Source organism: Candidatus Saccharimonadales bacterium (assembly GCA_035945435.1).
Classification (GTDB): Bacteria; Patescibacteriota; Saccharimonadia; order Saccharimonadales; family DASZAF01; genus DASZAF01.
In genome coordinates this window covers 1-56851 of sequence record DASZAF010000022.1, presented here as the reverse complement: position 1 = coordinate 56851, position 56851 = coordinate 1, and the positions used below count along the sequence as shown (strand labels likewise).

The 56851-nt window shown below is 50.3% G+C and carries 58 protein-coding genes and 7 tRNA genes; 24 read left to right on the top strand and 41 right to left on the bottom strand.

Going from position 1 to position 56851, the window contains the following annotated elements; translation table 11 throughout:
* Both VGS28_03125 and VGS28_03120 read right to left on the bottom strand, forming a co-directional pair.
* Nucleotides 1-296, bottom strand: a 296-nt coding sequence (locus VGS28_03125; GenBank protein ID HEV2412771.1) for a hypothetical protein, incomplete at its 3' end; no start/stop codon positions are given.
* Nucleotides 297-311: 15 nt separating this feature from the next.
* Nucleotides 312-1979, bottom strand: a complete 1668-nt coding sequence (locus tag VGS28_03120; protein HEV2412770.1) for a putative Ig domain-containing protein — start codon at nt 1977-1979, stop codon at nt 312-314.
* Nucleotides 1980-2147: 168 nt separating this feature from the next.
* On the opposite strand from VGS28_03120, the gene VGS28_03115 reads away from it, so the two are divergent.
* The gene (locus VGS28_03115; protein ID HEV2412769.1) at nt 2148-3926 is read left to right on the top strand and encodes an ABC transporter ATP-binding protein; all 1779 of its coding nucleotides are present in this window, start codon (nt 2148-2150) and stop codon (nt 3924-3926) included.
* Between the two features lie 2 nt (nt 3927-3928).
* Here VGS28_03115 and VGS28_03110 read toward each other — a convergent pair whose 3' ends face one another.
* The 7 genes from VGS28_03110 to VGS28_03080 form a co-directional block, all read right to left on the bottom strand.
* Entirely contained in the window at nt 3929-4426 is a 498-nt protein-coding gene (locus VGS28_03110; GenBank protein ID HEV2412768.1) for a DUF4234 domain-containing protein, read from the bottom strand.
* A 74-nt stretch (nt 4427-4500) separates the two neighbouring features.
* Nucleotides 4501-5226: a hypothetical protein gene (locus tag VGS28_03105; GenBank protein ID HEV2412767.1), complete on the bottom strand. Its 726-nt coding sequence runs from the start codon at nt 5224-5226 to the stop codon at nt 4501-4503.
* A 37-nt stretch (nt 5227-5263) separates the two neighbouring features.
* On the bottom strand, nt 5264-6004 hold the full coding sequence (locus VGS28_03100) for a hypothetical protein (GenBank protein ID HEV2412766.1): 741 nt from the start codon (nt 6002-6004) through the stop codon (nt 5264-5266).
* 49 nt (nt 6005-6053) lie between these two features.
* Nucleotides 6054-6491, bottom strand: a complete 438-nt coding sequence (locus VGS28_03095; GenBank protein ID HEV2412765.1) for a hypothetical protein — start codon at nt 6489-6491, stop codon at nt 6054-6056.
* A gap of 108 nt (nt 6492-6599) precedes the next feature.
* Nucleotides 6600-7433 (bottom strand): methylenetetrahydrofolate reductase, encoded by an 834-nt coding sequence (locus VGS28_03090; protein ID HEV2412764.1) that lies wholly within the window; start codon nt 7431-7433, stop codon nt 6600-6602.
* 64 nt (nt 7434-7497) lie between these two features.
* On the bottom strand, nt 7498-7944 hold the full coding sequence (locus tag VGS28_03085; GenBank protein HEV2412763.1) for a GNAT family N-acetyltransferase: 447 nt from the start codon (nt 7942-7944) through the stop codon (nt 7498-7500).
* A gap of 7 nt (nt 7945-7951) precedes the next feature.
* Nucleotides 7952-8491, bottom strand: a complete 540-nt coding sequence (locus tag VGS28_03080) for a DUF1697 domain-containing protein (protein HEV2412762.1) — start codon at nt 8489-8491, stop codon at nt 7952-7954.
* Nucleotides 8492-8573: 82 nt separating this feature from the next.
* Here VGS28_03080 and VGS28_03075 point away from each other — a divergent pair, with 82 nt between their 5' ends.
* The gene (locus VGS28_03075) at nt 8574-9977 is read left to right on the top strand and encodes a hypothetical protein (protein ID HEV2412761.1); all 1404 of its coding nucleotides are present in this window, start codon (nt 8574-8576) and stop codon (nt 9975-9977) included.
* On the opposite strand, the gene VGS28_03070 is transcribed toward VGS28_03075, so the two are convergent.
* Genes VGS28_03070 through VGS28_03060 form a run of 3 tightly spaced genes read right to left on the bottom strand, consistent with a single transcriptional unit; the run spans nt 9960 to nt 11693 of the window.
* A complete protein-coding gene (locus VGS28_03070; protein ID HEV2412760.1) occupies nt 9960-10565 on the bottom strand; it encodes an AAA family ATPase in 606 nt (201 codons plus the stop codon). The genes VGS28_03075 and VGS28_03070 overlap by 18 nt on opposite strands.
* A gap of 1 nt (nt 10566) precedes the next feature.
* On the bottom strand, nt 10567-11076 hold the full coding sequence (locus VGS28_03065; protein ID HEV2412759.1) for an NUDIX hydrolase: 510 nt from the start codon (nt 11074-11076) through the stop codon (nt 10567-10569).
* Nucleotides 11077-11105: 29 nt separating this feature from the next.
* A complete protein-coding gene (locus VGS28_03060; GenBank protein ID HEV2412758.1) occupies nt 11106-11693 on the bottom strand; it encodes a hypothetical protein in 588 nt (195 codons plus the stop codon).
* A 101-nt stretch (nt 11694-11794) separates the two neighbouring features.
* Between VGS28_03060 and VGS28_03055 the strand changes: the two genes are divergently transcribed.
* Nucleotides 11795-12067 carry a hypothetical protein gene (locus VGS28_03055; protein HEV2412757.1) on the top strand — a complete coding sequence of 91 codons (273 nt, stop codon included), beginning with the start codon at nt 11795-11797 and terminating at the stop codon, nt 12065-12067.
* Nucleotides 12068-12105: 38 nt separating this feature from the next.
* On the opposite strand, the gene VGS28_03050 is transcribed toward VGS28_03055, so the two are convergent.
* The 6 genes from VGS28_03050 to VGS28_03025 form a co-directional block, all read right to left on the bottom strand.
* On the bottom strand, nt 12106-12861 hold the full coding sequence (locus tag VGS28_03050) for a class I SAM-dependent methyltransferase (GenBank protein HEV2412756.1): 756 nt from the start codon (nt 12859-12861) through the stop codon (nt 12106-12108).
* 77 nt (nt 12862-12938) lie between these two features.
* On the bottom strand, nt 12939-13838 hold the full coding sequence (locus tag VGS28_03045; protein ID HEV2412755.1) for an aminoglycoside phosphotransferase family protein: 900 nt from the start codon (nt 13836-13838) through the stop codon (nt 12939-12941).
* Nucleotides 13839-13936: 98 nt separating this feature from the next.
* Entirely contained in the window at nt 13937-14341 is a 405-nt protein-coding gene (locus VGS28_03040; protein ID HEV2412754.1) for a hypothetical protein, read from the bottom strand.
* Nucleotides 14342-14401: 60 nt separating this feature from the next.
* A tRNA-Lys gene (locus VGS28_03035) sits at nt 14402-14478 on the bottom strand.
* A 58-nt stretch (nt 14479-14536) separates the two neighbouring features.
* Entirely contained in the window at nt 14537-15298 is a 762-nt protein-coding gene (locus VGS28_03030; GenBank protein ID HEV2412753.1) for a sulfite exporter TauE/SafE family protein, read from the bottom strand.
* Nucleotides 15299-15301: 3 nt separating this feature from the next.
* Nucleotides 15302-15871 (bottom strand): NUDIX domain-containing protein, encoded by a 570-nt coding sequence (locus tag VGS28_03025; GenBank protein HEV2412752.1) that lies wholly within the window; start codon nt 15869-15871, stop codon nt 15302-15304.
* A 92-nt stretch (nt 15872-15963) separates the two neighbouring features.
* Between VGS28_03025 and VGS28_03020 the strand changes: the two genes are divergently transcribed.
* Entirely contained in the window at nt 15964-17697 is a 1734-nt protein-coding gene (locus VGS28_03020) for an ATP-binding protein (protein HEV2412751.1), read from the top strand.
* Here VGS28_03020 and VGS28_03015 read toward each other — a convergent pair.
* A complete protein-coding gene (locus VGS28_03015) occupies nt 17694-18173 on the bottom strand; it encodes a hypothetical protein (protein ID HEV2412750.1) in 480 nt (159 codons plus the stop codon). The two genes, VGS28_03020 and VGS28_03015, sit on opposite strands and share 4 nt — an antisense overlap.
* 178 nt (nt 18174-18351) lie before the next feature.
* On the opposite strand from VGS28_03015, the gene VGS28_03010 reads away from it, so the two are divergent.
* The 8 genes from VGS28_03010 to VGS28_02975 are packed head-to-tail and all read left to right on the top strand — an operon-like array spanning nt 18352 to nt 24268.
* Nucleotides 18352-18933, top strand: coding sequence for a hypothetical protein (locus VGS28_03010; GenBank protein HEV2412749.1), 582 nt, complete (start codon nt 18352-18354; stop codon nt 18931-18933).
* Entirely contained in the window at nt 18930-20078 is a 1149-nt protein-coding gene (locus VGS28_03005; GenBank protein ID HEV2412748.1) for a flavoprotein, read from the top strand. The genes VGS28_03010 and VGS28_03005 overlap by 4 nt, the downstream gene beginning before the upstream one ends.
* Nucleotides 20068-20844, top strand: a complete 777-nt coding sequence (locus VGS28_03000) for a class I SAM-dependent methyltransferase (protein ID HEV2412747.1) — start codon at nt 20068-20070, stop codon at nt 20842-20844. The genes VGS28_03005 and VGS28_03000 overlap by 11 nt, the downstream gene beginning before the upstream one ends.
* Nucleotides 20841-21386, top strand: coding sequence for a hypothetical protein (locus VGS28_02995; GenBank protein HEV2412746.1), 546 nt, complete (start codon nt 20841-20843; stop codon nt 21384-21386). The genes VGS28_03000 and VGS28_02995 overlap by 4 nt, the downstream gene beginning before the upstream one ends.
* The gene (locus VGS28_02990; protein ID HEV2412745.1) at nt 21373-22104 is read left to right on the top strand and encodes a methyltransferase domain-containing protein; all 732 of its coding nucleotides are present in this window, start codon (nt 21373-21375) and stop codon (nt 22102-22104) included. The genes VGS28_02995 and VGS28_02990 overlap by 14 nt, the downstream gene beginning before the upstream one ends.
* Nucleotides 22101-23027, top strand: a complete 927-nt coding sequence (locus VGS28_02985; GenBank protein ID HEV2412744.1) for an NAD(P)/FAD-dependent oxidoreductase — start codon at nt 22101-22103, stop codon at nt 23025-23027. The genes VGS28_02990 and VGS28_02985 overlap by 4 nt, the downstream gene beginning before the upstream one ends.
* A gap of 46 nt (nt 23028-23073) precedes the next feature.
* A complete protein-coding gene (locus tag VGS28_02980) occupies nt 23074-23583 on the top strand; it encodes a hypothetical protein (protein ID HEV2412743.1) in 510 nt (169 codons plus the stop codon).
* Between the two features lie 49 nt (nt 23584-23632).
* Complete coding sequence (locus VGS28_02975) at nt 23633-24268, top strand: hypothetical protein (protein HEV2412742.1); 636 nt, start codon at nt 23633-23635, stop codon at nt 24266-24268.
* Nucleotides 24269-24326: 58 nt separating this feature from the next.
* Here the strand turns inward: VGS28_02975 and VGS28_02970 are convergent, their stop codons facing one another.
* The 3 genes from VGS28_02970 to VGS28_02960 form a co-directional block, all read right to left on the bottom strand.
* On the bottom strand, nt 24327-25706 hold the full coding sequence (locus VGS28_02970; protein HEV2412741.1) for a hypothetical protein: 1380 nt from the start codon (nt 25704-25706) through the stop codon (nt 24327-24329).
* 5 nt (nt 25707-25711) lie between these two features.
* Nucleotides 25712-25788: transfer RNA gene (locus VGS28_02965), tRNA-Arg, on the bottom strand.
* A 44-nt stretch (nt 25789-25832) separates the two neighbouring features.
* Nucleotides 25833-26279, bottom strand: a complete 447-nt coding sequence (locus VGS28_02960; protein ID HEV2412740.1) for a DUF805 domain-containing protein — start codon at nt 26277-26279, stop codon at nt 25833-25835.
* Nucleotides 26280-26389: 110 nt separating this feature from the next.
* Here VGS28_02960 and VGS28_02955 point away from each other — a divergent pair, with 110 nt between their 5' ends.
* Nucleotides 26390-27004 carry a hypothetical protein gene (locus VGS28_02955; protein ID HEV2412739.1) on the top strand — a complete coding sequence of 205 codons (615 nt, stop codon included), beginning with the start codon at nt 26390-26392 and terminating at the stop codon, nt 27002-27004.
* Nucleotides 27005-27023: 19 nt separating this feature from the next.
* On the top strand, nt 27024-30539 hold the full coding sequence (locus VGS28_02950; protein ID HEV2412738.1) for a N,N-dimethylformamidase beta subunit family domain-containing protein: 3516 nt from the start codon (nt 27024-27026) through the stop codon (nt 30537-30539).
* Between the two features lies 1 nt (nt 30540).
* Here the strand turns inward: VGS28_02950 and VGS28_02945 are convergent, their stop codons facing one another.
* Nucleotides 30541-30786: a hypothetical protein gene (locus VGS28_02945; GenBank protein ID HEV2412737.1), complete on the bottom strand. Its 246-nt coding sequence runs from the start codon at nt 30784-30786 to the stop codon at nt 30541-30543.
* A gap of 33 nt (nt 30787-30819) precedes the next feature.
* Here VGS28_02945 and VGS28_02940 point away from each other — a divergent pair, with 33 nt between their 5' ends.
* The gene (locus VGS28_02940; protein ID HEV2412736.1) at nt 30820-31152 is read left to right on the top strand and encodes a hypothetical protein; all 333 of its coding nucleotides are present in this window, start codon (nt 30820-30822) and stop codon (nt 31150-31152) included.
* Here the strand turns inward: VGS28_02940 and VGS28_02935 are convergent.
* Nucleotides 31142-31507 carry a hypothetical protein gene (locus VGS28_02935; GenBank protein ID HEV2412735.1) on the bottom strand — a complete coding sequence of 122 codons (366 nt, stop codon included), beginning with the start codon at nt 31505-31507 and terminating at the stop codon, nt 31142-31144. The genes VGS28_02940 and VGS28_02935 overlap by 11 nt on opposite strands.
* Before the next feature lie 27 nt (nt 31508-31534).
* A complete protein-coding gene (locus VGS28_02930) occupies nt 31535-31666 on the bottom strand; it encodes a hypothetical protein (GenBank protein ID HEV2412734.1) in 132 nt (43 codons plus the stop codon).
* Between the two features lie 107 nt (nt 31667-31773).
* On the opposite strand from VGS28_02930, the gene VGS28_02925 reads away from it, so the two are divergent.
* The gene (locus VGS28_02925; GenBank protein HEV2412733.1) at nt 31774-32163 is read left to right on the top strand and encodes a VOC family protein; all 390 of its coding nucleotides are present in this window, start codon (nt 31774-31776) and stop codon (nt 32161-32163) included.
* Nucleotides 32164-32172: 9 nt separating this feature from the next.
* On the opposite strand, the gene VGS28_02920 is transcribed toward VGS28_02925, so the two are convergent.
* From VGS28_02920 to VGS28_02895, 6 genes are all read right to left on the bottom strand, one after another.
* Nucleotides 32173-32628 (bottom strand): NUDIX hydrolase, encoded by a 456-nt coding sequence (locus VGS28_02920; GenBank protein ID HEV2412732.1) that lies wholly within the window; start codon nt 32626-32628, stop codon nt 32173-32175.
* Between the two features lie 16 nt (nt 32629-32644).
* Entirely contained in the window at nt 32645-33571 is a 927-nt protein-coding gene (locus tag VGS28_02915) for a hypothetical protein (GenBank protein HEV2412731.1), read from the bottom strand.
* Between the two features lie 136 nt (nt 33572-33707).
* On the bottom strand, nt 33708-34124 hold the full coding sequence (locus VGS28_02910; GenBank protein HEV2412730.1) for an NUDIX domain-containing protein: 417 nt from the start codon (nt 34122-34124) through the stop codon (nt 33708-33710).
* 50 nt (nt 34125-34174) lie between these two features.
* Nucleotides 34175-34714 (bottom strand): NUDIX hydrolase, encoded by a 540-nt coding sequence (locus VGS28_02905; protein HEV2412729.1) that lies wholly within the window; start codon nt 34712-34714, stop codon nt 34175-34177.
* Between the two features lie 67 nt (nt 34715-34781).
* Complete coding sequence (locus VGS28_02900) at nt 34782-36866, bottom strand: hypothetical protein (GenBank protein ID HEV2412728.1); 2085 nt, start codon at nt 36864-36866, stop codon at nt 34782-34784.
* 497 nt (nt 36867-37363) lie between these two features.
* Nucleotides 37364-37439, bottom strand: a tRNA-Arg gene (locus VGS28_02895).
* 29 nt (nt 37440-37468) lie between these two features.
* Between VGS28_02895 and murB the strand changes: the two genes are divergently transcribed.
* A complete protein-coding gene (gene murB / locus VGS28_02890) occupies nt 37469-38488 on the top strand; it encodes a UDP-N-acetylmuramate dehydrogenase (GenBank protein ID HEV2412727.1) in 1020 nt (339 codons plus the stop codon).
* Here the strand turns inward: murB and glyA are convergent.
* Complete coding sequence (glyA, locus tag VGS28_02885) at nt 38485-39771, bottom strand: serine hydroxymethyltransferase (protein HEV2412726.1); 1287 nt, start codon at nt 39769-39771, stop codon at nt 38485-38487. The genes murB and glyA overlap by 4 nt on opposite strands.
* A 139-nt stretch (nt 39772-39910) precedes the next feature.
* Here glyA and VGS28_02880 point away from each other — a divergent pair, with 139 nt between their 5' ends.
* Both VGS28_02880 and VGS28_02875 read left to right on the top strand, forming a co-directional pair.
* Nucleotides 39911-41437 carry a UDP-N-acetylglucosamine 1-carboxyvinyltransferase gene (locus VGS28_02880; protein HEV2412725.1) on the top strand — a complete coding sequence of 509 codons (1527 nt, stop codon included), beginning with the start codon at nt 39911-39913 and terminating at the stop codon, nt 41435-41437.
* A 46-nt stretch (nt 41438-41483) separates the two neighbouring features.
* Nucleotides 41484-41615, top strand: coding sequence for a hypothetical protein (locus VGS28_02875; GenBank protein HEV2412724.1), 132 nt, complete (start codon nt 41484-41486; stop codon nt 41613-41615).
* Nucleotides 41616-41648: 33 nt separating this feature from the next.
* Here the strand turns inward: VGS28_02875 and VGS28_02870 are convergent.
* The 4 genes from VGS28_02870 to VGS28_02855 all read right to left on the bottom strand — a co-directional run bounded on the left by VGS28_02870 (nt 41649) and on the right by VGS28_02855 (nt 43178).
* A tRNA-His gene (locus VGS28_02870) sits at nt 41649-41724 on the bottom strand.
* Between the two features lie 61 nt (nt 41725-41785).
* The gene (locus tag VGS28_02865) at nt 41786-43009 is read right to left on the bottom strand and encodes a cellulase family glycosylhydrolase (protein HEV2412723.1); all 1224 of its coding nucleotides are present in this window, start codon (nt 43007-43009) and stop codon (nt 41786-41788) included.
* Nucleotides 43010-43017: 8 nt separating this feature from the next.
* Nucleotides 43018-43094, bottom strand: a tRNA-Arg gene (locus tag VGS28_02860).
* A gap of 9 nt (nt 43095-43103) precedes the next feature.
* Nucleotides 43104-43178 (bottom strand) — tRNA-Gly (locus VGS28_02855).
* Between the two features lie 87 nt (nt 43179-43265).
* On the opposite strand from VGS28_02855, the gene VGS28_02850 reads away from it, so the two are divergent.
* On the top strand, nt 43266-43511 hold the full coding sequence (locus VGS28_02850) for a hypothetical protein (protein HEV2412722.1): 246 nt from the start codon (nt 43266-43268) through the stop codon (nt 43509-43511).
* A 6-nt stretch (nt 43512-43517) separates the two neighbouring features.
* Here the strand turns inward: VGS28_02850 and VGS28_02845 are convergent, their stop codons facing one another.
* Genes VGS28_02845 through VGS28_02835 form a run of 3 tightly spaced genes read right to left on the bottom strand, consistent with a single transcriptional unit; the run spans nt 43518 to nt 46830 of the window.
* Nucleotides 43518-45905: an AAA family ATPase gene (locus VGS28_02845; protein ID HEV2412721.1), complete on the bottom strand. Its 2388-nt coding sequence runs from the start codon at nt 45903-45905 to the stop codon at nt 43518-43520.
* Nucleotides 45902-46279 carry a hypothetical protein gene (locus tag VGS28_02840; GenBank protein ID HEV2412720.1) on the bottom strand — a complete coding sequence of 126 codons (378 nt, stop codon included), beginning with the start codon at nt 46277-46279 and terminating at the stop codon, nt 45902-45904. The genes VGS28_02845 and VGS28_02840 overlap by 4 nt, the downstream gene beginning before the upstream one ends.
* A gap of 53 nt (nt 46280-46332) precedes the next feature.
* Nucleotides 46333-46830 (bottom strand): hypothetical protein, encoded by a 498-nt coding sequence (locus tag VGS28_02835; GenBank protein HEV2412719.1) that lies wholly within the window; start codon nt 46828-46830, stop codon nt 46333-46335.
* Nucleotides 46831-46944: 114 nt separating this feature from the next.
* Here VGS28_02835 and VGS28_02830 point away from each other — a divergent pair, with 114 nt between their 5' ends.
* The gene (locus VGS28_02830) at nt 46945-47259 is read left to right on the top strand and encodes a 4'-phosphopantetheinyl transferase superfamily protein (protein ID HEV2412718.1); all 315 of its coding nucleotides are present in this window, start codon (nt 46945-46947) and stop codon (nt 47257-47259) included.
* The gene (locus VGS28_02825) at nt 47256-49724 is read left to right on the top strand and encodes an AMP-binding protein (protein HEV2412717.1); all 2469 of its coding nucleotides are present in this window, start codon (nt 47256-47258) and stop codon (nt 49722-49724) included. Before VGS28_02830 ends, VGS28_02825 begins: the two co-directional genes overlap by 4 nt.
* Nucleotides 49725-49727: 3 nt before the next feature.
* Here VGS28_02825 and VGS28_02820 read toward each other — a convergent pair whose 3' ends face one another.
* Nucleotides 49728-54374, bottom strand: a complete 4647-nt coding sequence (locus VGS28_02820) for an ATP-binding protein (protein HEV2412716.1) — start codon at nt 54372-54374, stop codon at nt 49728-49730.
* A gap of 305 nt (nt 54375-54679) precedes the next feature.
* Between VGS28_02820 and VGS28_02815 the strand changes: the two genes are divergently transcribed.
* Nucleotides 54680-55276: a hypothetical protein gene (locus tag VGS28_02815; GenBank protein HEV2412715.1), complete on the top strand. Its 597-nt coding sequence runs from the start codon at nt 54680-54682 to the stop codon at nt 55274-55276.
* A 672-nt stretch (nt 55277-55948) separates the two neighbouring features.
* On the opposite strand, the gene VGS28_02810 is transcribed toward VGS28_02815, so the two are convergent.
* Nucleotides 55949-56025 (bottom strand) — tRNA-Pro (locus tag VGS28_02810).
* Nucleotides 56026-56152: 127 nt separating this feature from the next.
* Between VGS28_02810 and VGS28_02805 the strand changes: the two genes are divergently transcribed.
* On the top strand, nt 56153-56851 hold a 699-nt coding region (locus VGS28_02805; protein ID HEV2412714.1), incomplete at its 3' end, for an NAD-dependent epimerase/dehydratase family protein.

Below are 56851 nucleotides of genomic sequence, written 5' to 3'. Positions count from 1 at the left end.
GGCCCGACAGTATAGGCGTTAAACTGAGCGTCGGAAATCGGCGTCGTGGCAGGAACCCCATTCTTCTGGCCATGGTTCGCAGCGGCCACCAGCTTTTCAGCCCTGGCGTTGGCGGCATCGTTGGCTTCCTGCTGGCTTACGACAACATCGATTCCGACGGCCAGTACAATAACGGCAACGACGGCCAGTGCCTTAGAGAGTCGGCTGTACGATCGCCGCTTTGCTTGGACGGCGTAGAGAGGCGAACCTTTTCTGGGCCTACCAAGGTACTTCGAATGAGTCTTCTTCCTGGACACGCTACCCAGTATAGACTAGCGCTTTGCGAATCTTCTGCTCAGTACGGCTAGGGAGGTTAGAGCGCCGACGACTGCCGCGAAGGCAAGCAGAGTCTGCCCGATATTGTTGGTGAAGATGCCAAAGCCGGTGTTAGGCGAGCTTGGTGAACTTACAGTGATTGTGTACGAAGGATCTTGCGTGAACGTACCCGTCGTGCCGGTATTATCACTGGCAGCAATCTCAAAAGTATAGGTACCTGCGGTTGTCGGAGTGCCGCTTATGGTGCCAGTCGTCCCATTGAACGAAAGGCCGGGAGGCAAGGAGCCACCTGTCAGCGAGAAGCTTACGGTCCCTTGAGAACCAGTGGTGCTAAGCGTCTGGCTATAAGCCTGGCCGGAGACGGCTGCTGCTAAGCTTGAGCTGTTGGTTATTGAAACGAGATTGAATTCTAGGACACGGTTGTTGAACCAGTCGCTCACGAACATCTGGTTGTTAGATGTATCGAGGGCAATAGCGGCCGGGAAGTTCAGAACAGTCTGGCCGACTCCGTTTCCGGCACCAGACCATGTTGACTGGCCGATAAGCGTAGAGGCGTTCTCGCCATTTGTGATACCGCTTGAGAGCGGGTAGCCTAGTATGCGGTTATCGTTTGCGTCAACGACGTAGAGTACGTCATTGACCGAATCCCAAACTAAACCGTATGCCCCAGCTATATTGCCTTGGTTCGCGCTTCCTGAGTCGGTATCAGAGGTATAGCTTGTGGTCCCCAGCACATATGAGGCGTTCTCGCCGGTCGTCGAGAGGTTAGTCGTACTGTAAGCCAGTACCCGGGAGTTTGCTGGGTCACTGACCCACACCAGCTTATCGGCTGAATCGTAGGTAATACCTGTCGGGTCCATATCGTTGGCAAGCTGGAAGGCTGAGGAGCTTAGCCCGCTTTGGGTCTGTCCAACGGCGCTAGCGGTAAAGCTTGCCTGACCGATAACATATGAGGCGTTCTCGCCGGTGGCCGAGAGGGCGCTGGTGCTGAAAGCAAGCACTCGATAGTTAAGGCCATCCGACACAAAGACCAGGTGGTCATTCGGGTCAAGAGTAAGTCTGTTCGGATTATGAAGAGTCGATTGAGTGTCACCAAAACCATTGGAGGTAAGCCCGGTCTGGCCAAGAACGTAGCTCGCACTCATATCATCTGAAAGATTAGCGGTATTAAAGACCATAACTCGGTTGTTGTTGGTATCTGCGACATAGAGAAGGTTATTTGTCGAATCAAAGGCGAGACCTTCGGGGTTCGACAGGCCAGAGGCAACGTCCGAACCAGCTGCTGTTGCAGTCACGCTCACCTGGCCAAGAACATACGTGGCCGTTGTGCTGGTAAGATTGTTGGAGCTACTAAGAGGATAGACTAGGACACGGTTGTTGACTGTGTCAGCGACGAATAACCTGTGATTGACTGTGTCGACTGCAATACCGCCGCCACCCGGATCTATATTGAGGCCGGCACCAGATACGGAGCCACCAGCGTTAGCACCAGTGTTAGTATAGTTCGTCTGGCCGATAACCTGGGAGGCAGGATACGCACCCGATAACGCATGCGCCGACTTCGTAGAGAGCGGTACAAATAGGGCTGAAGCTACTAGAAATAGTGAAATCGCAAGCAACACAAATTTAGAGGCTGTGTGGTTGCCTCTTCGTCTTGTTTTCATTGTTTGTCCTTTTTTAATGTCATGCAGACTTAACGGTGGACGCTTATATTATGTTAGGTTAAGGTCAGTGTAGCATAAGCACTTCTCTAAACATGTGTGATGGTTATCACATATTACAACACTCTCATTTATCTGGTTCTCTCTTGAAAATAAGTTATAGTTAGAGTAATGAGACAGATCTTCCGAATTCTTCGGTTTACTTCAGAACTGCGCTGGTACTACGTCTGGATAGGTATCTTTACCATATTGCTCTCAGTTATGAGCCAGCTTCAGCCACTCTTCACAAAAGGTGCGATAGACCAAATTACTAATCAGCTTCATGGCGGCAAGGCTGATGTCGCCCTGGTGGCCATCTTCGCCGTAGCCGTCTTCTTGACCGATCTTGGCCAGACGCTTCTGAGTAACGTTGCCGGCCATCTCGGTGACATGATGGCTATTAAGGTTCGCCGCCTCATGAGCCAGCGCTACTACGCACATCTGATGACCCTGCCGCAAAGCTACTACGACTCGGAACTCTCCGGTAAGATTATCAACCGCATGAACCGAGGTATTGATCAGATTAGCGACTTCATGCAGATGTATAGCAACAACTTCTTGCAGTTCCTCTTCAGCACTATCTTCTCCCTTGTCATCGTATTCTACTTCTCGTGGCCAGTCGGCCTCATGCTGTTACTCCTCTACCCTATCTTTATCGGCCTGACAGCCAAAAACAGCTCAACCTGGCAGGGGTTTCAGAAGAAGATCAATGAAGAACAAGATATCGCTACCGGTCGTTTCACGGAGTCAATCGGCCAGATAAAGGTTGTCAAAAGCTTTATCCAAGAGGCACGTGAGCTGGCTTTCTTCAAGAAACGGCTCGATACGGTCGTTAACACTACCAAGCCACAGAGTCTCTTCTGGCATAGACAGGACGTCTATCGCCGGTTAGTTCTCAACTTTATCTTCCTTGCCGTCTATGTCTACATCTTCGTCGCAACCGCTGAACGCCACTACGATCTGGGCACTATGGTTCTGTTAATCCAGTATGCCACATTGATCCGCATTCCGATCTTCAGCATCAGCTTCTTGATTGACCAGACCCAGCGGGCCGTCGCAAATACCAAAGACTACTTCGAGGTTATGGACGTCAAGTCAACTATCACAGACCAGCCAAACGCTCGTAAGTTACGAGTCAACAATGGTGAGGTCGCCTTTCACGCTGTCACCTTTGCCTATGACGACACGCCTGTTCTTAAAGGATTGAACTTTAGTCTCAAGCCAGACAGCAAAGTAGCCATCGTCGGTGAGAGCGGTGAAGGCAAGACGACCGTTACCAATCTATTGATGCGTCTTTACGAGCCACAAGCCGGCGAGATCACCATCGATGACCAGAACATCGCTGACGTCACCCAAGCCAGCCTCCGCTCCCAGATTGGTGTCGTATTCCAAGATCCCGCCCTCTTTAGCGGAACCATCCGTGAGAATATCAGCTATGCAAACCCGAAAGCTTCCGACAAGGAGATAAAGGCAGCCGCTAGGGTTGCTAACGCGGATAAGTTCATCGAGAAATTCGACAATGGCTACGAGACTGAGATTGGTGAGCGTGGCCTCAAACTAAGTGGTGGCCAGAAACAACGGATTGCAATCGCCAGGGCCCTGCTTAAAGACGCCCCGATCCTTATCCTTGACGAGGCGACTAGCAGCCTCGACAGCCGCAGCGAGATCCAGGTTCAAGAGGCCTTGAAAGTTCTTATGAAAGGTCGCACGACGCTCATCATTGCTCACCGTCTTAGCACTATCCAGCAGGTTGATCAGATCATTACTCTCAAAGGCGGAATGGTCGACGAAGTGGGCTCGCCAGCTGAGTTGGCTAGGACCGACGGGGTGTACGCCCAACTACTGAAACTGCAGCAGGGTCATAGTGATACGGCTCGCAAGAAACTCAAAGAATACGGAATCGCCGGATAGTCCTACATAGCACCAACGATGGGCGTACTCGGTGGAGTCGAACTGGCAGGAGGTGCTGGTGCCGGCGGAACTGGTGGAGTTGGAGGCTGAGTGGGTGGTTGAGTTGGAGGAACAGGTGGGACCGGAGGTTGTGTCTGACCAAAAGATCCTGAGCTCGGGCCGACTGGTCCGGAGCCTGTAGGTGCACCGGTCATACCAGACTTATCGACATGGTTAAAGGCGTCCTGAACGAGTGCCATCCCGATTGGCCCAATCAGCCACAGGACGACAAAGGCGAGGATACCGTTGAACTTGCCGTTTGTAACATGCTCAACGCCCTGAGAGTACTGCCAGAGCCACCAGATACCGCCAATGATCGGGATTAGCCAGATCCAGGCTGTCATAATGTGCTCGCCTCTCTTGTTCATCTCCCCTTTGGTCTTAACCAGCCAGTACCAACCATAGATACCCAGGGTGACGATGCTAAGAATTAAAACAACAATAGGGCTTCGCTCTTTCATACGTTACACTCCCTCTAATTCATTACTCTTAAGCTTACGGTCAAGCTCGCATTTTAGCAAGAACGAGGCTGTAACTAGTCGACGCTGTAGTAACTCGTTTCGAGAAGGCGCTTATATGGGTTCCAGGCCTGGTGCGCCTTCTTGTGTGTGAGAGTGCTCAGTTTGACAAGAATGAGTAGCAGCATGGTCAACCCGGCCGCCAAGAAACCGGCAATGAGCTGGTAAATAAGGATATGCCCCGTATTGATCGTGATGATGAAGCCGGTGGTAATACCGTAGAGAACCGCCATGATTGCCCACTCATGACTGTAGATCTTATTGGCCAGAAGCATCGAAAACTGAGTCCTATTGCTCTGGTTATCGACGAGCTTATCGAGGAGTTTATCGATCTGTTCTTTGTACCTGCCAGTGTAGTTAACGCATTCGGTTATCAGCTCTTCATACTCTTTCTCACCCTGAGCCGGTTTTCGCTGTTTGGCACAGGTCTTCAAGTAGACATCGAATCGTCCGCGCAGAGAATCCTGCAGTTCAATAGGTAGCCTTTTGAGATCGAGCACCATCTCGAAGATGGCGTTTGCCTCGCTACGGGCCACTTTATGCATATCCTCAATTCGGGACTTCTGCGACGAGAGGATCGGCGATAGGTAGAAACCATATAGAAATGAGTTGACCGAGAAGAGGGCGAGCGCCCCAGTATTAAAGTTCTGCTTGGGTAGTACAAAAATCAGGACTAAAAAGATGAAAAGAAAGATAAAAATATACCAAGTCAGACGTACTTTTAGGAGCAGAAAATTTCTCATGAGTATGAGTATAGCAAAGTCTCAAACAGGCAGCATTTTAGCAAGCAACGTCTTGGTCGAGTTGTTGGTGGCGAGCCACAAATTGCATCAGAAGTGATTGACCGCCAGTAAACTGATGGCCCCTACAGTACGTCATTGCCTGTCTGGCAGTCGACCAGGTTGTTGCTCCCCAGCTTGGCCAGTTATTTATCCAACTCCCCGTAATCTCGTCCCATTGAGCAGTTGTCGAATAGATACCCACTATCGAAACACCGCTTGCCACCAAAGCATCATGTTCGCCAAGCAGGCTCTGCTGATTCTGGTTTGGATCATTCGTCCAACTATTAACCGTTTCGACGTCGAGCCACCAGGTCTGGCTGTGAACACCCTGGCTCGTAGCGTAGGCATAGGCGTAGAGCCCTTGGTTGTAACCGTAGTCATAGGCAATACAATTAAGATCACCCGCTACGCAGACCTTTGGTGTAACCATATACTTCTGGGCATTTGCCGCTGTAGCTCCTGGATAGCCAGTGTTTGCATAGAGGCTGACATTGGGAAAATGTACGGCTTCATTTGCCAGACACGGGTTTTCGGAAAAGCCGAGCCCTCCTTCGACGCCGACGATACCAAAGCTGGTTCTTGGGACGAACGCGTGGCAGTTTGGGTAGCTTATATCAACGCCGGTGCTGCCAGTCTGATAGAGCACACTGGCAAAAGCAGCGTTCGCTGTCGCAAGTAAGATAAGAGTCGTCGTTACGGCGCCAAACAAACCAGTATGTAACAATTGAATCAGCTTCACACTAACATTATACGCTTTAAAGCCTGCAAACGCTTACGCTTGGAGAGCCTTAGACGACGACCTTGATCCGAGACTCGATAGTCTCTACCTCACCTAAGCGATGAGGTGTCATACCTGCTTCGATAGCCCGCCTTATGGCGTTCGTGGCGCCATGGCCATCAGGATCTGTTCGGCCCGGCACACACGTCTCGCGATGACCACCCGAGGCAAAACCGGCGCCACCAACGTATGTACCAGCCTTAATGATAATGCCGGCACAGTTGAACGGTGAGCGAGCTTGGTCGGGGTTGTCACAGACAACATCAAACTGCCCGGTTGGGCATGTCGCCGCCATCATAAGCGCACATCCTCCTAGCTCTGGGAGGTGATGACATCGCTCGAGGCAGCGCTTTAGTACAAAGAGTCGTGGTTCATGGATCTCGACACATGTTGAGCTTGTAGGAGTAGTGCCAATCTCCGGTTCATCTCCGAACAATTCGGCTGACATAGTAATATCCTTCTAGAATTTTAGGGGTCAGCAAACAGGCCGTTTACTTTATAGGTAGTATAGCACCATATTTTTATATCTGTGCAACTATTGTAGGGTGCTCGACGGTTAGTAACTGATCAGCTTCGTCAGCTCTATTGCTGGACCGCTGCGATTCATGGTGTAGATGTGAAGACCCGGTACCCCGTCTCTTCGTAGATCATCTATCAGACTGGCCGCTGTGTCGACTGCCAAACGTGACAGGTCGGCAGACGATGAGATCCTGTCAAGCTGTTGATTGAGGCCCGCAGGAATAGTCGTGCCGTTCATCTCGGCGACTCTCCTAAGCCCGTTGACTGAACTGAACAGCATAATCCCAGGGATGATCGGTTTGTCACAACCTTGCCCTGCCATCTCGTCGACCAGCTGTCTGTAAAGGGCCGCATCGAAGAAAAACTGGGTGATAGCAAAGTCGGCTACGCGAAGCTTCTGAGCCAAACGTCGACGATCTTGCTGACGATCAGGACTTAGAGGATGGACTTCAGGATGGGCCGCAACACCGACAGACATTCCATACGGTAACGACTTGATCAGTTCAACCAAGTCGACTGCGTATTCGAAGTCACCACTCGCATCCCCGTCGCCACGTAGAGCCAGGACGTTACGCACACCCCCCTCGTGGTAGGTACCGAGGAGATCGAGCATACCTTGATGAGTATGGCCGACACAGGTCAGGTGGGCCATCGTCGGAAACGGGAATCGATCACTCAAATCGATCGCTAGCCTCTGAGTGGCCAGACTTCCGGCCGCCCCTTGAGTAACTGATATAAAGTCTGGGTGAGTGGCTGCTGCTAGCTCGCCGATGGTTCTTGGTAATGAGTCGGCCTGTTCTTGATTTCGAGGGGGTAAGAATTCGAACGAGCAGGTCTCTTTGGTTCTCAGCAGATCAGGAATCCCTGGCATAGTTGTTCAATTATAACAAACAAAAACCAAACAGAAGCACTATGCGGGCTAGATTACCTATTCCTTACGAGAGCTCGAAGTCGTAGTGACGAACATCGCTCTCGGCTCCCCCGTTTTTCTTGTAAAAGTCTCGGGCATGAACATCTTCGGCGTCTGCTTGTACAAAAATATCAGGAACACCGATTGACCTGCAGTACTTCTTTAAGAAACCCAGCAACTGCGAACCGACACCTCGGCGCTGGTGGCTCGTGGAGACCGCCATATCAAAGATGTACACGTCGCTGTAGTCGCCATAGATGGAGGGCAAGACATAGGCCGTCAGCCCACCGACTACCTCGCCTGCCGAGTAGGCAACGACAAACATGATCGCCTTGTTTTCTAGTAGAGCCGGGAGATAACCAGCATCCGTAGGATAGTCGTGGTCACCGAATACTTCAACGTAGAGCTTTAGGAGGCCGACGAGATCTTTCTCGTCACCCTTTTCGAGTTTGCGGATGTTTAGTTCGTCCATACCTCTATTATAATAGCTCAGCGAGCTTCCGAGCGGTGTTGTAGTTTCTAATAGAAATCTGTTTGTACGCCGAGTTCGCGATAAGTTTACTGCCCGTCACGCCCTTGCCGATCGCCTCTATCGCTATCGACTGATAGAGTACGCCGTCACCCACTTTGAGTTTCTCCATTCCTGTCCTTAGGGTGCCGATTGTTGTAACTAGCTTGGCAATTTCATATGGCTCGATGAGTATAAAGATATTATGTCTCCACGTCTTATCCTTGCCCCACCACGGTGGTGCAGCCTTGATAACCTGCTTCCAATCATCCGCACGAAAGATGGCAACCGAGACATTAAGTGAGAATGTCTTTTCTATAACCGAAGCGACTGACTTAGTAAGAGCGTCTTTATCGCCGGATTCAGACGAAAAGATGACGTTCCCGCTCGCAATATAGGTACGGACATCCTGAAAGCCGTGGGCAGCAAGGGCGTCTTTGAGTTCACTCATTTTGATGAGGCCGTTCCCGCCAACGTTTACACCTCGCAAGAACGCAACATATGTGTGCATGCGAATATCATAGCAGAAGCCCTACAGAGAGCCATATAGGTATTGTGAATTTGATAACGCTCATGCTATGCTGAGCGAAATTATGAAACAAGAAACTCAAACTCCAACAGATCAACCCGGACACACGACACCTAAACAACCCGAACCTTCGCTACCTTCGGCTGCGAAGAAGCACCACGGTTTTGGACATTTCATATGGGGCAGCATGTGGCGTCGAATCGTAACGAGCGTACTAGTTTTAGCCATTCTAGTCGGACTCGGGGGTTTGACAGTCTTTGAGGTGCGGCACGGTGGCCACGACAATCAAAACTCTTTGGCCAATCCAAACTCTGTCTCCGCCTCCGTAAGTAACGCATGCACGACCACTAACCCACCTTTCAGTAACTTCCCGATCGCCCTGAGCGGCATCAGTACTGTGACGCCACTTGGGCATCTCGATCCCCCCAGTCACAACTTCCCGGTACCGCATATGTATATCAACTACGCCAAGCAACCTAACGGTGACCCAGTACCTGTCACATTTACCGCTCCGGGTAATATTAACGTCTACGACATCAGCATTATCGCTAAAGTAAACGATACCAATACCGGTAAAACATATTACGACTACAAGATCTGGTTTACGGCCTGCGACAAACTGCTGGGAGGTTACTTTATCCACGTCTACGGCTTATCGTCTCAATTGGCAGCAGCTTTCGGGCCACTAGACGCCAACCAGATCACCAGTAATGTGATGGGGCATGAGAGCTGGGGCCCCGGCATTGATGTCGAGGACGTCAACTATACAAAGTTTGTGAACGTTAATCTGAACGCGGGAGCAGAAATCGGTACAGCTGGTGGAGCGGCTAACTTTACCACCAACTTCGATTTCGGACTGTCAGACAGCCGAAAGGTAGGCCAAACCGCAGACCCGGCTATTTGGAAGCCGAACGACGACAACTACGTATGTTCACTCGACTACTTCTCTGCCAGCGTGCGCAAGGCTCTATACGGTAAGATTGGCGATTTCAACAACCTCTCACCTGCAGCCGACCAGCAGTGCGGCCAAGTCTACCAAGACCAAGATGGCACCGCACAGGGGGTTTGGGTGGTTAAGGGTACCAATAAGACGAACCAGTCAGTCTGGAGTTTAAATCAGCATCTCATATCATTCATCCATGACAACATCGTCCCGCACAACTACATGGTCGGCTTCAGCAGTGATGTACAGCAAACTCTTGGCTTTCAAGATAGCAGTGCCTATATAGTCACACCCTCATCTAGTGGTAACGTGGACAGGCCGTTTAACGATGTAGTAGCTAACGGCAGCACCTACTGCTACCAGACCACTCCGCAATACAGCTCGCCTGGGCAATCTGGAATCAGCTTCACCCTGCAGATGTTGAACCCTACAGAACTGCGCATGGGAGCCTTGCCAAATGGCGTCAGCTGCTCAAGCCCGTCTTCTCAGTGGCAACCCGCTAAATACCTAGACTTCGAGCGATAGTCGACACTTGTCTATATCACGCACCAGCTCGTCGAACAAGAAGCCTTCTCGCGAGTCGATTGTATAGCTTACAAGATCCGAGAAGTTTCGCATAAACTTGGCATGCTTAGATAGTTTCTTATCTAACTCACGTAAGATAAGGGTCTTTTCTTGGAAGTGTCCTGACCGCCCATTGATCCGCTCTACTAACTGGTCCTTATCTGTATTGATACGAATGATGAACTGGGGCACCCCGAGTTGCCGATACTGTTCCATCATTCCCAGCTGCACATCCAAGTTAGCGTCAACTACGTGAAACTTATTTGGCAGCGTGAATAGTTGCGGATAATAATCTCTGGCAAAAGTTTCAGCGACCTTTTCCAACTGGTCCGGTTTGATACTCGGATACATCTCCTTGATTGTCGAGCGAAGTACGTCGGACGATATGTAGACAGCCGAGAAGTGCTTCGAAAGTCTCTCTGCTAAGGTTGTCTTCCCGCTGGCCGGAACACCTGAGAACAGAATCACGAATTTCTCTTGCGGTACCCTCAGATTGTTGAGGCGCTGAAGATAGTTTTGGTAGATCTGCGGAAGAGTGAACTTACTCATACTACTTTGCATCGGGGTGATGTGTTAGTGCATAGGTCGAGACCGTCCTTACCTGCTCGAATGTTGGCAAAGACTGTAGCTGTTCTTTGTCAAACCAGCCGACATTGTAGACTTCTTTGGTTTGAGCCTTTAGGGCTGTGCCGGGCACGCCTTTCTTGCGTCGCACCCAGAAAAATTGAACTATTGCAGGTGTAGGCTTGAATGCGTATTCAACATCCACATAAAACGGCACCGCCTCCGCTACGGCTGCTTTGTCTTTCGGATTAATATTGGGTTGGGACGAGATCAGCTCGACTTTGACGCCGGTCTCTTCTTCCACCTCACGGGCAGCCGTCTCGGCGAATGTCTGACCCGCCTCAATATGCCCGCCTGGTGGCACCCACTTATCAAAGACGTTATGGTGTACAAGCAGTACCTTCCCGTCCTCGACTAAGTAGCCGGCGCATATATAGATAAAGCCGGCGTCCTTAACTACGTCGTCGTCTTTAAGCAGGATTGTGCGTCTAGGCATAATGGCCTAAATATAACATGGCGTAAGTTTCAGCTGACAATATGCTCTAGTTGATCTTCAAACGGCTTCGTACCATCGATGATAATGTCGGCATAAGACTTTGGATCGTCTCTTTGAACGTAATCAAGCTCTTCCTTACGCCATTTGTCCCAGAGTTCAATAATCTCGTCATCGGTTTTGCCATCCATTCCTTTATCTCTCGCCAACCCACGCTGAAGACATATCGCTTCGGGTGTATCGATAAATATCCCTAGGCTAATGTAGTCACGAAATTCTTTACGCAATGAGCTGACACCTTCCAGGATCATGATCGGCGTAACAGGTTCGTTGACTGCGGGTTTAGGGTGATGGTCTTTCCACCACTTTGTCCGTTTGTAGCTCAACTTTCTATCCCCTGCTGCAATAGGGGCGAAAACCAAGTCCACTACCTTTGACCACCAGTTCAGGGGATTCTCCCAGCTGGCAAAGTCGTCAGTATGAATAATCCCGGCATCAAACTTCTTGGACAGCAGTTCTGCAAGGGTCGACTTACCTGAGCCACCATGCCCATCCACCGCTATGAAGAGGACCTGTCCGACTTTAGGTTTCTTAGTTGCTATCATCTGCTCGATATTCATTGCTTCATCATACCAAGAAAACTCGTTTCAGGGGTCGATGTTGACGCAGATCCGATCGATGATGTAGTATCTTAAGTAGTTAATCGACGAGGACAGACTAAATGAGTGAACTAAGTATATTTGTAGATGAATACGCGTATCCTCGTGAAGACGATCCAGCGCATTCACAACGCACTGGCACGGGTAGAACTGCAGGAGGTGGTGAAGTCATTAGTGTACCTCCGGGCTCGATCTTTTTTGATGAATACGATGTCGCTGCTAGTGGTATATCCCGCGGCGCTGATCGTCCCGACCACTCGAGTGCGAGACAAGCAGGTAACGGCGAGGTGCCTCTTGACTCAATCTTTTATGATGATTACGCAGCAGCGGCCTAGACCCTAGCTCTGTCAGTTTGGCGTTACTGCAACCGAGATTAGATCTTTCGGGCCAGAAAAAGTACTGCCACATAGTGTTTTGTGATCTTATCGTTGTAGTGTCTATGCGCAAAGTCACGTAGTTCTTTCTCGAGCTCAAGACGCTTATCCCGGTCCATCGTTCGATGGTCAGAGTACGTGTTACGAAGCGCAATATATTCGTCGATAGTATACGTCTGCTCCCAAGGAAATCCTACTGTTTCTACAACGTGGAAGTATTGATTCTCTAACAGCACAGCCTGATCATCTGTAACCTTTTGATCATCGCCCATAACGTCCGGGTTGGAATAGCGTTTGTAGATAAAGTCCGCCTTGTTATGAAATGCGTCCGGGTCGGTTTCTATATGGTCATTGCGCAAGACTGCCAAGTAGCCGTCATCTTTTAGTAACTCGTGTGCTTTTTTGTAAGCTACTTTTGGATTGACCCAGTGCCACGCAGTCGCCGAAATAATTAGGTTGTATCTCTCATCCGTTACGTAGTCCTCAAAAGTAGAGTTTACAAAAGTAAGATCAGGGAACTTCACCCTAGCAACTGCTAGCAAGTTTTCGCCGGGGTCCACGCACACTATATGTCGGGTTATATCAACGAGGCTCCGGGTTGCTTGTCCGCTGCCACATCCAATTTCAAGTATGTGACTCCCCTGATTAAGTCCTGTGATGGCCTGCAGCTTGGTAAATACCTCTTTTGGATAGCCAGGACGCATCTTATCGTAAAGTCCTGCATCATCATTGAAGCTGAGAGGTTTTGATTGCATATACTTTAATATAACAAAAATTGAGCTAAATTACCCCTGTTATAAGCGTGGGTAGTACTGGAGGGCCATCGTGGACGTTATCCCAACTGAGATTCGGTCACAATTAGCTGCTTAATACGCCGTAAATACTTAGTTGCTTCGTGAAAGTCTTCTGCTTCAATATATTCGACATAACCACTTAGTTCATCAATACCATACAACATACGTGCTTGTTTCGTATCAACAGGTAAGCCCGTCTTTTCTTCGTATAGCGACGCGACTTCACTCAATAAATTGCCTTGCATCCACTCGTGAACTGAAAACTCCCGAGATAATGGGCCGATACAGGACTCGGTCCAGTCAATGAGGCCCACAATACGCATGGTTTCTGGATTGATTATGATGTTACGAGGTTGCATATCATAGTGGATGAATACGTAAGATTCGGGGTCTGGATCGTAGGCTTCCAGCTGCCTGATCATTTCCAATGCAAAGTCCATTACATCTTTATCAATATCTGGGATATCAAGAATACGTTTAATAGTTTGCGAGTCAGACGGCTTAAAGTCAGGAACCCCGAGTGATCTCACTGTTTCAACGCTGACATTCTCATGGAGAGTACTTGCAATAGCTACCCAATCAACTTTAAGTTGCTCCCAATTTTCGTGCGTAAAGATTCCGATAACATCGTCAAGCAGTACTCCATCAAGCTTTGGGTAACCAAAATAGCTTTCGTCTGCAGCAACGTATTGTGGGTCGGGAATGTTAACCGGCAACTTGTCTTTTAAAAACCTGAGTAACTCCACTTCACGGTGAACTTTGTCGGGAGTAATGTCTTGGCCGTACGCGTGGTGTGGAATAAGAAAGATGATCGAGCCATTTACTTCAACGGCGTCATGGTGCCAGCCCGTATCAAGAACTTTAATCGCCTTTATAGAGAATTCTGGGAAGTCCTTTCGAATCTTTTCTTTAAGCAGCTGCATTTTGCTTTGGCTCATATGCGTATCATAACAAAAACTCCTCGTGGTAGAGGAGTTTGAGCATAGGCATTATGGAGAGCCATCGTAGACGTTATCGCAACTGAAACAGTTAAGGATCAGTGATCAATATACTCAGTTTTTTCCTGAATGGGATTATACATACTAACAATTTCCCTCCCTTGGTTTTCACTGAGTTCTTTAGCAATCCTCAGCGCTATAGCCCTATCTTTATTGAATGTATTGATATCAATGTAGACTTTATTTGTCTTTGGGTTCACCCATGTACCAAAAACGACATCATCTTCCAGAAGAAGATTTTGGTTTGCAGCAATAAATGTATTAAGCGAATCAGCTAGCTCACTCTGGTCAACTATAGCGGTAAGCCCTGGATATTTAGGAAAGTACCAATAATCCTGGGGCTTAACAAATTCATGATTCTTAAAATCAAAGGTCAAGCCGCCATTCTCTAAAGTTCTCTTAACTAATTCTTCGATAAGTACATCTTGTTGCAGGGAAGTCATGACATCTTATGATAAACAAAAACTCACTATTCTAATAGTGAGTTTGAGAACAAGCGATATTGGAGGGCCATCTGGGATTCGAACCCAGGACACCCTGCTTAAGAGGCAGGTGCTCTAACCGACTGAGCTAATGGCCCGCTAGGGGACGAGTATATCAAAATTACCCTTATTTTAAAACCTTTTAACAGATAAGCGTCAATGGTACTTGTAGAAAAGATAGGCAGTCAGAACAATAGCAATAACAATGATAATCTTGCGTAGCGTTTTGGTCGGCAGTCTCGTGCTGTAGAGTGCCGTGTAATATCCCCCAACGATATTGCCGACAACAAAGAGGGGAAGAATGTGCCAGTCTATGACGTGGTGAGCAATAAAGTAACCGCTGTCAGCGACACCCGTAACAACACCGGCTATGTTTTTAAGGGTATTCATCTGTTGTATGTCTTTGAGTTTTGTCAGTCCGAACAAACCAAGAGTAATAATCCCGAAACCTGCTCCAAAGTAACCCCCGTAGACGGCGACGAGGATGAGGACCAAAACGAGCATACCGAGCACGAGAGGATAGTGACGATGCTTTTTACGTGGGTTGTAGAGTAAGGAGTGAATTTTATCCTGAAAGAGCAGAAGGATGATCGCAACGAGCATCAGGACTGGGGCGATCTGCTCAAACGACTTCGGCGAACTATCTAGAAGAATGACGGCTCCGGCTAGACCACCGAAGAACATTGGTATAAGCAGCAGGTAGTAGTATTTTGGAACCCCTTGTAGCGTCTGTCGGGCACCAATCACGGAAGCAAGCGTGCCTGGCTGGACGATAAGCCCCATCGTCGTATTGGCCCTGATCGGGGGGAGCCCTAAGCCAATTAGAAGCGGGAAGAGAAAGAGCGAACCACCTCCGGCAATCGAGTTGACGCCACCCGACAACAAACCACCGCCCAGATAGATCAGCCAATGAAGCATGATTTAGACGGGAACCTTCAAGCGCTTTTCGAGAGCTTCGATCAAAAGCTTGTAGTAGGCATAGATCGGGATCAGCCTGCCGAGTGAGTCGTGGTGCTCGTGGTTGATTAGTTGCTTAACACGGTCTAAATCTATAAACCTGGCCCACTCTACCTCAGAGGGTTGAACGATCAGTGATATATCAGAGCTTCGAACAGGAATCAGGTAACCATGTATGAAGGCTCTCGAGGTCTTCTTTAGATGCTGTGACCAGTGATGATCGTATTTTCGAATACCTGCCGGTTCGATATCGTCTGGATCGATCACGAGACCCAGTTCTTCTTTGAGTTCCCTGACCATAGCCTGTTTCGGTGTTTCACCGGCGTCTATAAACCCGCCGAGCGATACGTCTAGCATGCCGGGATGCTGGATCATGCTCTCAGAACGCTTCTGGATGACTACTTTACCGTCCGGGCTGTAGATAACACCGCGAACGCCGGCGTACCACCAACCTTTCTCCATGACTTCACCGATACTGGCTTGTCTGCCGGTCGGTTGGCCAAACTCATCTAATACATCAAGTAGATGCTTCATTTGCATCTATAGTAACAGAATGCCGGTCGACCCGCCGGTCCATCTAGGGTTGATGTACCAGTTGCTACAGATAGTGTATAACTATAAGCAGAATGAGATTGCAGCTGCGATTTCTGATGGTTATGGCAGCCCTCTTTGTGGTGGCGGCCTTACTGATACTACTGGGCCAGAAGTTCGAGTTGGACAGGTCTAAGAGCCTCCTCGCAAATACCCTCGGTGACCGTCGTACTTACGTTCTTCACATCATCAACCTCGATGGCCAGTCGGAACAGGCCTTTGATGAAGACTACTCGTTCTGGGACGACATGGTCAACTTCATCAAGACAGATGACGTGACGTTTGCTCATCAGAACCTGGATACCGGCCTCAGTACCTTTAACACTGACGCCGACTGGGTCTACCGGCCGAACGGCTCGCTCGTCTACTTCAGCTCAGCCAGCGGCTCGAACGCCTTGCAGTCGCTCGGCTTACCGACCAGTTTCTTCACTCAGCTCAATAAGGCCAAGTTTGCCCACTTCTATACTAAAGACGATGGCACGCTACTCGAGATTAGGGCGGCAACCGTTGTCGGCAGCAACGATCCGAACCACGATACTCCAGCCCAAGGATATCTTCTGATTGGCCGCATTATCGGCAACGACTACGCCAGCTCAATCTCTTCCCTCTCAGGCAGCACCATCAAGATAGGTGGGGTCGGTAATAACGGCAATATCATCGGAAAGGATACGGTCTCGTTCGCAGATACGTTAAATAGCTGGAATGGGAAGCCGGTTGCCCTCCTGCGCTCCACGTCAACAGTCACTGCCGTCGCCGACCAGCGGCAACAGGATACCCGCCAACTGCAGATTGTCACCGTTCTAACATTTGTAGCCATTAGTATAATCATGGCTCTTATCTGGCTACTAGTCCTAAAACCGACCACCATTCTAAACAAGGCGATCAGCCTCAAGCGTCCCGAGTTACTCCGTGGTCTGGCAAAACAGAACACTGAGTTTGGCACACTTGCCTCAACCGTTGAGGCGTTCTTCCATCAGAAGGTGAGCCTCGAACAGGCCGAGTTCAGGAAAACCGAACTCGAAAAACTCAACAAAGAAAAAGCCGACTTCCTGGCCGTTGCCGCCCATGAACTGAACCATCCAGTTTCAAATGTCAAAATCTTTGCTGAATTCCTGACTTTCCTGCTGCGAGATCCGAACCATAGAGACGAGAAAGCCATCGCCAAGCAGGTGAGAGCTATCGGGCACCAGAGCACACGGATTAATATGCTGTTGAATGATCTCTATGCTTCCAGTAGTGGCAAACAAGGACTCGAATTCAATTTACGTGACTTTGACTTCGACACGTTTATCCGCGATGAGGTCGAAGAGTCAAGATTCAGCATTAAAAACAAGATCAATCTCTTCTCTGAGACGCGGGTAACCGTGCATAGTGACCCCGATCGCCTCGGCCAAGTGGTTGCCAATCTTATTCGCAATGCCGTCAAATACTCTCCCGAGGGCGGAGATATCTTAGTGCGAGCCAAAGACGCAGACGGCGGCGTGCAAGTCAGCATCCAAGACTTTGGTGTCGGCATTGCCCCCGAGGATATCCCCCACCTGTTCGAGCGATTCTACAGATCCAGCCGAATCAGTAGTACTATTCCTGGCCTCGGTCTGGGCCTTAACATCTCTAAGACGATCATCGAGAGTTTGGGTGGTAGAATCTGGGTCGAGAGCACTCTCGGCAAAGGAACTACTTTCCACTTCTCCATTCCTTTGAAGGCCGAGGCAGTCGTAAAGACCCACGAGACAGCACCAGAGCCTGATTCTCCTGAGGTATCGGCCTAAGCCCGCTTCCTCACAAAACCAGCTTTAAGAATCCTTGTAGCAACGAATGCTAGAAGCTCAAGTGCCACCGCCAGAGCCAATGTACCGTAAAAGATTGAGAAGAGCGTGTTGTGAACGCTTTGCTCTATCTGTCGAACAAATATTGGGATGCTAGCGAGCAACAGGATCAGGGTGAGAAGTCGCATGATGGTCTTCATGAAGTTAGCGCCTTCAAAGATAGTCCCCAATAGATTGTTGTCTATATCCCTATGGAGCTCAACAACAGTGCTGACTTGCAGCAAGAGAATAATCAGGAAGATCATCAGCCAGAAGACTATCTTAAAGGCAGCGATGCTCTCAGAGCCGACACCCTTCAACGCACTGCTGTAGATAAATGACTGAGCGACGATAAGAAACGAGAAGATTTCTAGCAAGCTCTTGTTCCGGTCAAAGTAACCATATAGCCAAGTAATATTGCTCCTGACAAACTTTCTCATGCCCCAAGTATACAAGACCTCTACCGTATATATGTATAAAGGCGTATCATATTCAAATCACATATCGGCATGCTGTCGGCAGAATACCCATCGTTCTTGAGACACATCTGATTGACGGTGTACCAATAAAGTGATATAAACCTTATATATTAAATCTGGGGTCACCCCAGGAAGATAGATGGCTGCTGGAGAAGAACAATTAGGGAGTGGGGTAGCTTCACACGTACCTCAATCGGGCGGAGACTACCTTGTCGCTCCTGTCCGTTTGGCTGCTGTTCACTTAAATAAGCCACGTGATGTTGCCATTCTCTGCCAGTTAGCTCTAGCTACCGGACACGCAGAAATCTCCTTTGTCGGCGATGACACCCTCGCAGCTGATCATCCCAAGGTGCATCAGATACTAAGCTCATGGCATGTCACTGACCCCCGGCACCTTCTAAAAGAGAGAACGGCTGTCTACCCGGGAGGCATCGGTGAGCTGCGTGCAGCATCAGGCGATGCTCGACTGATCGGAACGGTGGTAAATGGCGGGCGAAACGCGTTTCGGTTCGATTGGCGACCTGACGACGTAGTCGTCATGGGCGGAGCCAACGGTCTGTCGCAAAAGGACGTAGCTATGATGGACGACACCGTCACGATACCAACAGCAGCCGAGGTCCCGTTCTACACAACGCCGGTAGTGGCAAGCGCCTTAACATACCACATCCTCGGTAAGCGAGGTCTGTGGAGTATCGTGGCGCCGGGTACCTACAACTTATGAAAGATATTATTGAGACGAAACAGGTTGATCTGGCCGGCAAGGTTGTCTATCTTGTCGTCTCGTCGGCCGCAAAGGTTCGTGTTCTTCCTGAACTGATCGATCAGCTGCTTGAATTTGGTGTCAATATCGTTGTAATTCCGACACCTAATGCAACACATCTGCTCAGCCAACTCAAGATAAAGCAAAGCGAGCACGTCACCATTGCGGATGGACAGAGACAACTTAAATTTGGAAAAGCACAAAAACAGAACAAAGAGGCAAGTGAAGAGAGTGCTATCATTGTTGCCCCATGTACTTTTAACACACTCAGTAAGATCGCTTGCGGAATTACCGACAGCTACGCACTAATGTTGGTCGCTACGGCGATTGCCAAAAAGACACCTGTTATTGTCGCCCCCTCTTACGATGCGACGTGGCACCATCCGATGAATATCCCGCATATCGAGAAGCTTCAGTCCTGGGGTGTGCGAGTTATCTGGCCTGATCTCGAAATTGATCATATTACTATGGTCTGTCCCGAAAAGATTGTCGACACTTTCCACACGACTATTTCGAAGGTCAAGTTTACGGCCCATCAGTTCGATAACGACACAGTTCGAAAGGTCTACGGCCAAGCCATCAAAGAATATCTACCTACTTTCAAAGAAGTCGGGTTGAGAGCCGCCGGTGACGGGCTCAACTACAGCATCCACGGCTGTATGAGCGTTCGAATTAGTGAGAAGTGGATGCTGATTACCTCGACAGGAACCAGTCTAGCCCACCTCGAAGAGGATGACGTGACACTCGTTGATATGGCTATGAGCAACAAACACAAAGAGATCTACTGGCACGGCCAGAAACTCCCCTCCTCTGAAACCCCCTTACATCTATCGATCTATAAATCCTGCCCTGAGACTCATGCCGTTATCCACACACACTGTCCTCAGATTACCTACAACCCTAACTATATGCATCTCAAAACCGAAGCCTATGTCACCTATGGCAACTTTGAGGTCATTGAACCGTTGCGAGATATCTTGCTTGCCAACGATGGTTTTGGCATCACGAGAATGCACGGTGAGGTTGTTCACGGTCCAACCCTTATCAACGCCTACGAAAAACTGAGAGTCTATCTACCCAAGAGAGAGAAAGTCAATGTCGGCTAAGAGTCACCATCTCTACGACGACAAGGCGTTCCTCTACGACTTGCTCTACAGCTACAAGGACTATGGTGGCGAGATAAAAGCTCTCCTTCACCACCTTGAACAACACGGAGTTGGGACATCTTTCGAAGCACATATCGTCGACTTGGCCTGCGGTACCGGCGAGCACGTTAAGTATCTAGCCGAAGCGCTGCCGGAAGCGACCATCCATGGCGTCGATCTTAATAAGGGTGTTATCGACCACGCCACGGCCAAACAACTTGGTGATAAGGTTAGTTTTTCGGCCGAGGATATGGTTGGCTTCTTTGAGCATGACAACCACCGATACGACCTGGTCGTCTGCCTCTTCGCCTCGCTGCAGTACATCACTGAGACCAGACAACTCAAGCAGCTCCTGGCGAATATCTATGACAGACTCAAGCCTGACTGCGCTTTTGTCTTTGATCTCCGCTATGCCCGTGAACATTGGCTCGATGGGCACATTGTTGCCTCAACCCACAAAGAGCCCGATATTGAGGTCGCCATGTTTGGTATGCCTTTCAGAAACGAGAATATGGTCACCTGGAATCCAGCTCTCTTCTGGAAGACAAGGGACGGCAAACTCGACATGACAATCGACGAGCATACCATTCGTCTCTATTCTGTCGACGAGATTAAGAGTTACCTACAAGAAGCAGGCTTTAAGACCGAGGTAACGAGTGGCTTCGGTGATAAATCCTATGACGGGAGCATCTTTCCCGTCTTCTATGCCTTCAAGGAGAAAGCGTGAGTGATTTTTTGGTGCTCGGACCGTCGGACCACACCAAGATCGAGCGGTTCAGCGATATTAAAGAATACCAGACTTGGCTTGATGAGCTGACGACTGTATGCGCTAAACACTTCGAGCGGCTCTTTTTTATCCCTGATCACGGCGTCTATGTTGATTTTGCCAAGGCCTTTCTAGCAAAGGCTGGTCCGAAGCGTGTTGTGGCGGTGCTCCCCTACCGCCAGACATGGCTTATCGACCGAGCCCACAAACTTGGTTTCAGCGAAACGAAAGAACTGAACGAAGGAAGTGGCTGGACCTATCTCAACACCCACTTTGCGGGCATGGCTCCCTACGGTCTCTTTCTCGGCTACTCGAGTGGTAGCATTCTTGAACTCTGCTCGAGCAAGTATTTACGTGTTTTTGAGAACAACCCGACAACCTTCTTCATCGATAGCCGGGCGATAAGCGCCACGCTACCCGCTGAGATTGAGGAAGATCTCGCCGATATAACCTACTTCGACTCAGCATCGAAATTAGATGAGTTGCTCCATGACAGACTCTAAAACTACCTACTACAACAAAAAGAAAGCGACTGAGCGAGATCAGTTCTTCAAGAAATTTGCCAGGAACGACGGTACTACCGATGTGATGCTGGAATCGGCCCGGCAAATCCTAAGACCGATGGACGCGGCTCGAGTTCTGGATCTTGGAACTGGTAACGGGTTTGTCCTCCAAAAGATTATTGAAGCGGCTGGAGCCAGCGCGCTACTTACCGGTATCGACAACTCCGAAGCGATGCTCGAACGGGCTCGAAGTTCGTTCGAGTGGCCCGCATCGGTGAGGTTGCAGGTTATGGATAATACTAAACTCGACTTTCCCGATAATTACTTCGACCTGATCACAGCTAAGGCGGTTACCAATATATCTGTCAGCGAGGTATACAGAGTCCTCAAGCCAGGTGGACAGTTTCTCTATAAAGAGTACGGCTCTGGCAAAGGGATGGTTGAGATCCTGGCTAGTCTATCTCCATCAAAACCCCACGCCGGTGACACTCTAAAGGACGAGATGGAACGAGCCGGGTTTAGCTCGATAACGCTGACTAAGTATCACCTGCCCGTCGAACGTGACCGCCAAGAAGTGGAAGCACTTACGGAAACAATGCGCATACTGCCTGAAGGTGTCAGCCGTGATAAAGTTAATAACCTAATCGAAGACCATTTTAAGGACATGCAATGCAAAGTCATACACTCAGACCCGTTTCTGATAAGCGCTCAGAAGTGATCGAGGATTATAACGTTATTATCGTCGGTGGTGGTCCAGCCGGTATCAGTGCTGGTATTTACGCCAAGTACGACGGGAACAACCCGTTGATCATTGAAGAGAAAACGCTGGCCTGGATTCCAGAGAAACACGTCAACTTACTCGAAAAATTGGAGGGCTTCCCTGCCCTGCTCAATACCGTCAACGGCACACAGCTCGTCGATCGTTTTCGCTTTAGCCTCAGCGAGATGGGTGTCGAGTACATCGAAGGTGTCCGGGTTGAAAAGGTAACACCTGGCGATGGCGAGATAATCGTCGAAACAACGAATGGTACTTACAAAACTAGAGCGGTTATCGTAGCTACCGGGACGGTTCCAATCACCCTCGATACCAAACTCGTAAACGGACACAAGAAAGAGGTCTACTACTTCGCATATAACAACTTCAAAGACTACATCGGCAAGGAGGTTGCGGTTCTGGGCAGTCGTAACTCGGGTAGCACCGCTGCAATCTACCTCGCGAAACGTGGGCTTAAGGTTACCATTTTTGAGATCAAAGACACTGTTCAGGCTAAATATAAGCACACTCAGCACTTCGAGCCGCTGGGTATCAAGACTATCACGAGCGCCAAGGTCAAACGACTTGAGGGTAGCCAGAGCCTCGAGAGACTGGTCTACGAAAAAGACGGACAAGATCAGACTATCGATTGTAGAGCGGTCTTTTGCTATATCGGTGTCAGACCGCTGCTCGACATTGCCAACGATCTTAAACTACCGCTGAACGAGCAGGGATATGTCGATACCAACTTCTATCAGACCTCACCTACTCCTGGTCTCTTTGTGGCCGGTGATATGTGTGGAGATCTAAAGCACATCATCGCCGCTTGCGGTCAGGGCGCAAAAGCAGCCTATAACGTCAATAAATATTTCAGCGCTCATAAGTAACCAGAATCACTTTGACGACCAGCGGACAGGTGATTATGCTTAAGCCATGGCATCAAAGAGCGCCAGACTGGCTCGTCACGTAACAATTCTAAGAATTGCCTTTGGTCTGATGTGGGCCGTGGATGCGACGTTCAAATGGCGGCCCGGCTTCGCCAAGGGTTTCATAGACCAAGTAACATCGGCCGCTCAGGGCCAACCAGGCTGGATCCATCCCTGGTTTAACTTCTGGACCCACCTGCTGGGACATGATCCTCACTTATTCGCCACTATGACAGCAGTCGTTGAGAGCCTGATCGCTATTGCCTTGGTCTTTGGAATTGCCAGACGCGCCACATATCTTCTTGCAGCAATCTTCAGTCTGCTTATCTGGTCAATCGCAGAAGGTTTTGGTGGACCGTACACCAGCTCATCGACAGACATCGGCACGGCCATCATCTACGCCGTGGTCTTCTTCGCCCTCTACGGGCTTGAGCGCCTGGCTACCCCAGCCTATCTCGCGCTCGACAACTATATAGTCGCTAGGCTCCCATGGTGGAGCGTTTTAGCCAACCCCTAGGCATCCTCGGCTGCGGCTTACAGATACGCCATGTGATAGACTTGTTGCTATGGTTCCAGTACGTGAAACACCTGCAGGACTGGAAGATTCTACTGAGTTCCCTTCTCAACAGCAGATTGAACGTGACTTAGGCCTTCCTGAAGGTACCGCCTGCACGCCAACGGCATTTTACATCATGGCTAGGTTATCAGGATATCCATCTGGCCAGTTGGATCCGGCGCAGTTTGTCGGAGCACTAGATTATGAGAATGACCGAGATGAATCGGGTTGGATCCGGCCACGCCTTTCGGCGGATCTTAGATTAAAGCATGGGATTGAGTTGGTATCTTGGAACACCTCTGACCAGACTCAAGATATTGGCCGTATGGTTCAGAGCGGTTACTTACATTCCAAAAGAGAGATAGACTTTTTCAGAGATGCTGTTGAAGGGAAAAGTGTCCTAGATTTAATAGATAGTGGTTACGCAGTGGTTGCGGCGATGATGCCTGGCTTTGCAACGAACGCCCAAATTCACACGGCCATACTGATGTTACCTGAAGATCCTGACGGCGGCACAATACGCGTCATTGATCCTGATGGCCGCAACTCTACAGTAAATTACTCGAGAGAGGATATCGTAAAGTCACTTCAGCCTGACGGGGCATGTTCCATTGTGCTACCGCCCGAAGCACCCCCACACAACTAATAGGTACTGATCCACTACATACCCTTAACAGGCTAGGATCTTAACTGCCTTCGAAGCCCTATAGATTCGAATATGATAAGAGTCTCGTCCAGCTCTGACCGAGGTCATTACTTCGCCAGACCAACCCGCCGGCACCGGACATAAACAACTCATTTGGGTGCTGGACATCCCATACAATTTTAGATACGCGTGTATCAGTATCACTTAAGTTGGCGATATCTGCCGGTAATGTGCCTGATGCTTGCCAGGTTGCGCCAGCATCACTACTAAACCACATCGTTTTTTGATTTGATCCTTCCCAGCTATAGCCAACCATGCGGTTGCCTGCCGGATCTGAAGGGTCATACGTGAAGGTGTCCATTACCATATTCGACTGCTGATATGTCCGGCCACCATCGATTGAGTAAAATGATTTGCCAGCATAGCCTTCACTTACAAAGGGAGTTAAAAATACATGATTAAAGTTTGTTGGTGCAATGTCTGTGTCATTTATTGCCTGATAGCCGACAGGCAAACGCGTTGCTTCACGGTTCCAGGTTTGTCCTCCGTCAAAACTCTCAACTGGACCTAATTGCGGACCGATCGTTTGACGGCCGGAGTTACTACCATTAGGGTAGCCGAAACTCAATGTAGCGCCAAATAGGTGCCGACTATTACCAGGATCTACCGCAATAAATTGTCCACCAGTGTTTGTCTCCAATCCCGTGGGCAACTCAGTCCAGCTCTTGCCGTCGTCAGTAGTCTTATAAAATACGCCTTTAGTTACATAGGATTTAGTAGGACCACCGTTGTTGCTAACCGCCTGTGAATTCGTACCGTAATAGATGGTCGATGTATGATTGGGATCTATTGCCAAGGATGTTACGTATTCGTCCATCGTCTTATTAATAAGTTGATGCCAGCTCTTGCCGGCATCAAGCGTTTCGTACAACCCCCCAGTCTGAGCGTAACGGTCGGATAAATTACCTACAATGTCGTTGGAGCCAAGCAATAGTCGATTGTGATTTGTTGGGTCTATTGCAGTAATGTAATACTCTCCGTAGCACGGTTTGGACGGATTACTGCTAAGGCCATATGTTTTTATGCCGTTATCAATCTGATGCCACGTCTGTCCGCCGTCGGTAGATTTATATAACCCTTTTTCTTCTACATTGACGTATAGTATTTGATCATTTGTCGGATCGACACTTAATGTTTTATCCGTCCGGTAGTAGGCTATACCTCGCGGTTTGCAGTCACGGGTTTCGCCAGGGACGATGTCGGGTGACAGAGCAACGGCTGGCTTCTTAATAGCCTGATGATTTTTTAATACAAATTCTGCTGAAAATATAATTGCAGTAAGGACAAGAACAACCACCACTGCTATAAGTACGGAAAGTCTTTTTCTATCTTTGACAATAGTTGTAAGTTGATGGATCTTTTTAGGGTACGTCAACATGTTTATGGTACCCCCTGCAGGATTCGAACCTACGACCTTCTGTTCCGAAGACAGACGCTCTAATCCGCTGAGCTAAGGGGGCGTATTTACCAGAGATAATTATACTACACTCCCTGGGGTTGGTGATCAGTTAGAGCCTTTAAAGCCCCAGACAACCCAGACGCTCTTATCTCTTGCTGGCGGCTCTCCAAACTGGTTCGGTCGCATGCCACCGGTTTTGAACTGCAGATAGAAGTGAAAGAAGATATCGAAGAGCGGTATGAGCAGGAGAAGGGCCAAGAGGCCGCTGTAGTCAAGATCGTGCAGCCGACGGGTATAAAGTGAGAGGGTCTCGGGGATGAAGAAGAGGATAACACTCAATGCCACGACAGTAAGCATGACGTTGATACCAGTGAATACGGGCCCGCGAATGAACAGGAATTGGTTCAGGCCACCAAGCGTGATCGAAGCAAACAGCGGGACACACATATAGATAAACCCGAGAAAGAACTGGAGGCGTCCAATACGGCCAGTAAAGATCGTCCGCTGTGCGACTTTTTTGTGACCTGTTCGGGGTGTAGTTATTGCCGCCATAGATACTGCGCTTAGTATATCAGTCACCCGATAACGCACAGACGTATGACTTCGCTCACACGTTTGATACAATAACCGTAAGGTTTGTACCAACAAGCTATACTCGACATATGGCACGACTACCGATACCTGGTTCAGACAGTGGTACGTGGGGGGCTATCCTAAACGGTTTTCTTCAGGTCTCTCATAATAGTGACGGTACGCTCCAGCCAAGTAGTCTGAGCAGTGCGGGAGCCGAGATGACCAGCAACAAGGGAGTTGCTAATGGTTACGCAGCGCTTAACACGAGCAGCCAGGTGCCACTCGGCCAACTACCGACCGGTACCACCGTCTCCACGGTTGCTCTCGGCCAGCACACACACTCCCTGACCTTCTCGCTCTCCGCCTTCTCAATGAGCGGGGCGCTATTTGTTACAGCAGGCACGCTGCGCTTGCCTATAGACGGGGCCTATACTATTGTCGGTACACGAGCAACGGTGGGTACTGCTCCGACTGGAACCAGCCTTATCCTTGATGTCATGAAGAACGGCACGACCATCTATACCACCCAGGCCAATCGTCCAACTATCGCGATCGGGGCTAATAGTACCGGCCCTGGGAACGCACCAGATGTAAATAGCCTAGCGGCAGGCGACTATCTCACGATTAACATCGACCAAGTTGGCTCAACCATCGCAGGATCAGATTTGACCGTCAGTATTATCGTAACCAAGTCGACCAACTAGCCGCACCCCATAAGTTTGCATGGCACATCTACTCAACGAAACGACATTCAACAGTCCTGATCCGGCGGTCACGTCGTTTAACGTTACTATCCCGGCCACGTCGGCCGGTTCGACACTGGTCATCATATCTGGAGCTGGGTCCACGGTTGTTGCTAAATTAGGCGTAGGTGGGACGACCTTTACAAAGAGAACTACTTCTCTTGGACTCCGCGAAGTCACTGCACAAGATATTGTCGACACGAACGGCGGGACAACAACGATCCCGATTACACTCAACGGGGCCGATAACGTTACGGGCATTATCTACGAGTTTGCCTCAGGGACACTCGGCAGCTTCGTTACAGGCAATACCAACAGTGGCAGTGGTGGTAACCCCAGTATCGATAACAACACCGGATGGGCGACGATCGCCCCAATCACCACGACTAGTCCGACTGTCGTATTTGCCATGTACACAGCGAGCGATAGCTCAGGGAACATCAGTAACCAGACACGCCAGTTCTGGGGGTTCGAGCCGCTCGGTAAGCAGTACATGAATACTGCCATCACCAACGATCCCACAAAGAGCCTCTTCTGGGTCATGATTGGCGTCTCAGACCAAACGTCAGCGTCCGGTGGCACCTATACCTCGAAATCATCACGCTGGGTCTTAAATGCCGAACACCAGTCAGTCGTCTGGGCTTACCAAGATCTAGCGAGCAGTACGCCGACCTATGCCAATCCATATCCGAACGCGACGGTCGCCGAAAACTCACTCCCCGGCTCAATGAATGGCGCCTGGTTTACTGGCCCCGGTGGGGCAGTCAGTGGCAAGATCTCGGGCTACACAGACAACCTTTCGTACAATCCGGGAGACACCGTCAACTTTAAGGTCGACTCCGCTGATATTGGTTTCGACGTTGAGATCTACCGCCTCGGCTACTACGGCTACACCACATTCGGTGCCCGTTGGCAGACAACATTCAATGGGACCCCGGCCACCCAGCCTGCCCCGACGATCGACTCATACGGTGGAACGGTCTGTAGCTGGTCAACAACCGCCGCTTGGGCCATTCCGGCAACGGCAACTCCAGGCGTCTATCTCTATAACCTTCGGCGCTCCGACAACACCGGTTACCTCTTTCAGAGTCTCTTTGTCGTCAAGTCGCCTGTGCCATCCTCAAAGACACAAGGGATAATGCTGACGATGGCTGACACAACCTGGCAAGCCTACAACGTCTGGGGAGCAACGACCGACGCAGGTGGCGGCTACGCGGGTTACACCGGAAGAAGCCTCTATGGCCAGGGGCCGAACCAGAGCTTAAATGCACGAGCCTTCGCCGTATCGTACGACAGACCAATCGGTGTTATTGGAGCTAACGCAGCTACCTTCTACTGGGACTCTGAGGGTGGACTCGTAGCCTTCTTGGAAGGAAACGGCTATGAGATTTCCTACTTCACCATGATTGATCTCGAGAAAAACCCGGCCATACCATCAATGTACACGACGGCTATATCATCCGGACACAGCGAATATTGGTCGAGTAATATGCGCGACGCTTTCGAAGACGCTCGAGACTCAGGCACGAACGTCATGTTCTTCACCTCTAACACTTCGCTTTGGCATGTTCGTTTTGACCCAGCCGACACCAATAAGCGTAGGATGATCTGCTACAAAGACTCACACGCCACAACTGGTTATGATGGGGTCACGCAGTACGACCCCGGTGGTTACACTGGAACGTGGCGCGACCCAAGGACAACAGTTGGCGGGGTCAATAATACCGAAAGACGACCAGAGAACAGCATGACTGGTCAGTGGTTCATCGGTAACGCCAACGTCAACGAGCGTATTGCCGTACCAGACGATTACAAGAACCTGCCGATATGGCGTAACACGCGGGTCACGGCCAACCCTGGCATAGCTGTCCGTGGAACAAGCTCGAACTTTATGACGACGGCAGGCACCAACACGACCATCTCTACCCCATCGGCAACCCAGACCGGTGATCTTGTCCTTGTCGCCCTCACGTTTGATGGCCAACCGTCAGGCTTTAACACCGGCGGACTTCGAGTCATCTTCAATCAGGTCCCCAACGAGGCCAACCAAGTGACGATACTGCTCACCTGTTATGCAGCCCAAGCCGGCTCGACAACTTACTTCTTTAACTGGTCCAACAACCTTGCCTCCTCTCAGGTCTGCACTGTCTACAGCGGAGCCGTTTGGGAGGACAGTGGCAGTGGCGTGTTCGCAGATACTGGCGGGGGTTCAACTCACACTACCCCATCAGTCGGTAATGGTGGCAGCAACCGTTGGGCTGTCTGTGTCTTCGCCGATGTGAACGCCAACGGCACCCAGAAGACAACCAGCTGGACGGCCGGCACCGGATTAACGTCTCGAGTACAAACCAACAACTCAACCAACTCGTCGGGTAGTTGGACCTCGATCGCGATGATGGATACCAATGCAGCAAGCACACAGGGTTTTAATACGTACTCAGCCACTGCGCAGTTTGGGAACCCGAACGCATCTGCGGGCATAATGTACATCTCGCCTGGCACAACACTGATGGGGGGGACGATTGGGACTGAGTGGGACTATGTCAAAGCGGAAGAGCCGACGACACCGACCAATATGATCATGCTTAACAAGCAGGCCATACAGATCAGCGGCCAACGTTCGGACTACTACGGCCACAACTACGGCGGAGCGGGAACAATCTTCTATAGCATGACTATCTACGAAGCCCCGTCAGGTGCCCTCGTCTTCTGTGCCGCCACGTGGCAATATGCTTGGGGTATCAGCTACTTCTCTGATGGAAGTGACAACTATAACTCCTCGATCGATCCAGCCATGCAGCAAGCCGTATTAAATCTGATGACTGACTTCGGTAACTCACCTCCCGCCATTTTGAGTACGACCGCTAATAATAACGCGACGGCTCTTGTCAGCCCTGGGTCAGCTGCCTCACCAAGTCAGTACGGCCTGACCATAACCTCAAAGACACAGTACCAATCGATCTTTGATCCATCACTTGTCGTTACTTCAACGTCTAACTATGACGGTACAGCCTATACAATGGGGACAGTCTTTGAAGCCACGAGTAACGGTAAAATCTACGGCGCACGGTGGTACTTCCCAGACAACCTGCCATCTATGCCCGTAACGGCCATCCTCTATAGTTGGACGAGCGATTCGACCGGCACCCAGCTGGCCACAACACCTCTTAGCAACTACCAGACTGGTTGGAGTCAAGGACTCTTCTCCTCACCTATCAGCATCACCGCCAATACCCTATATGTGATAGCGATTTGGACATCCGACTACTACCCTTCGACTAGCAATCTCTTTACTAACTCAGGCGTGACAAACTCAAGTGGTACCCTGACCGCTCCGCAATCGACCAATACTACTCATAATGGTAAGTACGTCTCAAGCAACAGCGGCCCGACCTATCCAACCACTACGTTCCAGGGTGGTTGCTACTTCGCTGATGTCCTCTTCCAAGGTTCGGGCACAGTCAACTTCGTCGGTTGGGGCCAGCCGATAGGTTAAGCTACTTGGACTTCTCGACAATAAACTGTGTTACCAGACTGGCAAGGCCAACAAGACCAATCGCACCAGTTAGGTAGATCCACTTGCTTGTCTGATACTGGACGATAGAACAGAGATCAGCACAGAGAGCGTTTGGAGGGCAGCGAAGACAACCGCCGACTTTTTGCTGATGAAAGTAGAAATAGGCCGTGCCTGCGAGCCCAACAACTAACAAGATGACGGCTACGAGACGAAGCACCTTCTTCATATTGACTAGGATAGCATAGTCTATAATGGATACATGGAACGGACCAGAGGGCTCAAACCAGTCCGACGTGAACCAGTTGAAACGACAGCTACTCAAAATCACGAACTGACCGCACGATATGTAATCCTGAGTGCCCTAGCAGGGCTGGCAGTTGCGGCAGCCGGTCTTCTTGTCGCCTGGAAAGCAAATACTATCATTGAGAGCGGTCAAGGTAATCTGGGTCTAGCTGGTAACTTCAGAGCCATAGGGCTGCTCGCAATTCCTGTTGGTTATGCAGTCCCAGCTTTCTCGATGATGTTCCGAGATGCCCAACTTGCCGACCGCATAGATCGGCAACGCCAGGATCTATCCGCACCTAATCAGTAGCTCTGCTTACTACCTCGACATCTATACTCAGCACTAAGAGGCTTGCCAAAAACCAGGTGAGAAAGTCACCGAGCAGATCAGCACTGCGTATGGTGACTTGATTCTCGGGGCCGGTGCTCGTGTGGGCCTGGCGAACTCGTGAGATAAATGGAAAACCGTACTGTGAGGTGCGTACAGTCTGTAGTTCAGGGCTACAGTAGATACCATGGTTACATGGGATGGTCGTAATACTTGTCGATGTTGTGCGTGGGAAGAAGAAGGTGATCAGAGAAGTGATGAGAATGCTAAGAATAGCCGCCAGGATGACCTGCCCATGGCCGAACCGTGTAACGACTCTTCGTTGTGATTGACCCATATATTCATTATAGCCGCAAAGGGCAACCTATTTCTTATTCGGGCCGAGATGGAGCACGTGACTCATAAGGCCAAACCCGATAGCTAGCGCTCCGAGTAAGAGCACTGCCCCGGTGAAGTCCCACCGTTTTTTCTCTTTGCTCGACTCAGGATTAGCCATACGTATAAGTATATCTTCTATTTACATTATGTTTCTGTTTGCTATCAGTAATCGTTAGGGTGTACGGTGGTGGTTAGTAGAAAATCGTTAAAGATAAGGAGTATGCCATGAGTAGCAGTAACCCAGTAGTCCATTTTGAGATGCCATATAAAGACGCGAAGCGTGTAGCAAAGTTCTATAAGGCAGCTTTTGGCTGGAATATGGACGATTCGGGCAAGGATATGGGAGACTACGTAACAGCCGAGACGACGAAGACCGAGAACGGGCGACCAGTTGCGCCGGGGACAATTAATGGAGGCTTCTTCCCGATAAAGCCAGACTGGCCCGCACAGGTCCCCTCAGTTGTTATTGCCGTAAAAGATATCGAAGCTGCGATGCGAGACGTCAAAAAGGCCGGAGGTGAAATCCTCGGTAAACCAATGGATATACCAGGAGTAGGAAAATATGTCTCATTTAACGACAGTGAGGGCAACCGGGTAAGCTTGCTGCAACCCTAAGGTTACCTTCTACGGTCGCAGAAGATATCCGTTCTCGAAGAGAAATGTATCATGGTCGGCATGCATCCCCCGCGGTGCAGTCGTAAACCAGCCGGCATCGCTGGCTTCATTATTCGGTTTGGGTGTACCGGCATAATCAGTTACCTCGAACACAATTCCAACCGGATAGTCGGTACTATCCTCTAGGTGGCTCTTGACTTCGAAGTAACCGCAATTCCGTGCGCCCTTTACATCGATCCTTAGCTCGCGACCAGCGACTCGCCTAACCGCATCTACCAATTGTTCTCCAAAACGAACGGTTCCTCCCGGTATGTGCCAGAGACCTTTACAGGGCCCGCTGGCCCGTTTAGTGAGATAAACTCCACCGGATTTGTTTTTAACGATTATCTCAACCCCAAGCCGAGGGACTTTGGAGTAGATCAAATCAAATTCTTCTTGAGTAAGTGGGTGTTCTTCATTTTTCATCTAACAAATCCAGGGGTTAAATGAGAGGAGCTAATTCTCTGATAGGTGGATGTGTAATAATTTGTTCACCAGATAGCTCCCCACGTGCTGCACCCATAGCTCTGCCTTTAATCCTATGATGTCTGCCCGACGTTAACCTGACGACACCAAGCCTGCTATCTCGAGGACTGCTAATATCTTCCGGCACGATCATCGTGTCCCCAAAATACCTACCATCCCCATCCAAGAGGTTACCCAAGCCATTGCGTAAGGCAGATTTACCTACGGCAGCCCTAACTTTTGCAGCCGCTTCTCGAATGACCCTATCGGCATCAAACTGGACCCCAAGTGCGTTATGCTCAGGTCTACCGTGTAGCGTGAGCCACTGACTAAGAGTTAACCATCCCGGTATATTCCTACTCGCTGCCAGAGTGTCACCTCCTGATGTTTCGAGCGCAAACCATTGTCGAGGTACGAATAGCTCTTCCCGCTCGCTGTTCCCAAGTTCCCTCCCCAGCGCAGCCAGACATAGTGATTGATCTATCAGATCCACTCTTGGATCCCGCCTCTGGCGTGTTGATGGCAGGCTTTGGATGAGGGACTCCATGTCAGTAGCCGGATGTGCCCGGCCATAAAGCAGATCCCATCTTGGCATCCTAAATGTTCTTGTGGTTGGATAACCTTGCTGCCACCTTACCCTACCCGTGGTATACGTTGAGGCGGCCACGTCTACGCCGTCGAACGCCATAACATCAGTCAATGCGCCCGTATAAACATGTCGCCACCCAGGGAACTGGTTCGGATGAAAAGCATCCTCAGGATGATCGCCTGGCGCTCGCAGTGAGAATCGAGCCACTGCCTCGAGCAATGCCTCACGTCTCTCTAATAATGCGAAGCCTTCCGGGGAAGCAATAAATCTGGTGGCCGCAATATTGTCTGGGCCACCTCTTAAAGAATGCGTCATTCGCTATAATAAACCATAAGTTATAGAATAAATCAAAGAGATTTCACCAAAGCCCTATCACCTAGCGACAAACCGCTTCGACTTCAATGGCAATTGTACGCCTATTTAGACAAGGTTTGGGTACTTTTGATGGATTCTAGTCAATCAGCCCAACCTCTTTGAGACGGGGTAGCACCTCATGTTCGAATATCGACCCTACCTTAATATCCTCAGGTGGAGTCGAGGTAATCCACCTAATCTCTTCTACTTCATTATCTGGAGTCGGCTCACCTTCCCATTCCCCAACCGTAAAGACGTCCATCTGTACAGTTTTATCTTCTTGACCAGCCGCTTGGGCATAAAACGTCCCGAAGGGCTTGATGTCATCCTCCTTGACGGTAATCTGAAACTCCTCCCTCAGCTCACGGACAAGCGCCTGTCCAGGCGTTTCACCAGGTTCTACTGAACCACCCGGCGCAATAAAGAACTCTTTATCTTTGGAGCGTTCAACGAGGAGTCGCTTATTACGAATGATGATGCCACCGGCCTTGTGTATGTCTGCTTTCTTAGTCATAAAGCCATATTAGCACTTGAATGATATTAGCCCAGATTAAGCCGTACCGGTCAGTTAAGTAAACCTAGATGATCAAGAGCAAGCATAGCCCCAGCCGTATCAGTTAGTTCTCCTCGACGAACTTGCTTAACAAACTCCGGGATATCTACCAGTTCGATCTCGATAAATTCATCATGCACATCCAGCTGCTGATCACCAATCTTTTTGCAGTTTGTGGCAACTATGACGTAACGCGTTCTATCAACCCTCGCATCTTCGTACCATTTACCTATCCACTGCACTTCACCAGTGAAACCGGTCTCCTCGAGCAACTCATGCATCCCAGCACTCTTAAGGTCTTGGCCATTTTCGATCTTACCGCCAGGTAGCTCTCTAAAAATAGCGTTAGGGCCTGGTCGATACATCCTTGCAGTAACTACTTTGTTGTCATCTGTTAACGCAAAGACGCACACCCCCGATTTATCAGTGGCGATGTACCAATCTACGATTTCTCCGTCCAGCATTTCATAGTCACGTTGCTCAATAGTCCATGAATACTTCTTAAATACAATCTGTCGCTTTATCTCTTTCCATTTCTTGAGTTGAGTCATGTCGATAGCTTACCAGATAGTTGGTAAGGGGAGTGGATATGATGAGGTTTTCTACATGCTAGGTTATCTACTGGCACTCCATGACACTATAGGCTACTGCGTGTAGGCCGACTGCATCTGAGGCGTTGAAAGTATCGACGCCAAGGTCAAACCAGTAGGTGGTCCCGATCGAGAGCCCGGTGATCTTCGCCTTCTGGCGAAAGTATGCATGCTGGCCAAAGCTAGCAGGCTGGAGCGTATAAGTACCTTGCGGAAAGGCTGTTCCCGTAAGAGTGCCGTTATTTGATGGCACTGATCCCGTTCCATACCTGCCGCTGACTTGCACTGTAGTATTTGCTGTGTTTGGTCCAATCGCGCCATCGATTTCAATCGAGAGACTGGTTGAGTTTACTGGTGTATACGTGATGCCAAGCCCAGCCATTACCTGAGACGTTGCTGTGATGGGTGTTGGGTCTGAAACGGTTCCAAACGTAATAGCCGGCAGACCGGCCGCAGGAATATCAGTCTGTACGGTCCCATTGAGAATATTACCTTTGCTGACACCTGGGTTACCGCCAGTATACAGAGATGTAATTTCATTCCCCTGGGTTGTAACACCTATGACAACGTCAGCCGACTTTGACCCCGTCGAGTAGGCGATAAGAGCCGAGAAGGGAGCCGTCCCAGAGAGGTTTGGCACTGATGTGCCTACAATAGTAGTGGGTGCCGAATCAAGATTGAGTTCTTGCACAACCGGGAAACCGCCTCCAGTAGCACCCTTCTGCTGAAAGCGACCACCATTGATCGTCAAAGGACCTTGAACGCGCACTATGTGCGCTGGCGAAGACGAGTTAGAGGCGTTGTCGAATGTACAGTTGCTATAAGTTGCTCCTTGACCGGTACCATGATAGAGATTTGCGACAGCCACGGCAGCGTTGGCCGCTTCTGAAAAGTGGCAATTTGCATACTGTATGTCTGCCGAATTTGAGATCCAGGTCGCGTACTGTGGATGACTATTAGCCATCCAGTTGTCGTCAGCTGCGATCCGGCCACCGATCCCAACAAAAAAGGCGAGCGTGTTGCCTGATGGACTTGCAACAGGAGTAATACTAAGTGTAATCTGATTGCCATTTACTCCTGTAACCGTCGTACCGCCCGCAATGTTGCCAGGGGTAGTAAAGTCAAGGACAGGCGCCCCAACTGATATCCCGGTTGAGGAAGAAACGGTAACGACATTGCCAGCAACACTTGACACCGTCTGCTGGATGACGGAAGGAGTGATGAGGTTGTTTGAGATTACTATCCCTTCAATCCCAGAATCTTGGGCTACCTGTTGCCCTGGGTCATCGATACAGATAACTGAAGCGCCCCATATAAACGTCTCTCTTATGCGCGTGCCGAGAGCGTTACGGTAGATTGTGCGAAACGCATTTGGGGCCGTACCACTATTCGTGGGGCCATAGCCTAGAAACATGCCGCCTCTGATAGTGGCACCTTTTCCGCCGAGCACAATCATGCCATTGGTAAACGTCGCGCCCTGAGCGGGGCTAAGCGTAGCGCACGTTAGTGAACCAACGGCAGGGACGGACGAACCGGGGTTTTTCCAGGGCCCAACACCTTCAAGAAACAGGGTCACACCCGCTGGAACAGTAAGATCAGATTTGAGACCGTAACTGCTTGTGGCAGCGGGTATCCGTAAAGTCCCACCACCAGCCGTATTCAGGGCGTTCAGAGCAGCCTGTAGTGTTGGTTGATTGTCAGTTTTCCCATGATCTGCAACAAGACCAGTGGCATATTGTACATACGCCCCAGTCTGCCAAGAAGCCGAAGTACCACTAGTCGCGGTTAGCGTTTGGCCACTGCTTGGTGTTCCAGAAATACTGACGCCATTAAGTTTTGCGACAGTGGGGCTGGATGTTGTGCCGCCAATATCCCCACCCACTTGTAAGTATCTACTGTCAGCAGTGCTTTGGGTCAAAGCACCAACGTCACTGGCGGCTAAAGTGACAGAGCCGTTAGTCGGTAATTTACTGTTGACGCTGGTTACGGCCCCGGCTTGGACTACCGCTGCAGATTGGATAGTTCCGTCACCGTTTAAGGAGACTGATAGATAGTCATTGAGGATGCTTCCCCAATTACCTGAATCTCCTCCTACTACCGGCAGTCTAGCCATATATACAAACTCCCACATTACCCAGAGTGGTTATGGTTAGTATAGGATAGACGTCCCGTCTCAACAAGTGTGACAGATCATACAAACGAAGAGACAAAACTAAAATAGCAACTTGGTACCGCTGACTTTACCTCAATGGAACCTTCTCGAGCAAGAGTTAATTGACTGGTATTTGGCTCTTGAGGATGGATTTGCTAAACCTTTCCCTATATGATCTCTGTATGCCTAGTCCTCAATTGCCCGGACTTAACGAAGAGGATCCTACAAAACTGTATGCGGCGGAAGTGACAGTACGAGTTCTGTACTCTGATGCTGGGAACGATGAAGAGGCTAGGAACTTCGCAAGGTCTCTGGGCGAGCATGCTGTCGATGGGATACTGGGGTCTCAACCTGGCTTACATATCGTTGGGCAACGTGTAAGATTGGTGGAACTTGCTGAGAAGCGAGAAATCGAAGTCGGCTACGAGTAGTTGGATGGGCTGTGGTCAAAATGCTTATGGTACGCCTGATAGGATTCGAACCTACGACCTTTGGTTCCGGAAACCAACGCTCTATCCACTGAGCTACAGGCGCGCGAATTTTACTAGTATAATAGGCGAAGTATGGATATCAAAACAGATACGAATTTAAAAAGCCATACCACTATGAAGCTCGGTGGCCCCGCACACGCACTTGTCACTATCAACTCAAAAGACGAACTCGAAGAAGCGGTTGCCGAAGCACACGGTAAGAGCTTGCCCATTTTGGTTCTTGGCGAAGGTTCCAATATCGTCGTTCGCGACGAGGGTTTCAAGGGAATGGTCATCATTAATCGTATCCCTGGCTTTAAAGTACTCGACGATAACGATGAGACGACGACCATCCAGGTCGGGTCAGGAGAACACTGGGACGATGTCGTTAAGAAGACCGTTGAGATGGGGCTGACCGGTCTCGAATTTCTCTCCAAGATACCCGGTACCGCAGGCGGTACACCTGTTCAAAATGTTGGCGCATACGGAGTTGAGATCGCAGATGTTTTCGATGAACTTGAAGCGTACGATCTCGATACCTCCGACTTCGTTACGTTGACTGGCGCTGACTGCCACTTCAGCTACCGTAACAGTATCTTTAAAGCCATGCAGGGTCGCCACTATATCATCACCAGCATCACTCTGACACTGAAAAAGGGTAACCCGAAGCCACCTTTCTATGGTAGCTTGCAGCGGTATCTCGACGAAAAGAACATAACGACATACACACCGCAGGCTATCCGAGATGCAGTGAGCGCTATCCGCGAGAAGACCTTGCCAGACCCGAAACACCTTGCCAATAGTGGTTCGTTTTTCAAGAATCCCAGAATTCTCCACGAAGAGTTCGAGAAACTTCTAAAAGACTATCCTGATCTTCCTTCATATCCGACCAAAGAGGGATTGGTCAAAATACCTGCCGCCTGGCTCATAGATAAGACAGGACTCAAGGGCTACGAAGCTCACGGCTTTAAAATCTACGAGCACAACGCCCTTGTCTTCGTTAACGTTTCAGCCAAGAGTTACGGGGATCTTGAAAAGTTCAAAGATGAGATAGTCGCCAAAGTTAAAGCCAAATTCGGAGTCGTTCTTGAACAGGAACCAGAACTACTTTAACTAACTCGTCTGTCACTCGGCAGAGGGAATTTCCGTGAGAATTCTTCGACTTCGGCATTGAGCCTCTTTAATGCTTCGAGGTCATTACGCGCTTTGATGCCTTTTAACATCCACTCGGCAATGAGAGCCATATCATCTTCTTTAAGGCCCCGAGTAGTAATGGCTGGCGTACCGAGCCGGATACCGCTTGGGCGGTATGGGGGCAGCGGGTCGTCCGGTATAACGTTCTTATTAAGATTGAGGCCGATCAAATCAAGTGCTGCCTCGGCTTCACCACCGTGAATATTAAAGCTCGACATAACGTCAACCAGGACGAGGTGATTATCAGTCCCGTTAGTAACCAACTTGAAGCCACGTTTCATGAGTTCATCGGCCAGGCGTTGAGCATTTTTGAGAACCTGCTCGGCATAGGCCTTAAATTCAGGTTGCGATGCTTCATGAAAGGCCACCGCTTTCGCGGCGATAATATGCATATGCGGACCGCCCTGGACACCTGGAAAGACAGACCTATCGACGAGAGTCGGCAGATTTTCGATTATCTTTTCCGGAGCCCTAAGTGGGTTATTGATAGTCCCTTTGGTGAGTATGATACCGCCACGAGGTCCGCGAAGTGTCTTGTGAGTTGTTGAAGAGATCATGTGGAAGCCATGGTGAAAGGGATTCTCGAGCAGACCGGCTGCGACGAGGCCGGCAATATGAGCAATGTCAGCCCACGCTACCGCCCCGACTTCTTCAGCAATCGCTGAAAACTTATCATAGTCAAACTCACGAGGGTATGAAGAGTAGCCGGCTAAGATCATCTTGGGCTTATGCTTGTGAGCCAGCTCTCTGAGCAGATCATAGTCTATCTCGCCTGTTTCAGTATCCTTCATCCCGTAGCGAACAAAGTTGAAGAGTTTGGCTAGCACCGTGATCGGGTGACCGTGAGTCAGGTGGCCTCCATGTGAGAGGTCCATGCCCAGGATTGTGTCTCCAGGTTCCATCCAGGCGTGTTCGGCAGCCTCGTTAGCCTGAGCGCCTGAGAGAGGTTGAACATTGGCGTGATCGGCGTCAAAGAGACCTTTAACGCGGTCGATCGCCAGTTGTTCGATTTGATCAGTATAGGTCTGACCGCCGTAGTATCGTTTACCGACGTAGCCTTCGGAGTATTTATTGGTAAAGATACTGCCATCTGCCTCAAGAACATCACGGCTGACGTAGTTTTCGGAAGGAATAAGTTCAAGACCGCTGCGCTCGCGCTCTTCCTCGGCCTTTATGAGGTCGCTGACTTGTTTATCGTTCATAATGAATAGTTCTCTATTAGATGAATTTTCGGAGACAGTATGAACGACTTTTTACAACATACCTCCATTGTATAAGATAACGTCAAGAGAAGCGATAATAACTTGCGCATATATCAAACATGATATATCATTTCGTGAGATGTACGAATACCGCCAAAAGATTGGTCATCTTATCGCGACCCTTCGACACGAGAAGGGCATGACTCAGAAGGAGTTGGCGACCTCTCTTGGTACCAGCCAGAGTGCCGTTAACCGCATCGAAAACGGGGGTCAGAACCTCAGCATGGAGATGCTAGCCCGTATTAGCGACGTCCTTGACCGCGAGATTGTCAGCCTGCACAGCCAGGGTAATGTCAACTTCCGAATCGAAGGCGGTAAAAAGCTGGGAGGCACGATTTCCGTCAAGACCTCCAAGAATGCCGCCATGGGACTGCTCTGCGCCAGCCTGCTGAACAAAGGCACGACCACGCTGCGCCGGATGCCACGCATCGAAGAGGTCAACCGGATGATCGAGGTCTTTACAAGTATCGGTGTTAGGGTCCGCTGGCTGAATGAAGAGAACGATCTCGAGATAACACCCCCGGCTCGTCTCAAACTAGAGAATATGGACGCAGAAGCCGGCCGTAAGACACGAAGTGTGATTATGTGCATGGGACCGCTTATGCATCTCAAGCGTGAGTTCGAGCTGCCCTTTGCCGGCGGCTGTAAGCTCGGTGAAAGAACTATTCAGCCGCATCTATATGCCCTCGAAGAATTCGGCCTTAGCGTTAACACTGTAACTGGCTGGTACAGGTGCACAAGCCACCCGAAGAGACCGACTGAACCTGTTGTTATGATCGAACCAGGTAATACGGCGACAGAGAACGCCATCTTTGCCGCAGCCCTTACTCCAGGGGTCAGTACACTCCGCCGGGTCGGCTCCAACTACATGATCCACGATGTCTGTCACTTCCTCGAGAAACTCGGGGTTAAGATCGAAGGTATTGGCACCTATACCTTGCGAATCCATGGCGTTAAAGAGATCAATAAGAATGTTGAATACTGGCCAAGCGAAGACCCGATCGAGGCAGTTACGTTCCTGAGCATTGCGGCAACGACCAACTCACCCATCACCATCGAGAGGGTCCCGATCGACTTTATCGATCTTGAGCTTATGAAGATGGCCAAGATGGGCTTTAAGTATAAACTCTCCAAGCGCTACAAAGCCGCCAACAAGATAACTGATCTCGTTGATATCCAGTGCCTAGAATCCCCGAAGTTAGTGGCTCCAGAGGATAAGATCGAAGCACACGACGACCCGACCATGAATATTGATAGCCTGCCGTATTTCGTCCCCATTGCTGCAACAGCCCACGGCCGGACACTTATACACGACTGGGTGTACGACAACCGGGCCATCTACTATACCGAGCTCAACAAGCTCAACGCCCGGGTAAACCTTGTCGACGTCCACCGAGCGTACGTCATCGGGCCGACCCATTGGCGACCGGCAGAGGTCATCTGCCCGCCAGCCTTGAGGCCAGCTGTTCTTATTCTGATAGGCATGCTTGCAGCTGACGGTATATCCGTCCTTCGAAACGTCTACTCTATTAGCAGAGGCTACGAAGACTTGGCCAACCGTCTCAATAAGTTAGGCGCCAGTATCGAAGTTCTTCGCGACATCTAGATAGAGATCAGTCAACTCTCATCTATCTGATATAGAATATATTAGTATGGAGACTATGTTTGGGCAGAAGCTGATGAAGGAGAATGCGCGCGATATGGCGTATGCCCTCTTCTTCATATTTGCGATAGGCTTCGTCGCCCTGCTCTCAACCGAGGCCAGCAAGCATTTACCAAAATAAAGAGCGGCCATCAGGCCGCTTTGATCTGCTTATTGGGGCGAACGATGGGATTCGAACCCACGACATTCGGGACCACAACCCGACGCTCTGCCAACTGAGCTACGTCCGCCATGTATCGACGTTGGCCACTATATCATCTTTCGAGGTCGAGAGCTACCCCCGTTAGCCTGTTATGTGGTAGTGCTATTGAGTTCTCGGAACCAGTAGAAGAGCTGGAAACCAGCACCTTGGTCTAGGCTGTTTTTACAGGCGTAGTTAGCTCGAATATGGGTAGGGCTTGTAAAGCTCGGTGAGGCAATCAGTACACCAGGGTGGAGACTCCAAGCGTTCAACCCGATGTTCTCATCGGCTAGATAATCAAGAAAGCTCGGGATGGCCGTCCTCGCATCGGGCCAGCATTCGTTCCTTGTCGAGGCGTAGTTGGTCCACTCACCCACTACCACGGGCGCGATATGCCTATTGACGAGAAAACCGAAGTCGGCATTCCAAGTCGCAGCGTTATGCGGGCCGTACGGATGGTGGATCGAGTACATCAGCGGACCGCCGGTGAGCAGATGCGAGTCTACGCCGGACAGGCTTGTATCTGCATACGGGCCCTCTACCCAAACCAGATTGGTAGCGCCCTCTGATCGTACATTACTCAGCAGGGTCTGCATACCGACGTAGGTGACCCCATGGTAGGTGCCACCATCCTGCCACAGCTGCCATACACGACCCGGGTTACCAACAAGCGGGCCGTTTGCAGAGTAGATCCTTGGTTCGTTGAAGAGATCGAGAACAACCCGTGGGTCCTTACCATAAAGGTTAACGATGTCATCCCAGAACCGAACGGTGGCCTGAGTTGGTCCAGTCTCATGGCCAACGGTTTCAGTCTGGGCATTGAGGACGACTACAAGCCCAAGCTTCTCGGCAAGTTTAACCTCGCTATTGATGGCGTTCATGAAAGCGCTTGAGTATGTATCCCCTGTCGGGCCAACCAAATTATCTTGAGCTACTTGAAATCGAACAGTGTTACTGCACCAGTTATCGGCGGTAGCGATTATCTCGGAATCATCGTACACGGTGTAACGCTGGTAGTCGGCACTTGAAAGCCCGGAGATGGTGATACCATATGGCGTGTATACTTTGCCGTCACTCTGCAGTATTTCAGTCCCCTTTTCGACGAATGGCCCGCGTGCTTTATCACAACTACTGGTGCTTTGTACGCTTGGTGCCGCCAACCAAACGTAAAGCTGGTAACCTGCTAGACCGAGAATCGCGATCAGAACAATGAGGGCGACATAAAGCTGCCACTTACCACCACGACGCTTTACGACTGACGAAACGACTTGCCGTGGGGAACGAGGCCGAACAATCCGTCGGGCGTTTTTTTTCAGATTATCAAATCGAGGCATACATCGTCTGGTACCCCGGGAGGGATTCGAACCCCCGACCTTGAGCTTAGAAGTCTCCTGCTCTATCCAACTGAGCTACCGGGGCATGTGTGCGTGGTGCGGGTAGAGAGAGTCGAACTCTCCTCGCCACTTTGGAAGAGTGGCATAATAGCCGCTATACCATACCCGCGTACAGCACGGTTTTATTCTACCACAATTACCCCTGATACATTGACACAATACACACTGTATATGACTATAGTTTTAAAGGACGGACATGCCAGGCGAACGTAACGAACGAGACCCTCAAGTACACATAGATATGGCACCACAACATGGCGGATGGCGCCGAGGACTCCGGCGAATTACACAACTAAGCCTTGCAGTCCTTGATAGTGACTGGCCGCCTATGATTGTCCCACCGGGTATGGCAATCGGCTACGCTGCAAGACTGAGATGCCAGGAGCTGCGAAGCACTTTGGCCCAGCCCGAAGCTGGCAGGACTCAGGAAGAGCGACCCTAAGGGGTACTACTGGAGATCGGCTACATCGAGGGTGACTTTGTCGCCGCTCTCTATCTGACCGGCTAGTACCCGTTTAGCAATAACGTCCTCTACCGTTCGCTGCATGACCCGGCGGAGTGGTCGAGCCCCGAGTCGCGGGTCATAGCCTTGCTTGGCCATCCACTGTTTAGCCTCAGGTGTTAGCGAGACGCTCATCTTCTGAACAGCCAACGTCTTGTTGATCTGTGCCAGGTTAAGGTCGACAACTTGGACAAGTTCTGCCTCGGTCAGCGGCCTGAAGAGTACAATCTCATCAAAACGGTTGAGGAACTCAGGACGGAACTGATTGCTATTAATCAGCTCATCAACGAACGATGATTCAAACTGGACGATCTCTTCACCCTTCTCGATATGTGCCCGTATTGCCGCAGCCCCGGCGTTGCTCGTTGCAACTATAATGGCATCTCGGAAGGAGACCTCACGGTTATTCTTATCACGCAATATGCCCTCATCGAGTACCTGCAACAAGGCGCTCATGACATCGGTGTGCGCTTTCTCTATCTCGTCCAACAAGACAACGCTGAATGGCTGCTTAGAGACCTGAGCGGCCAAAGACTTAGGATCCGTAGCACCGTCAGCAATAAGTCGAATTAGATCGTCCGAGCGGACGAATTCGTTAAGGTCAATACGGATCAGCCTATCCTCGCCGCCAAAGTAGGCCGCAGCCAGCGATTTGGCCAGTTCGGTCTTACCAACGCCAGTCGGGCCGAGGAACAGGAAAGTGCCAATCGGCCGGTTCGGGTTACGGACACCGGCTCGAGCTCTTCGCAGAGCGCTGGCAACAACCTGAACAGCACGAGATTGGTTGACCATTCGCCGATGGATTAGATCTTCTAGGTTGAGCAGTGTTTCACGCTCGTCTTCTGTGTGGGCCGTACCTACTTTAATATTGTAGTTCGCCTCTATAGTCTGCTGAACCGATTCAGCCGTGATATAGCCGTTCTCGGGATGATGGGCAGCTGCCTCCAGCAGTTTCAGGGCCCGACCCGGCATCACTTGGTCAGCAATATAACGTTCACTCAAACTGTAGATCTGCTCGAGTGCCTGATAGAGATAGGTCACTTTGGCCTGGTATTCGACAGATAATAGATAGTCTTCCATGATCCTCATAGTGGCATCCTTAGAGAGCGGCTCGACACTGATCCGGTTAAAGAGGCGACCGAGACTTGGGTTGGTCTGGTTAACCCGCAGCCAGCACTGGTCGTCCATTGCCAGAATAATGCGAAGTGCTCCACCTTCGAGAGCCTGCATCAGAATATTGGATAAGTTAACCGAGCCTGTGCCCTCTTCAAGAAAGAGATCAGCGTTGTCCAGAAACAGAATGATATTCTTGGCATAGAAAGCCTCTGCGAAGATCTGTTGAACAAGGTTCTCAAGTTCTCCCCTACCTCCGGCGTTGGCAATCAGGACACCAGGGTCGAGGCCGATGACTCTGTTGTATTTCAGTGACTTCGGTGTCGTCGATCGTGGGTTGATCAGTTCTTCAGCGAGCATCGAGACGAGCATGCTGCGACCCGACCCCACACCGCCAACAAGGGTTGCGTTTCGCCGGCCGCTGACGAGGACATCGACTATTTGATCGACGAGTGGTCGTCGATTGGCGAGATCGCGGGAGATGGCCCTATCGTGCTCTACCCGCATGGTGATGCTATAACCGAACCGGTCAAGCAGCGGCGTAAAGCCAAAGGCCCAATCACGGGCAACCCCGCCATTGATCGGGTTCCTGGTATCTTCAAAGATCCGCTTGATATGGGTGTACCAGGCCACTCCTAGCCGTAAGTCATCAGGATCAACTTTGAGTTCAGCTAAGTACTTTTCGACATTGGGCAGGGAAAGGACGATGGCGGCAGTGACTGCCGCACTAGTTAACTCTTTAATGCCGTCAGCCTCTGAGAGCTCGAGGGCTTTATGCCAGATTAGCGATGAATCGTCATGAAATTCGCTGGCAAAGTTGGTGATCAATCCGGGATCGATGGTGAAGCGAATATGCATAAAGTTGAAACCACTGGTACCAGCAAGAGCGTTAGCGATTACTCGTGGTGATGGTTGGGCAGGAAGCTTCCCGAGTAGATTTCTTTCAAGAAGGTCGGCGATCGTCCCTCCTTTAGTAACAGGCAGCGACCTAAGCTCTTGCCGATACCATATCCAGAGGACGAGGCAGACAAAGCCCGGAATAGCTACCAGCCAACCCGCCGATTGGTGAAGCAGAATAAGGATAGCCAAAGAGCCTATGAAGGTAACGGCCGTGACCGCCCAGAGAGCCACTTGAAGACCCTTGCTATCCATAACGCGACCGAAACGGGCCTTTACTGCTCGAGGGTGGTGATAGTCAAGCTGGAGGCTGACGGTACTCATAGTTTGACGCCCCCGAAAGCTAAGACGCAAAGAACGACCGGCGAGAGTGGCAGGAAGGGCCAGATGATCAGCCAGAGTCCCCAGAAAATACCGATAGCGATAGTCGCCAGAAGACCCGTAATCAGCATGATGATGCGGACCATGAAGCCGACAAAGCGAGAGACCGTCCTGTCAACAAAGAGACGCAGCTGGACATTGAGACCACCAAGGCCTTTAGCTGCACTGACCTGGCGAAACGGTGAGAAGAGCGTCGGCAGAATGAGGTCCAACGAGAAGAGCTCAGTTGTTCGCGACAGGTGCGTTACTCCTCGTTCGGCACTATTCCGCCAGCCAGATCCGTACCACCACGAAAAAAAACTGGCAAGCAGTTGCATGGCCTCATTGTAACAGCTTACGCTTCGAATGACGATCAGACGGACGGGTTGTTTCAGATGTGACGACGAGGAATCTGTCGCAGTTCTCTCTCTCGAGCACCCCGCTGGATGGCATCAAGGTAGCCATGCCACTTTCCGTACATGGCAACTTGCTCCTCAGGGCTGTGGCGGTCTTGGCCATACTGAGACGGAGTGACCAGTCTGCCTCCTGGCATCCGAGTGATAAGGCGGAGACCAATCAGTCGGCTGGTCTGGGTTCGTGGATCAAGCGAGACCGGTAGGTTGGCCTCGAGCAGGGTGACCATGGATGTATTGGCGCGCCGACCACCCTGTCGCTGAAGCCAGGCTCCCGTAGTTGGTATATGGGGATCGTCCCCATAGATAAGGCCCATCTCACTTAGCTGCGGCGGGTAGACACCGAGCATCACCGCACATACTCCTGGTCGAAGTTGTGCCCCCATAAAACGAAGCCTATCGCCAAGCAGGGCGAGTGATCCTTCGGGATTCATTCCTAATGCTGCCGCACTCTCAGAGCTCATAACTGCTGTCATCTTCTTCTCAACTCCAAAACCGGGCAGAGCCTTATCGTCGCCCCAAAGACCGGTCAGTTAGTATTTTTATACACTCAAAGCATACAAGGCGCAAGTTTGGTATAGAATCAGACTATGATTGGCATAGATTTAGTGTTCGTTCCTGAGTTTGAACAGCAACTTAAGGCAGGCGGGGAGACATTTATGCGTAAGGCTTTTCGAGTATCCGAGCCACTCAGTGATAAGGCCGAGCATCTGGCAGGTATGTGGGCGGCCAAAGAAGCGGTTATGAAAGCGGCGACCGTTCAGCCAGATAAGTGGACCGACATAGTTATCAGCCACGATAGCGAGGGCAGGCCGCATGCCCATATCAACGAGAGGGTATTTGAGATCTCAATCGCCCATCACGGCGATTACGCAGTGGCCGTAGCCCAAGAGATCAACATATGAGCTACCGACATTTTGGTGACTTTGTTAGTAGCATGTGGGCTTTTAACAACCGCTTGGCCCTGACTATCCGACCGTTTCTTAAGATCGAGCGAACGACGTATGCCGACTTGCGAAAGCAGTCATACCAAGTTGCCCACTACCTCATTTCACTTGGATTGAAGCATGGCGATCGCCTTATGATTGTCGCCCCCAATTCGCCTGACTGGGTCAAGCTTTTCCTGGGGGCCCAGCTGATCGGTGTAGTCGTGGTGCCCGTTGATGTCGCAAGCACACCCGAGACTATCTTGAACTATGCCAGCCAGACCGAACCAAAATTTATCTTCAGAAGTAAGCATCTCCACTCCGGCTTAGATAAGAAGCATAGAACAGTCATCCTCGATGAACTGAGGGAACAGATTGAGAAACAATCTACAATTGCGCCAAAAACGTCTATCTCCGGAGATGACTTAGCGGTCATCGTCTTTACTTCGGGAACCACCGCCGATCCGAAGGGTGTCATGCTAACTCAGCGCAATATTCTAAGTAATGTTGAGGGTGTTCAGCGCGCCTTAACTATCGACTCCGACTGGCGGTTACTGTCGGTGCTACCCTTATCACATATGTACGAACTGACGGGTGGTTGTCTGGCGGTGCTCTCATCAGGAGCCAGCATATTCTATATCCCCCGCGTCACACCCGCCGCCATAGCCAGAGGCCTGCAGGAGTATCACGTAACAGTCATAGCCGCCATTCCCCAACTTCTCATACTTCTACTTGAGCGAATTAAGCAGACTGCTGCCGAGACTGGCCAGGCTAAATCGCTGGCATTTGCTTTTAAGCTTGCTGAGGTGTTGCCGCTACCTGCCAGGCGGGCGCTCTTTCACAAAGTACACGAACGACTCGGTGGTGCATTGGAGATGGTTGTGACCGGCGGTGCACCGATACCCGAGAGCGTAGCCAGAGCTTGGGAGCTCATGGGAGTCATCACGCTGCAGGGCTACGGTTTGACTGAGACTGCCCCGATCCTGACCGTTAACCACCAGAACGATCGTCGATCTGGTTCGGCTGGCATGCCGCTCGATAATGTCCGCGTACGGATTGCCGGTGACGGAGAGATCCAGGCTAAGGGCCCGAATATCTTCAAGGGATATTGGAACAACCAAAAAGCCACTAAAGAAGTTCTCAGTAAGGACGGGTGGTTCCGAACAGGCGATGTCGGCAACCTTGAAGACGGTTGGCTGCGCATTCAGGGGCGTCTGAAGTTTGCCATCGTTCTGAGCAATGGGCTCAAAGTCTTTCCCGAGGATATTGAAGCCGTCACGGCCAAACGTCCTGAGCTCGGAGACGTCTGTATCGTCGGCATATCGACCCCAGATGGTGAGCAGGTACAAGCAATCGTAACGTCGAGCCGTTCTGATAGAGCCATAACCACCCTTATAGCAGAGGTGAACGAACATCTGGCTTCGTTCCAGCATATTGCGGGCTGGCGACGATGGCCCGATAAGGACTTCCCGCGGACCAGACTACTCAAGATTGATCGCAAGCTGGTTCAGAGATGGGCCAACCAGACTCGGGAAAGCAAGTCGAAAGAGTCGGCAGCTGACAAGAACCAGGATCAGCTTATCCGCGTATTGAGGATGAGTCTCGATAAGCCGGCAGCCCGAATCAAAGAGAGCGATAGGTTAGCCGATATCGGTCTCGACTCACTGCGCCGGTTGAACGTTGTCGCTCTGGTAGAAGAACAGATGGGGATAAGTATCTCCGAATCTTCCGTGACCCAGACGACTACAGTAGCGGCCTTGCGTCGTCTTGTTTCAAAGGGAACCGCCGTTGAGCCGGTCGCCAAACGACCCGACTGGCCCTATGAGCCTCTGCCCAGAAGCACTGGTGATGTTTTTCGGGAGATATTTATTCGAACTCTTCTGGGGACATTTGTGTCTGTCCGTGTCGAGGGTCGCGAGCACCTTAAGGGTCTCGAAGGGCCTGTTATCTTTATCTTCAACCACGTCGATAACCTTGATGCTATGCTCACCTACCAGGTCATCCCGAATCGATTCCGGCGCCACCTGAGTACTGCGCAGGCCGACGACTTTATGAAAGCACATAAAGTAGCAGCGTTATTCGGCAGGCTCTGTTATGGAAGCTTCAATATGGCCAGGCACGAACCTTACATGCCAAGCCTGAGCTACATTGGAACTCTTGCCGATAAGGGCTGGAGCGTTCTCATCGCACCAGAAGGAAAGATAAGTAAGAACGGCAAGCAGCAGCCATTCAAATCAGGAGCAGGTCTTTTGGCGGTCGAATTAGAGATGCCCGTTGTTATCGTCAAAAGTATCGGACTGTATGGGACGATGCCTCTTCACGCCAAATGGCCAAAACGCCACAGTAAAGTCACCGTCAGAATTTCCGAGCCAGTGATGTTCGGGCACGGGCAAGATTACGATAAAGCCACACGCCAGCTCGAACAGATGATGAAAGATCTCTAATGACTACGTAACAGCCGGTTGCGTGGGAACAGACACTGATACGGTCGTGCCATGACCTGTGCGCGAATCAAGGATGATATCACCCCCTAAGTAAGTCAGGATAAGTTTATCGAGATAGAGACTGAAGCCCATTCCCTCATGGTTAAAGACCTCGGCGCCTTCGCTCTTTGTGAACGGTTGGAACAGACGAGCAAGTTTTTCCTTCGAGATTCCGTCACCTTGGTCATGCACCGAAACTGTTAGCTTGCCAGACTGGAACGAGGTGCCTACCTCAATCGTTCCTTTCTCGGGACTATACGAAACAGCATTATCGATAACCCCATTTAAGACGTAGGTAAAGAGGCCCGGTTCTTGAAGGTCGACATGCATATCCTGCGGAGCCTGGAAGTGTAGTTCTTTCTGTGAGACCTTATCCTTCATGCCTCTAAATGCACCGGTTAGGACGCTGCTAAATGAGGTCTGCTTATATGGTTCGTGACTCATATAACCATGAAGCCTAGAAGCAACAATGAATTTATCAACGAGCGCCTGAAGCCGCTGTTCACCGTTGGAAATCGCCTTCACGGCAGGAGAGTCATTACCGCTTATAGCAGAGTGGATTTTAGCAAGATCCCCTTTAAGCGCCGATACGGCATGATTGATCAGACTATCACGAGCGACGCCGAGAGAAGCTTCCTTGTCGACTACTTGTTTCAGCAGTGCCGTATCCCGCCTTCTGAGGAAGCGGTTGCGATGTACTTGGTAGAGGGCAAGGATGATGACGGCGAAGACGATAGCCTGCAAGGCAATGCCTACCTGACTTACCGTAAAGGTAGTCGCATGAGACATTAAATAGTTAAAGGCAATCCAGATTATACCCAACATTACGAGCGGCAGCATAAAGCCACGCTGCTTAATGAGATACGAGAACTTGATATCTTCTTTATTCATACTCGGCTCAAAAGTGGATGGCCCTTGGCTTGTAGCTTGGGCATCTGACAGAAGTTGTTCGATCTTTGTATGCATATCTTGTGTCGCTGCTTGTAGTACGGGGATGATCTTCGTATCTACGCCTCCTAATGATTTAGATAGATCGACCCCACCTGTCAGAAGCGTCATTGGCGTACGCAGGTAGTGTGAAGCCAGCTCGATAAAAGTCTTCTTCATCTCGTTAACGCCACGAGCCCTACTAAGTAGACTTTCAAGGCGTGCATACTCACGTATTTCTTTGGCCGATTGATAGAAGACCATGAGCGTGTAGATCCCGAGCATGACAAAGAGAATATAAGGGAAGGCATAGATGATTGCGTGTGGCAGTATCTTGACGATCTGGTTGGCCACACGAGTCAAGAGCGGCAGAGGGGCCTTGAAGCTAGCCAGTTTCCAGAATTTGAGGGTCACCGCGCCGGTCGAAGACGAGATGTTGACCGCTTCGACTCCAACATTGTTGTGTCCACTATTATTGAGATCAAGGAGTCTTGTTTGGCCAGGCGTAAATGTGACTGTCTGATTATTCAATGAGGCTGGGTTAACGCTAATCGTTGCCATCGACGTACCGCCACTAGTCGAAATTTTCGCAACTGTTAAGCTGTACGTAGTTTCAGAACTACTCGAGGCCGGAGACTGAGCGCAGGTGTTCGAAGTGGCAGAGTTATCGGGTAGACAGAGCTGGTAAACTGTAGCCTGCCCCATTCTTGAGGTATGGGTATAGCCTGAGCCGTCGGTAAAGTCTTTCTGCTTATCAAGATCGATTACAGTGCTCTGCTCAGTTGCCTTCGTATGCTTCGGCTGAGGGGCGGTCGGTATAGATGTCGTCGGAGGGCTTGATGTCAGGATAGTAGTGGGCGGCTTTGATGGGCCGCTCGGTGTCGATGTACCACCGGAGCCGGAGCCCCCGCTTCCAGTTCCACCACCACTTCCGCCGCCGGTTCCTCCCCCGGTGCCACCACCTCCTCCACCTCCACCACTTTGGCTGACCGTGACGTTGTAAGTATGGGTATCAGTGTATGTACCGATGGATCCGTTATTGTCAGTGATCTTAACTGTGAAGCTATACGTGCCGGGTGTCGTGACCGTACCACTCAACTGCCCCGTGCCCGAGTTAAAAGATAGTCCGGTCGGCGGTGAACCTGAGAGTAACGAGTAACTCACCGCACCCTGTGTCTGATCGCCGAGCACCTGTGAATAATTAGTGCCAACCGTCGGACTGGTATTGATAGGTACTAGATTCGCAAAGCCGAAAATCAACACTCGACCATCCTCTTGATCAGAGACATAGAGCTGATTCGATGTTGTATCGTATGCGTCCGTCAGTCCATAGGGCAGATCCATATCGTACTTGCTAGGTATATTCATCGCATTGTAGGTAGTCAGATTTGGTTGGCCGATGACTTCGTTTGCGTTTGCGTTGTCTGTGATGCCCCCTGAGAGATCGAAACCGAGAATACGTGAGCTTGCTTCGTCCTCGACGAATAGGCGTTGATTTACTTGGTCATATGCAAGTCCAAAGGGAATGAACTGGTTTGCTTTCGGAGGTGGCGTCCCTGCGGTCGAGGTCGTACTCGTAAAGTTAGGCTCCCCAAGTACATGACTAGCCAGCATCCCACTGCCGATCGCAGCAGTATTAAAGACGAGCACTCTGTTCGCCGATCCGGCATCAGCCACGAACAGTTCATCGTTTTGCGTATCGATGGCGAGTCCGTCCAGGCTCCCACTACTGCTGAAGGTACTCTGGGACGTCCCAGTCACATTATTGGTATAGTTCGTCTGGCCGATGACGTAACTGGCCCCCATCCCTGTGGATAACGAACCGGTACTGGTGTTGTAGACCATGACACGATTGTTAGATACATCCCCAACGTAGAGGTAGTCTGTATTCGGGTCATAAGCTATTCCTGCGTATGGATCGTTGAGGGTGGTCTGAGTGTCGCCACTTCCACTTCCTGTCCAAGTCGTCTGGCCGATGACATACTTAGCCGGCATTCCGTCGGATATACCGTTAGAGAGATCGTACACAAGGACACGATCGGAGCACGCGTCAGCGACAAAGAGCAGATTACGATTCGGGTCGCCCGTGATTCCGGACGGACAGGTTATAGTAGTCTGACTTGCGCTTGTGGATGCGGTAGTTGTAAAGTCTGGTTGACCTAAGACGTAACTAGCAACTGGAGGGCTGGCCAGGTTGTCGTTGTTATCAAGCTGGTATACCATAACCCGATCAAAACCGGCATCTGCCACATACAGAAGGTGATGCACAGTATCGACATAGGTACCATTTGGCTGATCGGCAAACTCGTTTAAGAAGTGACCCTTATCGTTAAAGCCTGCACTCGTATATGTTGGATTGCCATTAAAGTCGGTCTGGCCAAGGACGCTCGTTGGAGCCATATCATTTGAAACACCACTAGAGAGATCAAGTGTCAAAACACGAGAGTCGTTATCGCTTAGATAGAGTCGTTTGTTTCCTGGATCATAACCAAAACCGTTTGGCTCCCAGTATGTTGTGCTATTGATAGTTGTATCGGTCGTGTTGGCGGTCGTGAAATTTGGCTCCCCGAGAACAAAGCTAGCGTTCATGCCGTCTGATATCCCGCCGCCGAGGTCAAAGACCGTATCACGGGCATTACCGAAGTCCGAAACAAAGAGCTGGTCTGTCGCCGTATCCAGCAACAGGTGACCTGGCGTGTTCATCCCGCTCTGGGTGAGTGCATGCGTATCACCTGAGGTGTTAGGTTGGCCCAAGACATGACTGGCCGCCATACCGTTAGTAATTCCGCTGGAGAGGTTATACACGAGAACACGACCTCCTGATATGCTGGCTATCCCGTCAGATTGAGCATCACTGACATAGAGAAGTTTGTTCGCTAAATCGTACGCAACACCGTTTGGATCAAGGGTGACACTCCCGTTAATCGTCGGCGAAGCCAAGTTGACGTGTGTCGTATAGTCGGGCTCACCGAGAACGTTACTGGCAGGCATATTGTCGCTAATCCCGCTGGAGAGGTTAAAGATAAGGAGACGAGAACCATTGTAGTCGGCTACAAAGAGTTGCTGGCTAGACGTGTCATAGGCGAGCGCTTGTGGGTCTAGAATATTTGTCTGCGAGTCGGATTCCGTATTACCCAGATCGGTATTACCTGTTGTAAAGTTCGACTGGCCAAGCACGTAACTGGCGTTCATATTATTGCTAATCCCGCCTGCGAAATCGAAGACGAGGACACGGCTGTCGCACTCATCAGCCACAAAGAGCCTATCGTTGACTGAGTCGAAAGCCATCGCATTGCTACAGGCGATACTACTCTGAGTGACAGGCTGGTTGGTGAAGCTGTTCGTCTCGGTCGTTAAGTCAGGCTCACCGAGAACATAATTCGGGATCGTACTTACAAGATTGTTGTTGTTATCAAGATTATAGACGAGGATTCGTGAGTTGCTGCCGTCATCAATAAAGAGACGGTGATTAGATGTGTCCACGACGATATCGTTGGGACCCATCCCGTATTGGTTGGTTGGTTCGATAAAGTTCGAGAAGGCGCCCCCGACTGCATTAAATTCGCCGATTACATTGCTGGCCGCATATTCACCTGAACCGTCAGCTAGATGATAATGGGGGCGTGCAAGGTATGGCATAAGTGGAGCAAAGATAAGAAGAACCATCGCTCCAAAAAAAGCCAAGGCAGAACCCCAGTGGGAGATGAAAGGCCCATATTTTGAGGGGCGACGATAAGGAACCCCGTACCGGTAAACAGGCCCTTTTGACCTTATTATGTTTATTTTCACCCTTTTTGTCTCTCAAACTCTCCCCCTAATAATAAGGGGCGACAAGCATAAACACAATAGCAACTTGCGTCACATGGTTGTGAAATAGCTCTCAATCAACAAGCTCTACTAATTTCGACTGGTCGACCGGAGCGATTGTTCTCTCTCGGGGTTCATGGTAAAGTGTTGTAAGATATTAACCATAAGCGTAAACAACGACTATGAAAAACACTAAAAAGCGAAAGCTCCCATCAGTAAGCAAACGAGCCAAGACGAACCTCGGCCGCTACAAACTCATTACGGCTGTTGTATCAGTCCTTGTAGTTGCATTCATTGGTGCCCACGTATATCTATCCAGCAGTTCCGCTGATAATAGCCCCTATCCAGATCCAAACGGCACGCATTGGCACTGCCAAGAATATAAGTCCCTCTATTCATGGGACTGCATATCAGGATTTGGGTTCCTCTATGGCGGCATGTGGGCGTTCGTGTCCGACTTCTATCAGCATCCCCACCCGTCCAGCGACTATGTAGTCAACGAAGCATATTTTAACCAGAACGGTCCGAACGGGATGACCAAGACCGCCCAGTGGAGACACCGCCTGATAGCAGTCAACGACGGAGCGGTACAAGGTCTTGTCGAACCATTCGACTGGCGCATCTCAGCAGGTGACAATAACCCGCCTGCGCCTACCACATGTCTAGTTCTAACTGGCGACCAACAGGGTCAGCAGATTCCCTGTACGCCACTCGTACAGACATCGATCCTTGATTACTGGCACCAAGCCAACGTGATCCCAAGCCAAGTTGCCTGGTAACAGGTCGACGAAGGTTTTACTTACGTAATCTGTCCCTTTATGTTTAGCTATAGCCATGTCCTCGAATGGAAGCTTGATAGTCGCACACGCTCAAAATCCTCTTCGAGAGGGCATATATCCGAATAAAGAGTTCGCAGCTCGTCTTGATCTAGCGGCAACTCTGTTTGACGACGCGAGAGCAAGCGAGCTTGCAGCCAAGTCGGTAATTTACGTACCTGGCAGCAGACATCGCCGCGGGCGTAGAGTTGATCACGTCCCCCTTGCTGCCGCAGGCGTCAGATACCTCACCCAAAGGCGAGGCGTGCCGTTTGGTCGTACCCACGGTTCAGACTGGAACAGGCGATATAAGGGAGAGCGTGGCGTTTATAACGCAGGCGACGAGGTGTATGTTGCAGCACAAGCCCTGCGAGAGCATGCGCAAACCTATTCAAGGCTTGTAGCAGTATGTTCGCTATCCCAAGTACCGCGTCTCTTGCTTCACTATCAGGCTTACGGTCTGGAACCAGAGATACATACGATACAGCCAGAACCTGGGAGTGTCGATAGCCATGGTGGTCTAATCGAGCGTGTATTGACAATGTATACACGTCGCTTGAACCCTACCTGGCAAAGAGGATTGATACCTCGTCTTATTAGAGCAACACGACTTCCTTGAGAATAAATCTTATGATCTGGTCGGGGTGAGAGGACTTGAACCTCCGACCTCAGCGTCCCGAACGCTGCGCGCTAGCCAACTGCGCCACACCCCGAGGCATTGTTATTATAACTGATCTGATGGACCTGGCAACAGATGAGGGTGCTGACCGGCCATTCATAAGCAATCTCTCATAATCACCGTATATAAAGAGGTTACTTAAGGAGAACTAAACTACACCAATGAACATATTAGTCTTAGGAGGTGACGGTTTCTGTGGTTGGCCCACCGCACTACACCTATCAAAGCTCGGCCATGACGTCACTATCGTCGACAATCTAAGCCGTCGACAGATCGATGTCGTGCTCGAGGTTGAGTCGTTAACGCCGATCGCTAACATGAGTACACGCCTGTCGGCATGGCGGAAAATCTCAGGCAAGAGAATCGGTTTTGACATACTCGATCTGGCTACAGAGTACGATAAGCTGGTTGGCTACCTTAAGTCACACAAACCAGATGCCATCGTCCACTTCGCTGAGCAGCGCTCGGCCCCATACTCGATGAAGAGCCCCTCGACTAAGCGTTACACGGTCAATAATAACGTTAACGCCACTCACAACCTCTTGTGTGCACTTGTTGAAAGCAATTCAGATGCTCATGTCGTCCACCTTGGCACCATGGGAGTCTACGGCTATGGTTGGTCAGGTAGCGCTCCAATACCTGAAGGCTACTTAGATGTCAAAGTCGAAACACCAGAGGGTGAGATAACCCGTAATATTCTCCATCCTGCCAATCCTGGTTCTGTCTACCACATGACCAAGACACTCGACCAGCTGATGTTTGCTTTCTATGCCAAGAATGACGAGCTGCGAATTACCGATCTTCACCAGGGTATAGTGTGGGGTACTCAGACGCCTGAGACGGTCCTTGATGAGCGCCTC

Excerpts from the sequence above, each read along its gene's own strand:
- VGS28_02970 (HEV2412741.1), bottom strand. The coding sequence starts at position 25,706 with ATGTTGACGTACCCTAAAAAGATCCATCAACTTACAACTATTGTCAAA.
- VGS28_02920 (HEV2412732.1), bottom strand. The coding sequence starts at position 32,628 with ATGAAAAATGAAGAACACCCACTTACTCAAGAAGAATTTGATTTGATC.
- VGS28_03000 (HEV2412747.1), top strand. The coding sequence starts at position 20,068 with ATGTCGGCTAAGAGTCACCATCTCTACGACGACAAGGCGTTCCTCTAC.
- VGS28_02880 (HEV2412725.1), top strand. The coding sequence starts at position 39,911 with ATGTACGAATACCGCCAAAAGATTGGTCATCTTATCGCGACCCTTCGA.
- murB (HEV2412727.1), top strand. The coding sequence starts at position 37,469 with ATGGATATCAAAACAGATACGAATTTAAAAAGCCATACCACTATGAAG.
- VGS28_03060 (HEV2412758.1), bottom strand. The coding sequence starts at position 11,693 with ATGAATATCGAGCAGATGATAGCAACTAAGAAACCTAAAGTCGGACAG.
- VGS28_02915 (HEV2412731.1), bottom strand. The coding sequence starts at position 33,571 with ATGACGCATTCTTTAAGAGGTGGCCCAGACAATATTGCGGCCACCAGA.
- VGS28_03045 (HEV2412755.1), bottom strand. The coding sequence starts at position 13,838 with ATGAGCCAAAGCAAAATGCAGCTGCTTAAAGAAAAGATTCGAAAGGAC.
- VGS28_02945 (HEV2412737.1), bottom strand. The coding sequence starts at position 30,786 with ATGAAGAAGGTGCTTCGTCTCGTAGCCGTCATCTTGTTAGTTGTTGGG.
- VGS28_02835 (HEV2412719.1), bottom strand. The coding sequence starts at position 46,830 with ATGACAGCAGTTATGAGCTCTGAGAGTGCGGCAGCATTAGGAATGAAT.
- VGS28_03095 (HEV2412765.1), bottom strand. The coding sequence starts at position 6,491 with ATGTCAGCCGAATTGTTCGGAGATGAACCGGAGATTGGCACTACTCCT.
- VGS28_03055 (HEV2412757.1), top strand. The coding sequence starts at position 11,795 with ATGAGTGAACTAAGTATATTTGTAGATGAATACGCGTATCCTCGTGAA.
- VGS28_02990 (HEV2412745.1), top strand. The coding sequence starts at position 21,373 with ATGACAGACTCTAAAACTACCTACTACAACAAAAAGAAAGCGACTGAG.
- VGS28_02840 (HEV2412720.1), bottom strand. The coding sequence starts at position 46,279 with ATGCAACTGCTTGCCAGTTTTTTTTCGTGGTGGTACGGATCTGGCTGG.
- VGS28_03115 (HEV2412769.1), top strand. The coding sequence starts at position 2,148 with ATGAGACAGATCTTCCGAATTCTTCGGTTTACTTCAGAACTGCGCTGG.
- VGS28_03050 (HEV2412756.1), bottom strand. The coding sequence starts at position 12,861 with ATGCAATCAAAACCTCTCAGCTTCAATGATGATGCAGGACTTTACGAT.
- VGS28_02910 (HEV2412730.1), bottom strand. The coding sequence starts at position 34,124 with ATGACTAAGAAAGCAGACATACACAAGGCCGGTGGCATCATCATTCGT.
- VGS28_02955 (HEV2412739.1), top strand. The coding sequence starts at position 26,390 with ATGGCACGACTACCGATACCTGGTTCAGACAGTGGTACGTGGGGGGCT.
- VGS28_02905 (HEV2412729.1), bottom strand. The coding sequence starts at position 34,714 with ATGACTCAACTCAAGAAATGGAAAGAGATAAAGCGACAGATTGTATTT.
- VGS28_03065 (HEV2412759.1), bottom strand. The coding sequence starts at position 11,076 with ATGCCTAGACGCACAATCCTGCTTAAAGACGACGACGTAGTTAAGGAC.
- VGS28_03005 (HEV2412748.1), top strand. The coding sequence starts at position 18,930 with ATGAAAGATATTATTGAGACGAAACAGGTTGATCTGGCCGGCAAGGTT.
- VGS28_02850 (HEV2412722.1), top strand. The coding sequence starts at position 43,266 with ATGCCAGGCGAACGTAACGAACGAGACCCTCAAGTACACATAGATATG.
- glyA (HEV2412726.1), bottom strand. The coding sequence starts at position 39,771 with ATGAACGATAAACAAGTCAGCGACCTCATAAAGGCCGAGGAAGAGCGC.
- VGS28_02940 (HEV2412736.1), top strand. The coding sequence starts at position 30,820 with ATGGAACGGACCAGAGGGCTCAAACCAGTCCGACGTGAACCAGTTGAA.
- VGS28_03010 (HEV2412749.1), top strand. The coding sequence starts at position 18,352 with ATGGCTGCTGGAGAAGAACAATTAGGGAGTGGGGTAGCTTCACACGTA.
- VGS28_03085 (HEV2412763.1), bottom strand. The coding sequence starts at position 7,944 with ATGGACGAACTAAACATCCGCAAACTCGAAAAGGGTGACGAGAAAGAT.
- VGS28_03025 (HEV2412752.1), bottom strand. The coding sequence starts at position 15,871 with ATGAAGCATCTACTTGATGTATTAGATGAGTTTGGCCAACCGACCGGC.
- VGS28_02925 (HEV2412733.1), top strand. The coding sequence starts at position 31,774 with ATGAGTAGCAGTAACCCAGTAGTCCATTTTGAGATGCCATATAAAGAC.
- VGS28_03030 (HEV2412753.1), bottom strand. The coding sequence starts at position 15,298 with ATGCTTCATTGGCTGATCTATCTGGGCGGTGGTTTGTTGTCGGGTGGC.
- VGS28_02875 (HEV2412724.1), top strand. The coding sequence starts at position 41,484 with ATGGAGACTATGTTTGGGCAGAAGCTGATGAAGGAGAATGCGCGCGAT.
- VGS28_02960 (HEV2412740.1), bottom strand. The coding sequence starts at position 26,279 with ATGGCGGCAATAACTACACCCCGAACAGGTCACAAAAAAGTCGCACAG.
- VGS28_02930 (HEV2412734.1), bottom strand. The coding sequence starts at position 31,666 with ATGGCTAATCCTGAGTCGAGCAAAGAGAAAAAACGGTGGGACTTCACC.
- VGS28_03075 (HEV2412761.1), top strand. The coding sequence starts at position 8,574 with ATGAAACAAGAAACTCAAACTCCAACAGATCAACCCGGACACACGACA.
- VGS28_02830 (HEV2412718.1), top strand. The coding sequence starts at position 46,945 with ATGATTGGCATAGATTTAGTGTTCGTTCCTGAGTTTGAACAGCAACTT.
- VGS28_03120 (HEV2412770.1), bottom strand. The coding sequence starts at position 1,979 with ATGAAAACAAGACGAAGAGGCAACCACACAGCCTCTAAATTTGTGTTG.
- VGS28_02900 (HEV2412728.1), bottom strand. The coding sequence starts at position 36,866 with ATGGCTAGACTGCCGGTAGTAGGAGGAGATTCAGGTAATTGGGGAAGC.
- VGS28_03080 (HEV2412762.1), bottom strand. The coding sequence starts at position 8,491 with ATGCACACATATGTTGCGTTCTTGCGAGGTGTAAACGTTGGCGGGAAC.
- VGS28_02975 (HEV2412742.1), top strand. The coding sequence starts at position 23,633 with ATGGTTCCAGTACGTGAAACACCTGCAGGACTGGAAGATTCTACTGAG.
- VGS28_03110 (HEV2412768.1), bottom strand. The coding sequence starts at position 4,426 with ATGAAAGAGCGAAGCCCTATTGTTGTTTTAATTCTTAGCATCGTCACC.
- VGS28_02825 (HEV2412717.1), top strand. The coding sequence starts at position 47,256 with ATGAGCTACCGACATTTTGGTGACTTTGTTAGTAGCATGTGGGCTTTT.
- VGS28_02815 (HEV2412715.1), top strand. The coding sequence starts at position 54,680 with ATGAAAAACACTAAAAAGCGAAAGCTCCCATCAGTAAGCAAACGAGCC.
- VGS28_02845 (HEV2412721.1), bottom strand. The coding sequence starts at position 45,905 with ATGAGTACCGTCAGCCTCCAGCTTGACTATCACCACCCTCGAGCAGTA.
- VGS28_03040 (HEV2412754.1), bottom strand. The coding sequence starts at position 14,341 with ATGACTTCCCTGCAACAAGATGTACTTATCGAAGAATTAGTTAAGAGA.
- VGS28_03070 (HEV2412760.1), bottom strand. The coding sequence starts at position 10,565 with ATGAGTAAGTTCACTCTTCCGCAGATCTACCAAAACTATCTTCAGCGC.
- VGS28_02950 (HEV2412738.1), top strand. The coding sequence starts at position 27,024 with ATGGCACATCTACTCAACGAAACGACATTCAACAGTCCTGATCCGGCG.
- VGS28_03090 (HEV2412764.1), bottom strand. The coding sequence starts at position 7,433 with ATGCCAGGGATTCCTGATCTGCTGAGAACCAAAGAGACCTGCTCGTTC.
- VGS28_03015 (HEV2412750.1), bottom strand. The coding sequence starts at position 18,173 with ATGAGAAAGTTTGTCAGGAGCAATATTACTTGGCTATATGGTTACTTT.
- VGS28_02935 (HEV2412735.1), bottom strand. The coding sequence starts at position 31,507 with ATGGGTCAATCACAACGAAGAGTCGTTACACGGTTCGGCCATGGGCAG.
- VGS28_03020 (HEV2412751.1), top strand. The coding sequence starts at position 15,964 with ATGAGATTGCAGCTGCGATTTCTGATGGTTATGGCAGCCCTCTTTGTG.
- VGS28_02865 (HEV2412723.1), bottom strand. The coding sequence starts at position 43,009 with ATGCCTCGATTTGATAATCTGAAAAAAAACGCCCGACGGATTGTTCGG.
- VGS28_03105 (HEV2412767.1), bottom strand. The coding sequence starts at position 5,226 with ATGAGAAATTTTCTGCTCCTAAAAGTACGTCTGACTTGGTATATTTTT.
- VGS28_02980 (HEV2412743.1), top strand. The coding sequence starts at position 23,074 with ATGGCATCAAAGAGCGCCAGACTGGCTCGTCACGTAACAATTCTAAGA.